This is a genomic window from Nocardia sp. NPDC051321 (genome assembly GCF_044455225.1).
Taxonomy (GTDB): domain Bacteria; phylum Actinomycetota; class Actinomycetes; order Mycobacteriales; family Mycobacteriaceae; genus Nocardia.
The window spans coordinates 57672-111846 of sequence record NZ_JBITEM010000006.1; the positions used below are offsets into that span (position 1 = coordinate 57672).

The following is a 54175-nucleotide window of genomic DNA, read 5'->3' on the forward strand; positions in this document are numbered from 1 at the left end:
GCGCAGGAAGGGGCAGATAGTCCACCAGTCGGCAAAAGTCGCCACAGCGCACAACGGGAGTCCGCAACAGCCCTGGTGATCACCGCGCACGGAGCGCAATCACATAGACGGCATCAGGTCAATGACCCAAATCAGAAAGGCTTCCACTTCGGATATACCGAATCGTTCACCGTCAATCAATTCCACACAGAATTGACAAGTGAGCGGCCGATCACGGCAATTACCGACGGATCGGACTTTCAGGACATTTGTCCTCGAATTCGCGTTACTCAGGGTTCGCTGAAACGAGTTCCAGCAGTCGCATGAGTTCGGTGTAGCGCCGCGCACCGATCCGGGAACGCAGTTCCTGCTCCGCGCGCGCCTCCTCGGCCCGCACCGCGGCGACCAACTCCGCACCGAGCCTGCTCAGCCCGATCAGGATCCGCCTGCGGTCGTCCTGCGCCGCCAGCCGGAAGATCAGTCCGCGCTCGGCCAGGTAGTCCGCGTGCCTGGTCGCCGAGGACGGGGCGAGCTGCGACCTGGCCGCTAGCTCGCTCATGGTGATGCCGGTCTCACTGGAGAGATTCGACAACATCGACCACTGGTCGGGTGTGAGCTGCCTGGCACACAGTGCGGCGTCCAAGTGACGCAGCCAACCGCGTTCCGCGGCACGCAGCGCACCATGCAGCGTCGAATATCCGCTTACAATGGTCGTCATTGTTATTCCTGCCTGCCATGAATTTCGCTCTAACGAGAAGAAGAGTACCGAATGCCGGCGTTCGGCGAGAGCCCAGAGGGCACTATCGAGATCCTGAACATAGTCCCGATGCAGGGACCTGGCGGTATCGTGGCACCCTCCTGCGACGCGGCGATTTCGCTTGCCGTCGACGAAATCAACCGGGGCACAGGAATTCTCGGGCGCGAAATTCGTACTACGAATATTGATGGCGGGCGCCCGCCACACGAGGTGGCCAGCGAGGTTTCCGCCCTGCTCGCCACCGGCATGGTGGACGCGATCACCGGTTGGCACACCTCCGCGGTGCGGCGGGTGGTGGCCAGAGCGACCGCCAGCCGGGTGCCCTATTTATTCGCCACCGGGCACGAGGGTCTACCGGACGAGCTACCCGGTGTGCTGATGCTCGGCGAGCACCCGGCGGGGCAGACGCTGCCCGCGCTGCACTGGCTCGCGCGCGAGCACGGCGTGCGCCGCTGGGCCATCATCGGCAACGACTACATCTGGCCGAGGGAGTCGGCCAAGGCGATCCGCAACAGCCTGACCGACCCCGCCGACGTCGTACTGGAGCGGTTCGTGCCGCTCGGCGCACCCGATTTCGGTGACTTCCTGAACCATCCGGCGCTGGACCAGGCCGACGGCGTGGTGATCCTGATGGTCGGCGCGGATGTGTCCCGGTTCAACCGGCAGTTCGCCGCGACCGGACGCGCGGCCGAGCAACTGCGGATCAGCCCCGCCGCCGACGAGAACGTGTTACTGGCAGGTGGTGCGAGCGCCAACCACAACTTCTATGTCGCGTCCAGCTTCTTCATCGACGAGCACACCTCGGACGGGCGGGACCGAGTCGACCGCTATCGCAAGCTGCACGGCGAATTCGCGCCCGCGCTGACCAGTTTCAGCAACATGACCTACGAGGCCATTCACACGCTGGCCGGACTCGCGCACGCAGTGGGTTCGCTGCGGGTGCCCGACGTGCTCGGCGCCATCGACCACGGCGTGCTGCTGGACACCCCGGGCGGGCAGCGAGCCTTCCAGGGCAACCAAGCCATCCAGCACGGCTACATCGCCCGCGCGAACGGCGTGCGATTCGACATCGTCGCCAGAATCACCTGAGCTGTGTTAATTGCGGCGCCTGCGGCGCCGCGTGTTCGCGGCCCCCTGGTGTCGCGCGTCCGAGCTGTCGAGACTCGCGCCTGCGGCGCATGCGCTTCGACAGCTCGGACGCGCGACGGGCCGCGAACGGTGAATGCTCGATCTCGCTGCGCTCGAAACCTGGGCACTACCGAGTGGCCCGGATTCCGATTCACCGGCGGCACGGGGCCAACCCCCGTGTTGCCAAGGATGCAACCGGGCGTGGTTACGGGCCGAGGGATCGATCGATCAGGCGGAGACCAGGGTGTCCAGTACCGAGAGGAACAGGCCGAGGCCGTCGTCGCTCGGGCCGGTCAGTGCCTCGGTGGCGTGTTCGGGGTGCGGCATCAGGCCGACGATGCGGCCGTCGGCGGACGCGATGCCCGCGATGCCACGCTGCGAACCGTTCGGGTTATCGCCCGCGTAGCGGAACACCACCCGGCCCTCGCCCTCCAGCTCGTCGAGCACGGCGGTGCTGGCCTGGAAGCGGCCCTCGCCGGACTTCAACGGGACCAGGAGCTGGGCACCGGCCTCGTAGCGCGAGGTCCACATGGTCGACGCCGACTCCACCCGCAGCCACTCGTCGCGGCAGATGAAGTGCAGCCCCTCGTTGCGGGTCAGCGCGCCGGGCAGCAGCCCGGCCTCGCACAGCACCTGGAAGCCGTTGCAGATGCCGAGCACCGGCAGGCCGGCCTTCGCGGCGCGCACGACCTCGCCCATCACCGGCGCGAACCGGGCGATGGCGCCGGCGCGCAGGTAGTCACCGTAGGAGAAGCCGCCGGGCACGATCACCGCGTCGACGTTCTTCAGATCGGCGTCCGCGTGCCACAGGCTGACCGCCTCGGCACCGGCCAGGCGCACCGCCCTGGCCGCGTCGACATCGTCGAGCGTGCCAGGAAACGTGATGACCCCGATGCGTGCGGTCATGACAGCCGGGTGACTTTCCACTCTTCGATCACGGTGTTGCACAGCAGTGCTTCCGCGATCTGCTCGAGCTCGGCGTCACCGACACTGTCGTCGACATCGAGTTCGAATCGCTTGCCCTGCCGTACATCCGAGATGCCCTCGAATCCCAGGCGCGGGAGCGCACCGACGATGGCCTGTCCCTGGGGGTCCAGGATCTCGGCCTTCGGCATCACCTCGACCACGACTCGTGCCACGCGTTGCTCCTCATGTGGTGGTGGGGGGTTACCTGAGCAGCGTAGTTGTGCTGGTTGCCCGCGCCGCCCTCGGGGTCGGCCAAAATTCGCCCCGCGTGCCCGAGTTCCGGCCGCGCAATAGCATGGCGGGATGCGCATAGCTCACTTCGGCCACTCCTGCCTCCTCGTCGAGCTACACGGCAAGAAGGTGCTGTTCGATCCGGGCACCTTCGCGCACGGCTTCGAGGGGCTCACCGATCTGGACGCCATCGCGATCACCCATCAGCATCCCGATCACATCGACCCGAACCGGATCGAGGCACTCGTCGACGCCAATCCCGGCGCCCGGCTGCTGTCCGATCCACAGACCGCGCGGCAGCGTGGCGAAAAGTGGGAGGCGGTGCACGCGGGCAACGTGCTGACGCTTGGCGAACTGCGGATCACCGGAGGCGGCGGCAGGCACGCGGTGATCCACCCGGAGATCCCGGTGGTCGACAACACCGTGTTCCAGCTCGGCACCCCGGACGATCCGGCACAGCTCGTGCACCCCGGCGACTCGCTGTGGGTGCCGCCAGTCCAGGTCGGCGTGCTCGCGATCCCGGCGGCCGCGCCGTGGATGAAGCTCAGCGAGGCGGTGGACTACCTGCGTGCGGTCGCGCCGCGCACCGCGCTGCCCATCCACTACGGCATCATCGAGCAGGCGGCACAGGGCATCTACTTCGGCAGGTTGTCCGAAATGGGGCCCGCCGACACAGAATTCACCGTGCTGGAGCCGGAAGACCAGCGCGACTTCTAGCGCTTCCGGCTCCGCACCCAGCTACCCGGGCTGGTCGGCGTAGTTCAGCAGGAACAGCGCCTCGGCCAGCGCCATGTGCTCGATTTCGGACGGATCAACGCTCTCGTTGGGGGCGTGGATCAGGCTGGTCGGCTCCTCGACGCCGAGCAGCATGATCTCGGCGTCGGGGTAGGTGTCGGCGAAGACGTTGCACAGCGGAATCGATCCGCCCTGTCCCTGGGTGGTGGCCGCGCGGCCGTACGAGGCCGCCAGCGCGGTCTCCATCGCCTCGCGAGCCGGGCCGCCGTTGCCGGACCGGAACGGCGCGCCGATGCCTTCCAGTTCGATGGTGAGCTCGGCATTCCACGGGGTGTTCGCCTCGAGGTGCGCGACGAGCGCCTTGTGCGCACGCTCCGGATCGGTGCCGGGCGGGATGCGCAGGTTGAGCCTGGCGCGCGCCGACGGCTGGACGGCGCCGGTCGAGCCGACCACCGGCGGGGCATCGATCCCGAGCACCGTCAAAGCCGGTCGCGCCCAGAGCATGTCGGCGACGGTGCCGTCACCGACCAGCTCGACGCCGCGCAATACGCCTGCGTCCGTACGGTATTGGTCCTCCGGGTACTGCACGCCGGACCAGCGCTGGTCGTTCGGCAGCCCGGCCACCGTGGTGTTGCCGTGCTCGTCGCGCAGCGTGGCGAGCAGGTGGATCAGCGCGGCGAGCGCGTCCGGGGACGGTCCGCCGAACATACCGGAATGCAAAGGGCCGGTGAGTGTTTGAATGGTAACGACGACATTCACGCTGCCGCGCAACGTTTCCGTCAGCGTCGGCACGCCCGCGGCGAAGTTTCCGCAGTCCCCGATCAGGATCGCGTCGGCGCGCAACAGGTCTGGGTTGGCCTCGACGAAACGCTCCAGCCCGCCGGTGCCCTGCTCCTCGGATCCCTCGGCGACCACCATGACACCGAGCGGCAGGTCCGGCCCCAGCGCGCGCAGCGCGGTCAGGTGCATGACGATGTTGCCCTTGCAGTCGGCGGCGCCGCGGCCGTACCAGCGACCGTTCTTCTCGGTCAGCTCCCAGACCGGCGTGCGCCAGGCCGCACTGTCCAGCGGCGGCTGCACGTCGTAGTGGCAGTACAGCAGCACCGTCGGCGCACCTGGCGGCGCCGGGCGGGCCGCGATCACCGCCTTGCTGCCGTCCGGCGTCTCGTGCAGTCCGGCCCTGGTCAGCCCCGCCGCGACGAACGCGTCCGCGACCCACTGCGCGGCCCGTTCGCATTCCGCAGGCGGGAACTGCCGCGGATCGGCCACCGACTTGAACGAAACAAGCTGTGTCAGATCGGTTTTCGCCTGCGGCATGAGCGCGGCCACCTTCGCGCGCAGCTCGGCGGTGCGGGAATCCTCGGTCATCGGCCAGCGCCTCACTTCTTTGTGTCGTCGCGCTCCATGTCGCGCACCCGGTGCCGGGACGGTCCGGGCGGCAGCGGCCGACAGCGCCGCTGGTCCACTCTGGCACGCACCGACCAGTACAAAGGTTGAAATCTAGTCGACCGAGCAGTCCGTGTCGCCCGACTTCCGGCGGCGGCACCGGCTCCGTGTGATTGGGTTGGGTCACCGCAGTTCGGTACCACTACGCGAGCGATACTCCGGAGGCCATCCGATGTCCCACAGCGCAGACTCCGACGACCTGTACGCGCTGCCCGGCATGAGCCGGGTCGCACCCAAGGCCGGTTTCCCGAAGCACGAACTGTTCGCCGAGGTCGCCTACGAGATCGTGCACGACGAGCTGATGCTCGACGGCGTCTCCCGGATGAATCTGGCCACCTTCTGCACCACCTGGGTGGACGACCAGGCCCGTCGGGTGATGGTCGAGTCGCTGGACAAGAACATCGTCGACAAGGACGAATATCCGCAGACCGCCGAGCTGGAGCGACGCTGCGTCCGGATGATCGCCGACCTGTGGCACTCCCCCGATCCGGCCGGCACGCACGGCACCTCGACCACCGGGTCCAGCGAAGCCGCGATGCTCGGCGGGCTGGCCGCCAAGTTCCGCTGGCGGCAACGCGGCGGCACCGGCACACCCAATTTCGTGTGCGGACCGGTACAGGTTTGCTGGGAGAAATTCGCTAGATACTTCGACGTCGAGATCCGCCGAATTCCGCTGCGCGGCGACCGCCTGACCATGCACCCGGACGATGTGGCCGCCTACTGCGACGAGCGAACCATCATGGTGGTGCCGACCTTCGGGCAGACCTTCACCGGACTGTTCGAGGACGTCGCCGGGATCAGCAACGCCCTCGACCGGTTGCAGGAGGCGAGCGGCCTGGATATCCCGATGCACGTCGACGCGGCCAGCGGCGGGTTCCTCGCCCCGTTCACCGCGCCCGACCTGACGTGGGATTTCCGGCTGCCGCGGGTGAAGTCGATCAACGCCTCCGGCCACAAGACCGGGCTCGCGCCGCTCGGCGTCGGCTGGGCGATCTGGCGCGAGGCGGCCGACCTGCCTGCCGAGCTGATCTTCGAGGTGGACTACCTCGGCGGCAGCATCGGCACCTTCAATCTCAATTTCTCGCGGCCCGGCGGGCAGGCGATCACGCAGTACTACGAGTTCATCCGGCTCGGCCGCACCGGATACACCCGGGTGCAGTCCGCGATCTACCGCGCGGCAAAGCATCTGGCGGCCGGCCTGCGCGAGCTCGGGGGTTTCGAGATGATCCACGACGGCGATCCGCACCGCGGCATCACCGCGGTGGCGTGGCGGTTGACCGGCGATCCCGGGTTCAATCTCTACGACCTGTCGGACCGGCTGCGCAGCAGGGGCTGGCTGATCGCCGCGTATCCGTTACCCGCGGACCGAGAGGACGAAACGATCATGCGCGCGGTAATCCGGCACGGCTTCACCGTCGACATGGCCGATCTGCTGCTCGCCGACATCGATCGGTGCATGAAACAGCTGGTGCGGCATCCGTTTTCGGCCTCGCTCACCCGGCAGGAAGCGGGCGGCTTCACGCACAGTGCGCGAGCCGCGGTGCCCGACAAGAAGATCGACACTGCTTGATCGTGCCGCCGCGTGAGCGCCGCCGCTCGATGTACGCCATTTCACGAGCGGCGGCGCCGATCGGCCACGCTCGGCGGTGCCGATAACCACGGAGCCGCGGTGCCCGACCACACCGCGCCGCGGCGTCTTTCAGGCCGCGCGCGCGATGGCAGGCGGCTCCCAGCGGTAGACGGCTCCGGTCGCGCCGTGGAACAGGGCCAGGTCGACAGCGTCGAGCATGGCCTGACGTGGACCGGAACGTTCCAGTTGGGCGGCCGACACCGCGAGACGCAGCATGCCGCCGCGGCGCGCGGTCCGCGCGGCCCCCATCACCAAGGCCCGACACCACCACGGTTCGGCCCGGAAGCCCTCGCCGATGCCGTACACCCGAACCTTCTGCGCCACATTGTTTTCCAGGTCCAAGATGGAGGTAAGGCCGAGCGCGACCCGGAAGCCGGCCTCGGGCAGCGCCTCGATGGCGCCCGCTGAGGCGTCCCAGCGCGGCGCGGCGAACAGCCTGGTGCGCAACTCCACCCGCTCCATCACCCGGTCCGCCGCGGTGAGCCGCAGCCGCGCCTCATGCCTTGGCAGCCTGGCGAATTCGGCCCGGCGGCGTTTGGTTGCCGCCTGGTCGTAGCCGTGCAGCACGATCGCGTCGCCGCGGGCCCGGCGGCCGCGCAGCCAGGCCTGCGTCGCGGGATCATCGACCAGCTTGTACTTGCCCTTCAGCCGGGGCGCCACGAGCAGCGACAGTGGCACACCGCGCTGGTCCATCTCGGCGGCGAACTCGATCGCCGCGTCCCGAGTGGTGTCCCTGATCCCGGAAACGGATACGACCAGCTCAGCGTTCATGAATCAACGGTGCCAGGGGCAGATGTACTGGGCGTGCAGGCGGGATGACCGGGCGACGAACACCGTGACACACGTTCTCGCCGAAATCCCCTTCCCTGTTGTGCCTACGCGTTGTACATTCGTGTAAGCACGTTGTCGGGCTCGGCGCTCGCCGATTCAGCCCGTGGGACCCTCCATCGAGGGGAGACGCTCGGATGCGGACAGTTTCTGTCAGGGAATTCTCTTACAACCCAAGCGCGATACTCGCGGAAGTAGAGCAGGGGGAAACAATCCAAGTGACCAAACACGGCAAGACCATTGCTGTTCTCTCGCCACCGTTCGACGAGATGAGCACGTACGACCGGCTGGTGGCGGAAGGTGTGATCATCCCGCCGCCAGGCGGAGCAAAAACGGCTGGCGAGGTGTTCGAGCATTTCGCAAACCTGTACAAGGACGTGGTCGTCGACTACGCGGCAGGCGACGCTGCGATGGAACGGATGGACAGGGAGGAAGAACAACGAGAGGAGCTGCTGCGGCGACTCGGCCGTGGCGAGGACCCGTGGGCAGCGAATACAGCGGTCTACGGCAGTGAGCCGAACGAGGCCGAAGGATGATCCTCTACCTCGATGCGTCGGCGATCATCACCAAGGTGACCGAGCGGAAGTACGTGCGGTCGCTGAACGAGTACATACAGCGGCATTCATCGGCGGAACTGGCTACCAACTCGATCGGATTCGTCGAGACGATACGCAAGAGCGATGAGTACGGCGACTTCCCGAACCTGATGCGAGAGTTGTCCGAGCAGTACACAAAGATTCCGGTAACCGACCGGATCTGCGACTCCGCCGCGTATCTTCCGCGGGGGCTGAAGTCCATGGACGCCATTCACGTTGCCAGTGCGATGCTATTGCAACGTGAACTGCTCGCATTGGTCACCTACGACGAAAAGATGGCAAAGGTCGCCCATCAAATAGGTCTACCCGTCGCCATGCCCGGCAGGAGATAGCACCGGCACCAAACGCCGGATCTGTTTGCCCGCAAGCAGATCCGGCGTGTGCGGGGGCCAATTTACGGATCCGGCCCCCGCCACCGGATTACGCGTCGGCCAAGCCCACCCGGTCCAGCACCCAGGCGTACTCGAAGGCAACTTCCTTCCACTTCTCATACCGGCCACTGACACCGCCGTGGCCCGCGCTCATCTCGGTCTTCAGCAGCAGCTGCGCGTCGCCGGTCTTGGTCGCGCGGAGTTTCGCGACCCACTTGGCGGGTTCGACGTAGAGCACTCGGGTGTCGTTGAGGCTGGTGATGGCCAGGATGGCCGGATAGTCCTTGGCTTCCACGTTCTCGTACGGGGCGTAGGACTTCATGTAGTCGTAGACGTCCTTGTCCGCCAACGGGTTACCCCACTCGTCCCATTCGATGACGGTCAACGGCAGCGACGGATCCAGGATCGAGGTGAGCGGATCGACGAACGGAACATTCGCCAGGATGCCGGCGAACAACTCCGGTGCCAGGTTCGCCACCGCGCCCATCAGCAGCCCACCCGCGCTGCCGCCGTCGGCGATCATCCGATCCGCCGCCGTCTTGCCCGTATCGATCAAATGCTGTGCGCACGAGACGAAATCGGTGAAGGTGTTCTTCTTGGTAAGCGTCTTGCCGTTCTCGTACCACAGCCGGCCCATCTCGCCGCCGCCACGCACGTGCGCGACCGCGAACACCATGCCGCGATCCAGCAGCGACAGCCGCGAGACGGAGAAGGAGGGATCCATGCTCGCCTCGTAGGAGCCGTATCCGTACAGCAGCAAGGGCTTCGGCGAATCCAGCGCGAGACCCTTCTTCCACACCAGCGAGATCGGGATCCGGGTGCCGTCCTCGGCGATCGCCCAATCCCGGTGCTGCTCATAATCGTTGGCGTCGTACCCGCCGAGCACCGGCTGCTCCTTGCGCAGCAGCAGGTCGCCGGTCGCAGGCACGTAGTCGAACACCTGCACCGGCGTGATGAACGAGGTCAGTCCGATGCGCAGGGTCGGCTGCGCCCACTCCGGGTTCGCGCCCGCGCCGACGGCGAAAAGCTCCAGGTCGAAGTCGAGCTCGCGCCGCTCGCCATACCCGCTGGCGGTCAGCGGCCAGACCGCCACCCGGGTCAGCGCCTCGCGGCGGTAACTCAGCACCAAGTGATCGGCGTAGGCATCGACGTCCTCGAGGCGCACGTCGTCGCGGTGCTCGATCAGCAGCGTCAGGTCCGACGGATCGGCGACCGGGGCGTCGGCGAGCACGAAGTTCTCCGCCTTCACGCCGTCGACCACATCGTTGTGCAGGATCAGGAACCGGTCCTCACCGCCGACCACCGCGTGCTCGGCGGAGTATTCGACGCCCTCGCGGCGCGGCAGGATGACTCGGAAGTCGCCCTCGGGATCGTCGGATTCGAGCACCCAGCCCTCGGTGGTGATCTTGGAACCGACCCAGATCATCAGGTACTTCTCCGAGCGGGTCGAGGTGATGCTCACCCAGTAGCGCTCGTCGGGCTCGTGGAAAACCTTCACGTCGGTGGCGGTCGGGGCCCCGAGCCGGTGCCGCCACACGGTGTCGGGCCGCCAGGACTCGTCGACCGTTTGGTAGAAGACGTGCGTGCCGTCCAGCGACCAGGTCGCGCCGGGCGCCGTCTCGGCGATCGCGTCGGACAACATCTCGCCGGTGCGCAGGTCCTTGAAGCGCAGCACGTACCGCTCGTCACCGACGGTGTCCACGGAGTAGGCGAGCAGGTTGCCGTCGTGGCTCAGCGAGAACGCGCCGAGCGCGAAGAAGTCGTGCCCCTCGGCGACCACGTTGCTGTCCAGCAGGATCTGTTCGCCGGGCACCTCGGTGCCCGCCTCCAATTGCGGTGGAGTCCAGGCGTCGATGCCTTCGGCGTCGGCCGCGATCGGACACCGGCAGTGCACGCCGTACTGCTTGCCCTCGAAGCTGCGCGAGTAGTACCAGTACTCGCCCATCCTGGTCGGCACGGACAGGTCCGTCTCCTGGGTGCGGCCCTTGATCTCGTCGAAGATCGAGTCCCGTAGCTGGGCAAGGTGCGCGGTCTGCGCCTCGGTGTACGCGTTCTCCGCCTCGAGGTGCGAGATGACTTCGGGGTTTTCCTTGTCCCGCAGCCACTCGTACTCGTCGACGAACACGTCACCGTGATGCACGCGTTCGGTGGGCACCGTCTTGGCGATCGGTGCCGTCACCCCGTCGAGGTCTGAGATCGTTCCGGTACCGCTGTCGAGAGCCATGGGCTCCACCGTAGCGGCGCGGGCCACGGCCGTCCTGCCAGGACCCGGCAACCGCCCTGCTCGAGCTGTCGCGCAGCGCAATTGGTGCGCTACGGCCCCTCGGCGGGCGGTTGGGTGCCGGACGCGGCCTGGATGACCGAGTCCAGTACCTCGCGGGTGCGGTCCAGATCACGCATGGCCTGTTCGATCCGCTCGCGTTCCCCGGAGAGCTTCTGCACCAGGAACGGAGTGGCCGCCGCGTTCGGGGTGCCATCCACGTCGTGGATGCAGGGCAGCAGTTCGCCGACGGTGTCGCTGTGCAGGCCCGCGGCGAACATCTCCTGGATGCGCCGGACCCGGTCGACGGCCGCTGCCGGGTACTCGCGCTGACCGCCGGAGGTCCGCTCCGACGCGAGCAGTCCCTTGGTTTCGTAATACCGCAGCGACCGGACGCTGACGCCGGTCCGCTCGGCCAGTTCACCGATGCGCACAATCACTCCTTGACCTGACATTGATGTCAGGTTTTACGGTACAGGAATGCTGCTACTGACCGAATACCGCACTCCCGCACGCACCCTGCCCAATCGGATCGTGATGTCGCCGATGACCCGGCTGCGCTCGCTGCCCGACGGCTCGCCGACCAGCGACGTCGCCGACTACTACGCCCAGCGGGCGACCGCCGGGCTCATCGTGACCGAGGGCATTTGGCCGCATTCGACCGGACAGAGCGAGGCCTGGGTGCCCGGTCTGCAAACCGCACGACACGTCGAGGCGTGGCGGCGGGTCACCGAGGCCGTCCATGCCAACGGGGGACGCATCTTCGCGCAGTTGATGCACGGTGGACGCAAGGGTCACCCGCTCGCCCGGATCGACGGCTCCTGGCCCGCGGGCCCGTCCGCGGTACTGGACGAGGATCGCGTGCACCTGATCGACGGTGGCAAGGGCGAGCCGATCACCCCGGCGGCACTCGACCGCGCCGAGATCGCACGAGCCGTCGAGCAGCACGCCGCCGCCGCTCACAACGCTATCGCCGCCGGCTTCGACGGTGTCGAAATCCACGGCGCCAACAGCTATTTCGTACATCAGTTCTTGGCGGACAACACCAACCTGCGCACCGACGAATTCGGCGGGTCGATCGAGAATCGGATGCGCCTGCCGCTGGCCGTCGTCGATGCCGTGACCGCCGAGATCGGCGCGCACCGCACCGGAATCCGCCTCTCCCCCGGCAACCCGCAGTTCAACATGTTCGAAGCCGACCCGGCCCCGCTCTACCGCGCGCTGGTCACCGAACTCGACCGCCGCGGCCTGGCTTACCTGCACCTGACCGACAACGACAGCTACCGGGCGCTGGCCGATCTGCGGCCACGCTGGCGCGGCACCCTCATCGCCAATATCGGCGAAAACCGTGCGCCGACAACGGCCGAGGGCGCCGAGGACGTGCTGCGCGCGGGCCTGGCCGACCTGGTGTCGTTCGGCCGTCCCTTCATCGCGAATCCCGATCTCGTCCGTCGCCTCACCCACGGCCTGCCCCTCGCCGCAATCCGCGAGCACCTGCTCTACGGCCGCACCGCCGAGGGCTACAGCGACTACCCGCACCGGCAGCCCGCCGAAGTACCGGCTCGCTGATTCGGGCATCGGGGTTTACCCGGAGGTCAGGCTTCGAGCAGCTTCACCTTGTTGTTCGAGCGGTCGGCGAGGATCGCGCCTGCCGCGGCGAGCACCACGAGCATCACGATCTGACCGCCCCAACCGCCCGGCACCCAGTCGAGCAGGCCCCAGACCTGAGATTTGCTGTGGTCGATGAGCAGGCGGATAACGGCTTGGGCCGACGCGACCACCAAGACCATGCCGACGATCTGCAACCCGACCCATACGTTCTTGGCCATCACACTCTCCGTTTCCTAGTTGGCCGATAGCGACGTTTCTCATGGTTGCCCTGAGGCAGGTCAGCGCACATCGGCCATCGGTCTGCGGGCGGTTCATCCTTTGGTCGATCCGAATTCGCCCTGGAGGCCGATGCGCCGGCGAACGCGCGCCACCTACAGTCGCGTCATGTCCACCGCACCCCTGTCGTCGGCGCCACCGCTTCGGCCGTGGTCGCACGCCTGGCGGATGGCTGCGGTGCTCATGATCGGCCTGTGGGCGTGGTCCACCACGAACAGCGAAATGGCGCCGATCGACGGCGCGCTGCTGACCTGGTTCCAGGTGGGGGACCCGCTGCTCGGCCTGGCCTGCATGCTGCTCACCCTGCTGCGGCGCCGGTATCCGGTGGCGACCGCGGCGATCGTGACGGTGGCGTCCACCGCGTCGGTCACCGCCAACGGCGCGGCGGCGCTCGTGCTGTGTTCGCTGGCCACCCGGCGGCGTTACCCGGAGACGATCGCGCTGTCCATCGTCAGCATCGGGACCGGCTTACTCACCGAAAGCGTGATCTACCCGAAAAATACCGACCTGCAACCCTATTGGGTCGGGCCGTCGGTGCTCACGGCCGCCGTCGCCGTTGTCGTCGCGGTCGGCTTCGCGGTCGGGGCGCGACGAGACCTGGTGTGGTCGTTGCGTTCTCGCGCGGAGACCGCCGAGCGGGAACAGCACGCGCGGGCCGCCGAGGCGCGCCTGCTCGAACGCAATCGCATCGCGCGGGAGATGCACGATGTGCTGGCGCATCGGATTTCGGTGGTGGCGATGCACGCCGGCGCGCTCGGGTTCCGCACCGACCTGACCAGGGAGCAGACCGCGACGACGGCGAAAACCATCGCCGAGAACGCCCATCTCGCACTGCAGGAGTTGCGTGAGGTGCTTGGCGTGCTGCGTACCAGCGACGACTCGCTCACCGGCACCCCGGAACCGCCGCAGCCCACGCTGGCCGATCTCGCGCGCCTGGTGGACGAGGCACGCTCGGCGGGCATGGACGTGTCGATCACCGACACCACCACCGACGACCTCCCGGCGACCAGCGCACGCACGGCGTATCGCATCGCCCAGGAGGGACTGACCAACGCACGCAAGCACTCTCCCGGCGCCGCGGTCCGGGTGCGCATCGACGGCGGGCCGGGCCAAGATCTGATCGTCGACGTCGGCAACTCGGCGCCGCACCATCCCGGCCTCGCGTTGCCGTCCTCCGGCTACGGCCTGCTCGGTCTCACCGAACGGGCCCAACTGGTCGGCGGCACACTGGATTACGGCCCCGACCCGGCAGGCGGATTCCGGCTGCGTGCCGTGTTGCCGTGGCCCGCCGTTATCGTCAAGAGCGACAGATGAATACCCGCGTCCGCGTGGTCGTCGTCGACGACGAGCCGTTGGCGCGCTCGGCGCTGACGCTGATCCTCGGCGGCGATCCGGAGCTGGAACTGGTCGGCGAGGCCGCCGACGGCGAACAGGCAGTCGCCGTGGTCCGCGAACAGTCGCCCGACGTCGTGCTGATGGACATCCGGATGCCGATCCGGGACGGCCTCGACGCCACCCGCGAACTGCTGAGCCGGGCCGACCCACCCCGGGTGCTCGTGCTGACCACGTTCGACGCCGACGACATGGTGTTGCAGGCGTTGCGGATCGGCGCACACGGGTTCCTGCTCAAGGACACACCTCCCGCCGAAATCGTCGCCGCGGTCAAACAGGTGGCGGCGGGTCGGCCGATGCTCTCGCCGAGCGTTACCGCGCAACTGATCTCGGTCGCCACCGCCGGGTCGAGTGACGAAGCGGCGGCGCGCGAGCGGGCCCGCGCCGCCCTCACCTCGCTGACCGAGCGCGAACGTGACGTCGCCGAGGCGATCGGGCGTGGTCTGTCCAACTCCGATATCGCCAAGGAAATGCACCTGAGCATCGCGACCGTGAAGTCGTACACCAGCAGGCTGCTCACCAAGCTCGATGCCGAAAACCGGGTGCAGATCGCGATTGTCGTGCTCAATGCTAGGAAAACGGCTGTGCCCTTACCGAATTCAGGCTCCGATGGCCGGGGCGATGGTCGACCATGACGCGTGCAGCGTGTCCTGCCAATAGGACCAGGAATGAGTTCCGGTGGCGCTGTAGTCGACTCGGGCGGGGATGCCGAGGCCGCGCAGGCGCTGCTCGAATGAGACGACGCACGCGTTGACGCCGACCTCCACCGGGCCGCCGAGAAAGATGTTCTCGGCCAGTTGGGGTTTGATCTCCGTCTCGTGCGGGCCAGGGATGCCAGTGCCGCTGGACAGATAGATTGTCTTGCCGCGCAAGCGTTCTGCCAGCAGAGCCGGGTCGTGTTCGGCCCAGGCCTGGCTGCCGGGAGGTCCCCACATATTGAGTGGGTTGCCGCCGCGGTTGGCGATGGAGAACATCACCGCGCCCATCGCCAGGCCGGTGTCGGGGCAGGCGCTGTAGCCCGCGACGGCGCGGTACAGCCACGGGTTGCGGGCCGCGAGGATGAAGGCCGCGTTGCCGCCCATCGACAACCCGCCGATCGCGTTGACGCCGTTGCCGTTGAAACGGGCGTCGATCAGCGGTGGCAGTTCCTCGGTCAGGAACGTCTCCCACCGGTAGTGGCCGAGTTGCGGATCGTCCTGTTGCCAGTCGGTGTAGTAGCTGGCCTCGCCGCCGACCGGGAGCACGACGTTGACGTTCGCACCGGCGAAGAATTGTTCCGCGTCGGTGGCGTTGGTCCAGGTGCTCTGACTAGTGCCGGGGTCTAGGCCATCCAACAGGTAATAAGCGGGTCGCGGGCCGCCGCCCACCGGATGCAGCACCTGAACCTGAACGGTCTGTCCCATCGCGGGTGAATTGATGAACACCGCGGTACGCGTCGGGCTCAGGATGTCGACCCGCTCGAGCTGCGCGGCCGAGGCGGTCGCAGGTCCGATGACCGCGGGCCCGAGCAAGCCGAGCGCCACGGTCAGCACTACTACAGCAACTGGTGTTCGACGCACGGTCACACCTCCATCGCCGCATCACAACGGCTTTTAAAGGTAGCTCACCGCCAGGCGTTGCGGAAGTGACGAAGCTCTCTGGCGTTCGCTCAGCAAATTAGCTGGACCCCGGAACGTCCCTCGCTCATACCGCCTGGCGAACGAACCGTTCAGCGGCTCAACGCCCCCCGAATCGACCCAGCCAGATAATCCAGATCAGCCCGCCGCGGACTCGTCGGCCGCCCCCGCAACCCGAACCCGTCCCCCGCCGTCCGCGGAATCACATGCAAATGCACATGGAACACCTCCTGCCCCGCCGTCACCCCATCGGCAAGAAAGAAATTCACCCCATCACACCCCACCTCACTCACCCGCAACGCCGCAGCCACCCGCTGCCCCACCTGAAACAACTTCCCGCCAACCACCGGATCCAACTCCGCAAGACTGCGCGCCACCACCTTGGGCACCACCAACACATGCCCCGGCGTCATCGGCCGAATATCCATGAACGCCAACACATCATCGTCCTCATACACCCGACTGGCCTCAGCCCGCCCAGCAATGATCTCCCCAAAAATCGTGTACGGATTCACGCCGAAACCCTAACGCGCGCGATGACCCCCGCCCGCGATAAATTCGCTACCGCGCCCCAACTCGACAGAGGCATACTGACGACAGCTCTTGGCACTAGCTGGGAGAAGTGGACCCGGCTCGTCACCGGACGGTGGGAAGCCGGTTCCGCGCCGCGCGGAGCTCCGACCCGCCAGCCGCGCGTAGCGGCACCGCAATTGCATAGCCACTGAACATCAGATGCAGTAACATCGAGATAGCTCTTGGCACTAGCTGGGAGAAGTGGACCCGGGTCCTGGCCGGACGACCAGCATCCGGGTTTCGCGCTGTAATGGGGGGCTATCCACGTCGAAGATCAATCGCACGAGCGGCGTGATCGCTGCCTTCCACTTGCCGCCAGCTCCAAATGCCCAAGCTGCGGCGTCCGCCCACCACAAGCAAGGCTCGGTGTGTGGCGGCATGTGTGCGTACTGAAGTTCTGCAGAGGTTTTTCGTAGAACCGACGCGATGGAGTGGCGATCACGTTGATCCTGACTCTCCCGCGACTCGACGACCAGCCGATTGGCCTTGATGTCGACCAAGTCGGTCACAAGTTCCGTCATACAGTCATGCCGAGTTCCGACCTCTGGACCACGGCCTTTGTAAATCGCAACCGCAACACCTCGACAACGGGCCATAGCAGCGATGATCTGACGCTGTCGCTGCTCCGACTCGTCGTTGAAGTGCCATCGACGCTGGCCAGGGAGACAAAACCCGCGAACCAGCGCACGTGCCTGATGCAGTTGCTCACCTGGGATCAGCACCGCACACAGGATGTATCTGTCCCGGCGGATCGATTCGTCCACAAAGGCATGAATGGTCACCGTCGGACGATACCGGTCAGCTATGACACCTGCTAGCGAATTCGCGGCGAAACAACCACTCCCGCTACAGGATTGGGGAGGGGGTGTAGTTGGCGGCGGTGGGGTTCTGGTCGACGAGTTTTTGGACGGCGGCGATGACGTCGGCGACCTGGGCTTCGGCGGCGCCGATGAAGGCGGACTTGTCGGCGAGGGCGGTGTCGAGGGCGGCGCGGTCGAGGGGGAGGCGGGGGTCGGCCGCGAGGCGGTCGAGGAGATCGGGTTCGCGGCCTTGTTCGCGCATCGCGAGGGCTACGGCCACCGCGTGTTCCTTGATGACCTCGTGCGCGGTTTCGCGGCCGACGCCGGCACGGACGGCGGCCATCAGGATGCGGGTCGTGGCGAGGAAGGGGAGGTAGCGGTCGAGTTCGCGGGCGATGACGGCGGGGTAGGCGCCGAATTCGGCGAGCACGGTGAGGAAGGTTTCCATCATGCCGTCGATGGCGAAGAAGGCGTCCGGCAGCGCGACGCGGCGGACCACGGAGCAGAAGACGTCGCCCTCGTTCCATTGCGCGCCAGCGAGTTCGGCGGCCATCGAGGCGTAACCGCGCAGCACCACCTGCAGGCCGTTGACGCGCTCGCACGAGCGGGTGTTCATCTTGTGTGGCATCGCCGAGCTGCCCACCTGGCCGGGCTGGAAGCCCTCGGTGACCAGCTCGTTGCCGGCCATCAGCCGGATGGTGTGCGCGAACGAGGACGGGCCTGCCCCCACCTGGACCAGCGCGGAGAGCACGTCGTGGTCGAGCGAGCGCGGGTACACCTGACCGACGCTGGTGAGCACGGTCGCGAAGCCGAGATGCCTGGCCACCTGCTCCTCGAGCGCCGAAAGCTTGGCCGGATCGCCGCCGAGCAGATCGAGCATGTCCTGGGCGGTGCCCATCGGGCCCTTGATGCCGCGCAGCGGGTACCGGTCGATCAGTTCACGCACCCGGGTCAGCGCGATCAGCAGCTCGTCGGCGGCCGAGGCGAACCGCTTGCCGAGGGTGGTGGCCTGCGCGGCGACATTGTGCGAACGCCCAGCCATCACCAGCGTCTGGTATTCGGCGGCACGCTCGGTGAGCCGGGCCGCGATCGCGATGCCGTGCGCGTGTACGTGCTCGAGCGAGAGCCGGATCTGCAGCTGCTCCACGTTTTCGGTGAGGTCGCGGCTGGTCATGCCCTTGTGCACTTGCTCGTGCCCGGCGAGTGCGTTGAATTCCTCGATGCGCGCCTTCACGTCGTGCCGGGTGACCCGCTCACGCTCGGCGATGGAGGCGAGATCGACCTGGTCGATCACCCGCTCATAATCGTCGAGTACGCCTGCGGGCAGCTCGATTCCGAGATCCGACTGGGCCCGCAGCACCTCCAGCCACAGTCGCCGCTCGAGCACGATTTTGTTCTCGGGCGACCACAGCCGAACCAGCTCGGGACTGGCGTATCGGGTGGCAAGGACGTTCGGAACAAGGCTCACGTCGTGTCAGTCTAATGCGCGGAACCGGTCCACTTGCTGGGGCGTCGCCGGTGCGACGATGTCGATCACCTCGAGCAGCGCACCACGGGCCATTCGGCGTGGTTCCGGATCCATTTCGGTCAGTGCCGCGACCACCGCGCCGTCCACCACCGCGACCAACCTGCGCAGTTGCTCGGGGCGCACCAGTCGATCGGAGCGGCGCAGCACATCGGCGAGCAGCTCATCGAGCTGGGCTCTGAGGCGTAACTGCACTTCGCGCAGCTCGGGGTGTCGCGCGGAGGCCACCGACCGCTCGTAGCGGGCGATCAACTGCCCGCGCGCGCCATCGTCGTGCCAGTGCCCGTCGACGCCGACCAGCAGATCGAGCACCAGGTCGACGGTCGCCTCGGCGCCGCGGCGGCGATGGCTCACCTCGCCGACCCGGCGGCGCATCGCGTCGAGCTCCACGTTGCCGCTGAATTCGACCGCGCGCGCGATCAGATCTTCCAGCGATTCGAAGTAGTAGGTGGTCGACGCCAGCGGCAGATCGGCGCGGGTCGCGACCGACCGATGCCGCACCGCCTCGAACCCGCCTTCGAGCAACAACTCGGCGGCGGCAGCTACCAAAGCCTGGCGACGCCGTTCGCCTTTCGGGGTCGTCGCGGTGATCACCGTGCCATCGTGCCAGTCGTCATCAGTTCTTCCAGGGGAAATCAGCGAGGAAAAGCAACCATCGATGTTCTACCGTATCCGCGCGGCCATGGTGCCGAACTGCGGAAAGTTGTTGCCGGACACGACGATCAAACACCCAGATAGTGCCCTAGACGAACCAGCGCCTGCTCGATGTCCGCAGTGGCGCCCGCGAACGAGAAGCGAACTGTCCGATTTCCGTGCACGGTGTCGAAGTCGATGCCCGGCGCGAGCGCGACACCCGTGTTGTCTAGCACGTCGGTGCACCACGCGCGCGCGTCATCGGTGAGATGGCCGATATCCGCGTAGGCGTAGAAGGCGCCGTCGGCCGGAGCCAGGTCGGTGATGCCGATCTTCGGCAGGCCGTCCAGCAGCAGTTGCCGGTTGATCGCGTAACGGCGCACATGCCCGTCGAGTTCGGCCTTGGCCTCGGCACCGAACGCGTGCAGCGCCGCGTACTGCGAGATCGCGGGCGGGCACACGGTGAGGTTGGAGGCGAGTCGCTGCAGGGCGGGACGTAATCCGCTTGGCGCCAGCATCCAGCCGAGCCGCCAGCCGGTCATCGAGAAGTATTTCGACACCGAGCCGATGACCACCGATTCGCGGGAGGTCTCCCAGGACGAGGAGGTTCCGGTGTCCGAGCTGTCGTAGGTGATGCCGTGGTAGATCTCGTCGGAGATGAGCAGGGTGCCGTGCGCGGCGCACCAGCAGGCCAGCGCGGCCAGTTCGGTGGGGGCGATCATGGTGCCGGTCGGGTTGGCCGGGCTCGCGACCACCAGTCCGGCCGGCGGTTCGGGCAGCGCGTCCAGCATGGCGACGGTCGGCTGGAACCTGGTTTCCGCGCCGCAGTCCAGTTCCACCACTCGGCAGCCGAGCGCGGTGAGCGTGTTGCGGTAGGCGGGATAGCCGGGCCGAGCCACCACCACGGTGTCGCCGGGGTCGAAGGCGGCCAGGAAGATCAGCGAGAACGCGCCCGACGATCCGGTCGTGACCACCACGTCATCCGGGTCTACGGCGTAGCCGTAGGTCTCGGTGTGATGCTGGGCGATCGCCGCACGCAACGGCAGGATGCCGAAAGTCTCGGTGTAGCCGAGCAATTCGGATTCGATCGCGGTCTTGGTCGCGCGCAGCACCGGCGCGGGCGCCGGCGTCGACGGCTGTCCGGCGGCGAGCACGAGCACATCTGCGTGGGTCCTGGCCCGTTGCGCCGCAGCTTTCCAGACATCCATCACGTAGAAAGGTGGAATGGTCGACCGGCGAGATTCTCTGGACACCCGTGAGACGGTAGACGGTGTCGCACGACGACACGTCGCTGACGCTCGTCTTTCGTCTCGCCCCGCAGACTCCGTCGCGACGCCGGCCCGGCGCCTGTCGTGCGTTCTCCTCCCACCAGGGTTATGGTCGGCTTGATGCTCGAGAATGCTCGACGAGCTGGGCTAGACCGGGTGCGCGGTGTGGGTGGCATCGGGGTCGTTCCGCCGGACTGGCGCGCCCGGCTCCGGGAACGACCGGCGCGCGGCCTGCGGGCCCTGCTCGATCGACGCAACGTCCAGGAGATCCTGCGGCGGCGGCCCGATCCGCGGGAACTGTGGCGGCGGCGCTCCGAGCTGCGCGACAAGTGGGATAAACGACCCGACCGCGACCGGATCCTCGCACTGCTGCGCAAGCATCGCGTACTGCTGGCCGGGCTCGCGGTGACCGCCGTCTTCGCCGCGGGCGACGCGTCCTTCGCGGGTGCGATCAGCGACCGCGTCCCGGACCAGGATCACGCCCAGCGGGTCGCGGTCGCCTATCCCCTGCAGGTGCAGTCCACCCCGCCCTCGGTGCGCCGGTACCTGAACGCCATCGACAACGGCGAACGCCTGCGCGAACAGGCCGTGGTCGCGGCGGCCGCGCGCGCCACCCTGGAACGCGCCAAGGCCGAGGCCGCCGCCGCGGCGGCGGGCGAATGGCAACCGTGGATGGGTGGCGGCGGTGCGACGACGCTGCCCGGCGCGACGCTGCCCGGGATCGGCGGCTTCTTCCTGCCCGCCCACGGCACATTCACCTCCGGATTCGGTTCCCGCTGGGGCACTTTCCACGCGGGTATCGACATCGCGGCCCCGATCGGCACCCCGATCTACGCGGTCGCCGACGGCACCGTCATCGACGCGGGCCCGGCCGAGGGCTTCGGACTCTGGGTGCGCATCCGGCACGACGACGGCACCATCACCGTGTACGGCCACATGTACGACTTCTTCGTCTCCCGCGGCGAACGGGTCCCGGCCGGGATGCAGATCGCCCGCGTTGGCAACCGCGGCGACTCCACCGGCCCGCACCTGCACTTCGAGGTCATCATCGGCGGCCAGCACGTCGACCCACAGCCGTGGCTGGCCCTACACGGACTTACGGTTGGTTAGTGTCGGCCCGACGCGGCGACTGATTTCGCGAGCACATGGGTAACTCGCCGGGCACGGGCTAGCTCAACCCACCAGGTCGCCGTCGGCCGCCGACGCCACGGTCGCGGCACCCGTGTCTGGCCTGAATTCGCGGAGAGGCGGAACTGCGATGCGGTCCTCGACGGCGGCGAGGCCGATGTCGGTGCGGTAGTGGCTGCCCGGCAGCTTGATCGAGGCGATGCGCTCGTAGGCGTGCGTGCGCGCCTCGGCGAGATCGGCGCCGACACCGACCACGTTGAGCACGCGGCCGCCGGAGGAGACCAGGGCACCGTCCTCGCGCAGCGCGGTTCCGGCGTGCAGCACCGCGGCGGAGTCGTCCACCGCGCCGTCGCCCGCGCCGGTGATCACGTCGCCGATGCGCGGGCGACCCGGGTAGTTCTCGGCGGCGACCACCACGGTGATCGCCGAGCCCGCACGCCAGCGCGGCGGGTCGACCTGGTCGAGGGTGCCGGTGGCGGTGGCGTTGAGCAGCTCGCCGAGCGGGCTCTCCAGCAGGGCCAGCACGGCTTGAGTTTCGGGATCACCGAAGCGGCAATTGAATTCGACGACCGAGGGTCCTGCGACACCCATCGCGAGGCCAGCGTAGAGCAGCCCGGAGAACGCGCTTCCTCGGCGAACCAGTTCGGCCGCAACGGGTTTCACCACGTCGTCGACGATCGCGGTCGCGGCCTCTACGGACAGCCACGGCAGCGGCGTGTACGCGCCCATGCCGCCGGTGTTCGGGCCGGTGTCGCCGTCGCCGACCCGCTTGTGATCCTGCGCGGGCAGCAGCGGCACCACCGTCTCCCCGTCGACCAGGCAGAACAGCGAAACCTCCGGCCCGTCCAGGAACGACTCCAGCAGCACCGGGTGCCCCTGCTCCAGCAGCTCGGCGCCGTGGTCGCGGGCCGCGGACCGGTCGGCGGTGACCACCACGCCCTTGCCCGCGGCGAGACCGTCGTCCTTCACCACCCAGGTCGGCCCGAACCGGCTCAGCGCGGCATCGAGGTCGGCCGGGGTGTCCACGATCTCGCTGTGCGCGGTGCGCACCCCCGCCGCCGCCATCACATCCTTGGCGAAGGCCTTGGAGCCCTCGATCCGCGCGGCCGCGGCGGACGGTCCGAAACAGGCGAACCCGGCGGCCCGCACCGCGTCGGCGACGCCGAGCACCAGCGGCACCTCGGGTCCGATCACGACGAGATCGGCGGCCGACTCAGTGGCCAGCGCGACCACCGCCTCCGCCGAGCACGGATCGACCGGCCTGGTCGTCGCGTGCTGCGCGATACCCGCGTTGCCCGGCGCTGCGACGATCGCGCTGACCGCGGGGTCACGGCGCAACGCGAGGACGAGGGCATGTTCACGGGCTCCGGAACCGATGACGAGTACGCGCACGGCAGACAGCTTAGGTGAAGCCGCATGGAGCGCTGCGCTCACTCATGAACAGCAGTCGACCATCGAATATCGGTCTCGCGACATGGATGATGGAAAGGGATGGTTCCGGCATACCTCAGCCGGGCCACACCACCCACACCGCGCGAAGGATGTGCACACGATGGGTCTGATCGACGGACTGATGGGCAATGCCGGACGGATCGATCCCGGCCGGGCGCAACAGGAATACGCGAAACTGATGGGCGAGGGCGAACAGATCTATGCCGCGTATCTTTTGGTACGCGACGCCATCCTGTTCACCAATCGACGCCTGATCCTGGTCGACAAGCAGGGCGTGACCGGCCGCAAGGTGAGCTATCACAGCATCCTCTACCGCGCGATCACGCACTTCTCGGTGGAGACCGCGGGCACCTTCGACCTCGACGCCGAGCTCTGCATCTGGATCTCCGGTAGCCATGAGCCGTTCCAGAAACGGTTCAACCGCCAGGTCGACATCTACGAGGTGCAGGGCATCCTGTCGCATTTCACCTCGGCGTAGCCTGCGGGGCATGGCTTCTGTCTTCAGCGCGATCATCGCCGGTCAGCTACCAGGTCGATTCGTATGGGAGGACGACGAATTCGTCGGTTTCCTCACCATCGCACCGGTCACCCCCGGGCACACCCTGGTGGTGCCCCGTAAGGAAATCGATCAGTGGCAGGACATCGACGCGGACACCTTCGCCCGCCTGAACGTCGTCGCCCAGAAGATCGGCCAGGCCGTGCGCGCCGCCTGGGACGCACCGCGCGCCGGGCTGCTGATCGCCGGGCTCGAGGTGCCACACCTGCACGTGCACGTCTTCCCGGCGTTCACCATGGGCGACTTCGACATCTCCGGCGCGGATACCGACCCGAGTCCGGAATCCATGGACGAGGCACAAACCAAGATCAAGCAGGCCCTGCGGGACCTCGGCTACGGAGCCAACGTCCCGGACTGAGTCCATCGCGGGTGGTCGAGCGCCGCAGCGGCGTTCGACCACCTTTTCGTTCACCGGTTGTAAGGCTGTTCCTGGACCCAGCTGAAGCCGCGTTCGAGCAGCGGGAAGGACTTCGGGTCGAGTTCGGTGAACGAGGTATGGATGCGGTGACCGGCGTAGTCGTCCGCGTCGATGACCATGCGTCCGGGGCTGGGCCACCAGTAGGTGAGTCGTACCCGGACCGGCGTTTCCTCGTAGGTGCCCAGCGTTATCCGGTGGCGCAGGTCGATGAAGTGGCGCTTCGGATCGATGGTGCCGCCGTACACCTCGAAGGAGTCGTCCATGTGCTGGATGGTGAGCACCATGGGGTCGGAGACGTGGAACGGGCGATCGATAACGACTCGGCGCCAACGTAATTCGTCGGTGAGCAAGGGGTCGCGGGGATAACCCTCGGAGGAGAAGCCGTCCACTCGGTAGATGCCGTACAGGTTGGGGGTGTCCTTCGACCTGCGTCATATCCACCGCACACAGCAGTGCCCCGGCCGCGGTCGCTCGCGGCACCAGCAACAGCAGGCCCGCCAGCAATTCCGCTGCGCCGAGCGCGATTTCGTACGGCTGCGACACACTGACCTGCGACCGGAGCACCCCCTCCGGGCTGAAGTTGCCATAGGGCTCCACCAGCCGGTTCAACACAAACGGCATCTGCGTCGGAATCGCCTTGGCCATCCCGAAATAGAACATCGCCTGCGCCAGCACGAACCGCACTCATCGTTCGACCGGAAAAGTTTCTTCCGAAACTGGGGAACCGATCAACGGCGGCCGCCGTCAAACCTTGTGACAAAGCAAGTTTCGGGCCTGGGAGGGGCCGGGGCTGTGCTGCAGCTGTTCACAGTTCAGAAATACGGGGGAACACGTCATGAACCTATTCCGCACGGTCGGTCCGACCTCGCACGCGACCCTTCTCGGCCGCTCTGCCGAATTCAGTGTAGGAGCTGGCCGGATCCGGGCAGCCACGTCGAGACCGGCAGGCAGATTCAGTCGAATACTTCTCTTCGCGATGGCGTCGATGATCCTGATGATCACGAGCATCCAGGCTTCTGGAGTCGCACAGGCTCAGTATCAGCCGTGCACCAACTACAGAGTCACGACCAACTGGGGCAGAGTCGAAGTCGACACCAGACCAGCAGGAACGGATTACATTGGCAACATCGCGTGGGCCATGTTCATCAACGACATCGCCGACGTACCAGGCAGGTACGACTACCAGATACTGGTTAACGGCACGCCCCTGAAAACGGAGACTATCCACAAGGACGACAACCTGCACTTCACGATCCCCCGGTATCAAGGCGGGCGCTACGTGTACGAGGCCGGGGATGAAATCCACGTAATCGCTTCTCACGCGGCCGGAAACACCCTGTACGTGACCCCCCTCAACCGTTGCACCGTCCCCTATTCAGGATGATATCTACATGGATCAGGACACATCGAAGCGCGGCGCCGACCTGCTGGCGACCGACATCAAGTCGGCTCTGGGCTTCGAGGTACACATAGACGAAACGATCCCCGAACACCTCCGCCGTCAACCTTCCCCGCCCGGATGGTGGATCGAATTCACCATCCCGGCCTTGAATGTCCTTGTCGGCTGTACCCCCAGCGAGCTCACCGCGAGCGGTGTGGCGTGCGAACTCGCCCAGCGCATCCATGACGATGTCCTGGCCCGCAGCGGAAAGATCTGGCCCGCCGACCCTGAAGGTGGGGACCAGCCATTGCTCCCCACCAACGACGGGTGGCAGGGACGGGGCGGTTCGATACCGTATGGGCAGGTCGAGGCAGCGAAGGACCCCGATCCGAGCCTCGACGGCGTGGTCCGATGGTGGCTCCCGCACAGCTACGACGGCCTCATCGCCTGCCACTCCGGCGACGACGTGTGGTTCTCCATCTGGGAATACCAGGACGACGAACAACGCATCACGCCGGGCATGCCGGTTACCTGGCTCATCGGCGAAGGCCGGCACGGAAGATACCGCAAGGCAAGCGAAGTCCGGCCGGTTCAGCCGTAACCGATACGGTCGGTGCTACGCATGTTCGGCGTCGTCGGTGGTGTTCGCCTCGCCGAACAGCGGAAGCTGTTGCGAGGCAAGATTTTGTCCGCCGGTTCTGCGCAGGCATCGGGCGCAGGTGACTGCGGCCCGGGTCGGTTCCAGCGCTGCGGGTGACCATCCGGCGACACCGGTGTGGCACAACAGTTCCGGGACTTCTTCGTCGCCGACCCATTGCCCGAGGCTGACCGCGTGCACGGTGCGCCCGGCCCGGACTACGGCGTGCACGCCCGGATCGCCGAAGGTTGCCCGCGTGGACGCGGCCAGTGGAGCGATGTCGGTCATACGTCCAACCATATGGTCACGTACCGACATCTGCGGTTAGGCCCGGCGTGGATCCGTCAGTGCCCGATGTGCAGTTCAGTGCTGTTCGAGCAGCGTGCCCTACCTAATTCAGGCCTGCGGCCTGCTGTGCCGGCAGGTCACAGGACCACCGGAGCCCCCTGTCAGGATTGAACTGACGACCTTTCGCTTACAAAAACGAGCAGGGCCTCTACAACACGAACAAGCGCGCCGTCACCGACGCGCTCGAACCGGAGCCCCCTGTCAGGATTGAACTGACGACCTTTCGCTTACAAAAACGAGCAGGGCCTCTACAACACGAACGAGCGCGCCGTTACCGACGCGCTCGAACCGGAGCCCCCTGTCAGGATTGAACTGACGACCTTTCGCTTACAAGGCGAGTGCTCTACCACTGAGCTAAGGAGGCGGGTGCCTTCGGAAAGCGGTTGCCATCATAGCCGGGCACACCGACTGCGTGACACCGGGTTTACGGCATCACGCAGTCGGCGAGTGTCCCAGCGCAGTATTCGGCTACCGCGAGTTCAGGATTGGGCGCCCTGACGGGCCGCGTCGTCGGCGGCCATCGCGTCGCGCAGGCTCTTCGGACGCATGTCGGTCCAGTTCTTTTCGACGTACTCGACGCAGGCAGCGCGGCTGTCCTCGCCGAACACGACCCGCCATCCGGCCGGGACCTCGGCAAAGGCAGGCCACAGCGAATGCTGTTCTTCGTCGTTGACCAGGACGAAGAAGCGGCCGTCTTCGTCATCGAAGGGATTGGTGCTCAATTTCACCTCACTGGATACTGGCGCTATGTATGGGATCGCTCGTGGATCCTTCGGCGCCGGGCCCGACGAACCGGAGGGTTCAACGGACTTGCGCGCCGTTGGAGTCCCGAGCGTTGTTTCGACCCTAGCAAGGGAGACGTTACGCCTGGGCGGTTACCTCTGGCCGTGGAATCTCAGCTCGCGAAAAAGTCGAGCAGAATCTTGTTGACTGTTTCCGGGCGTTCCAGATAGCCGAAGTGACCCGCGTCCGGCACCTCTTGGTAGCGCGCACCGGGGATGACCTCGGCAACTTCCCTGGACAGGTAGGGCGGAATCATCCGATCGTCGGCGAAGCCGACGGCCAGGCACGGCACGGTGATCGCGCGGTAGGCCTGCACCCGGTCGAAATCGTGATCCATCCGACGCTGCGCGCGGATGCCGGGCGGCACCGGTCCACCGGTGAATTCGAACAGGTCGAGCCAGTCGCGGGCCGAGTTCGGTTCGGCCAGCGTCGCGGGCGACAGGTTCATCACCGCGGTGATCGCGGCCTCGTATTTCTCCGGCAGTTTCACTCCGCTGGCGTCGAGCTCGTGCTCGCCGAGCGAGAGCGTCTTCTGGAATTGATCGAGGCGCCCGTGGCCTGCCATGAAGACGGCCTTGCGGACCAGTTCGGGGCGGGCCAGCGCCAGTTCCTGCGCGACCCGCGCACCCATCGAGGTACCGACTACCAGCGCGGGCCCCTCGTCGAGGAGCTCGATCAGTCCGGCGGTGTCGGCGACCAACTGGTCGATGGTCATGCCGGTCGCGGCCTCGAAGGAGGGTGCGATGCCGCGGTTGTCGAAGGTGCACACCCGGTACCCCGCGGCGACCAGCGCGGGCACCTGATGCAGTTCCCAGACCCGGCCGGGGCTACCGGTGCCCATGATCATGACCACAAGCGGACCAGAACCCTTGACATCGGTACCCCGCGCGCGGTCACCTTTGACCTGGTAGTTGAGGGAAATTCCGTTCACCGTGGCCAGCGGCATATCGACCCTTTCGTGGAGTTGATGCTCCGTCCCACGGTATAGGGAGGGATGGAGTCGGCACACCGGCCGGGGGCTGGTCTGACGCGGGTGCCACCCGCGTCTGCCGAGGACAGATACCATTGACTATTCGCACGTACGAGCGTAGTGAACCGGGAGGACTTGAAGATGGCCGCGAAGGGCAGCGCGAACGACATCGCGGACGACGATCTGGAACCACTGGCCGACGAAACCGCACGTCAGGCCCAGCGCGTTGTCGCGGCCTACGCCGAGGACGCCGACGAGTGCCGGATGCTGTTGTCGATGCTCGGCATCGCACCGAGCGCCCGGGCAGAATAAAGCCCCAGCCTTTCGACGCCAACGGCGACGTCGACGCACCGGATTCTCCGGAGAACCCAGCGACGCGCAAAGGATGCGTGAGTGGACCAGATGACTTCGTCCGACGACTCCGACCCCGCCCTAGACATCGCAGCCGAGGACACCAGCAGCACGAGCACCGGCCCTGCCGAATCCGGTTCCGGTTTCGTTGTCGTGGCCAACCGGCTGCCGGTCGACCTGGAACGGCTGCCCGACGGCACGACCCGATGGAAACGCAGTCCGGGCGGTCTGGTCACGGCGCTGGAACCGGTGCTGCGCAACAACAAAGGCGCCTGGGTCGGCTGGGCGGGGGTGCCCGACGCGGACGTCGATCCGATCATCGAGGACGGGCTCGAGCTGCATCCGGTGCCGCTGACGGCACAGGAGGTCGCCGACTACTACGAGGGCTTCTCCAACGGCACGCTGTGGCCGCTGTATCACGATGTGATCGTGCGTCCGGTCTACGACCGCAAGTGGTGGGCTGCCTATGTCACGGTGAACCGGCGCTTCGCCGAGGCGACCGCGAAGGTGGCCGCCGAGGGCGCCACCGTGTGGGTGCAGGACTATCAGCTGCAGCTGGTGCCGAAGATGCTCCGGATGCTGCGCCCCGACCTGACCATCGGTTTCTTCCTGCACATCCCGTTCCCGCCGGTCGAGCTGTTCATGCAGATGCCGTGGCGCACCGAGATCGTCGAGGGCCTGCTCGGCGCCGACCTGATCGGCTTCCACCTGCCCGGCGGCGCGCAGAACTTCCTCTACCTGGCCCGCAGGCTGGCTGGGCAGCCGACCTCGCGTGGCACCGTCGGCGTCCGTTCCAAACTCGGCGTCGTGCAGGTCGGCTTCCGTACGGTCCGGGTCGGCGCCTTCCCGATCTCGATCTCTTCGGCCGAACTCGACGAGCATTCCCGGCGCCGCTCCATCCGCGAGCGGGCCGCGAAAATCCGTGCGGAACTGGGCAATCCGAAGAACATCCTGCTCGGTGTCGACCGCCTCGACTACACCAAGGGTATCGATATCCGGCTGAACGCGCTCGAAGAGCTGCTGCTGGAAGAGCGGATCGACCCGTCCGAGACCGTGATGGTCCAGCTGGCCACGCCGAGCCGTGAGCGGGTGGAGAGCTACATCCAGATGCGCGGCGATATCGAGCGTCAGGTCGGCCGGATCAACGGCGAGTTCGCCCAGGTCGGCTACCCGGTGGTGCACTATTTGCACCGCCCCATCCCGCGCGATGAGCTGATCGCCTTCTTCGTGGCCGCCGACGTGATGCTGGTGACGCCGCTGCGCGACGGCATGAACCTGGTCGCCAAGGAGTACGTCGCCTGTCACAGCGGCCTCAACGGCGCCCTGGTGCTCAGCGAATTCACCGGCGCCGCAGCCGAATTGCGCCAGTCCTACCTGTGCAACCCGCACGACCTGGACAGCGTCAAAGACGCCATCGTCTCCGCCATCGAAGACGACCGCGACACCAAACGCCGCCGGATGCGCTCGCTGCGCCGCCAGGTCCTCGCGCACGACGTGGACCGCTGGGCCCGAGCCTTCCTGGAGGCACTGGCCCAGGGCCAGGTCGCAGGCAGCGCCCTGCTGACCGACGACGACACCTACCCCGAGGAGCGTCAACCGTCCCGCTGACGCCGTTCACAGGAATCACCCAGGTTTGGTCCAGCATGTTCGCAGCCGGATGCCGGACGATTAACCCATGAGTGGTGCGCCTGCGGAGCAGGCACCCGAGGCGCGGGTGCTGGTGGTCGACGATGAGCCGATGATCGTGGAGCTGCTCGCGGTGAGCCTGCGCTACCAGGGCTTCGCGGTGGACACGGCCGTCGACGGGGCGCAGGCGCTGGACAAGGCGCGCAGCTTCCGGCCGCAGGCGCTGATCGTCGACGTGATGATGCCGGGCATGGACGGCTTCGGCCTGCTGCGCCGGCTTCGCGCGGACGGCATCGACTCCCCCGTGCTGTTCCTGACCGCGCGCGACGAGGTGCAGGACAAGATCACCGGGCTCACCCTCGGCGCCGACGACTACGTCACCAAGCCGTTCAGCCTGGAGGAAGTGGTGGCCAGGCTGCGGGTGATCCTGCGCCGCGCCGGGCACGCCGCACCGCAGCGGGAGAGTTCCCGGCTCCGGTTCGAGGACATCGAACTCGACGACGACACCCACGAGGTGTGGAAGGCGGGCGAGCCGGTCGCGCTGTCCCCCACCGAGTTCACCCTGCTGCGGTACTTCATGGTCAACGCGGGCACGGTACTGAGCAAGCCGCGGATCCTGGATCACGTGTGGCGCTACGACTTCGGCGGCGAGGTCGGCGTGGTCGAGACCTACGTGTCGTATCTGCGCAAGAAGGTCGACACCGGCGACGAGCGACTCATTCACACCCTGCGCGGGGTCGGCTACGTGATGCGCGCACCGAGTCGCAGCCGGTCGGCTGGAAAATGACGGAGGGCCGGATCGCGGCGCTGCGCGCCAAGACCTCCGGTGTGCTCTCGGCGATCCCCCTGCGGGTGACGCTGATGCTGATTCTGGTCGCCACCGCGGGACTCGGGCTGCTGATCTCCGGCATGGTGGTCACCTCGGGCCTGGAACGCTCGCTGACCGACCGCACCGATCAGCAGCTACGTAATGGCGCGATCGAATGGTCGCGTCGCCGGGTGCCCCCGCCGCCGAGCTTGCCGGGCGATCCACGGCACACCAGCCAGTTCTACGTCCGCTCGGTGCAGGACGACGGACGGATCTACGTGATCAAGGCGTTCGGCCTCGATGTCGAACCCGCCCTGCCGGATTCGCCGCAGATCGGTCCGATGACCGTGCGCTCGGCCGGCGGCGGACCGATCGAATGGCGGACCTTGACGGTGCGTGTTCCGGACGGCACCACCACGGTGGCGCTGCCGCTCAACCAGAACTTCGACATCGTGCAACGCCTCGTGATGCTGGAACTGGTTGTCGGGTTGATCGTGCTGACCGCGCTGGCCGTCGCCGCGTACTTCGTGATCCGGCGCAGCCTGCGCCCGCTGCTGCGGGTGGAGAACACCGCCGCCGCCATCGCCCGCGGTGACCTGTATCGCCGAGTTCCGGTGCACGGCAGCAACACCGAGGTCGACCGGCTGTCCCGATCGCTCAACGGCATGCTCGCCCAGATTCAGCAGGCGTTCGCCAAGACCGAGGCATCGGAGGCCGCGGCCAAGCGGTCGGAGGCGAAGATGCGCCAGTTCGTCGCCGATGCCAGCCACGAGTTGCGCACCCCGCTCACCACCATTCGCGGCTTCGCCGAGCTCTATCGGCAAACGGGGATGACAGGAGGCGGCGCCGACGGGGCGGGTAACCGCAGCGCGACCACCGATCCCGACCTGTTCATGGACCGCATCGAACGCGAATCCCAGCGGATGGGCATCCTCGTCGAGGATCTGCTGATGCTGGCCAGGCTGGACGCACAGCGTCCATTGGAGCGGGGCCAGGTCGATCTGCTCGCCGTGGCCAGCGACGCCGTGCACAGCGCGCGGGCGATGGCGGCGGCCGCCGACCCGGACGGCTCGAACCGCCGCATCGAACTCGAAATCGAAACCGGCGAAGGCACTTTGGAGGTCACCGGCGACGAGGCACGGCTGCGCCAGGTGCTGGCCAACCTGCTCAACAACGCGCTAACGCACACCCCGCCGGACGCCTCGGTCGCGGTCCGCCTCACCCCCACCGCCAGCGAGGTGCTGCTCGAGGTGGCCGACACCGGCCCCGGCCTACCCGCCGACGAGGCCGACCGCATCTTCGAACGCTTCTACCGCACCGACAACTCGCGCGCCCGCAGCAGCGGCGGCACCGGCCTCGGTTTGTCGATCGTGCAGGCGCTGGTCACCGCGCACGGCGGCTCGGTCGATGTGCGCAGCACCGAGGGTGTCGGCACCACCTTCACCGTCCGGCTGCCGCGCGAAACCGCTGCGTGACAACCGGTTTCGCTCAGACCGGCGTGACCTGATCGACCAGCCAGCGGTCGCCGTCCTTCTCCACCGTGGCCCGGACCCGGCTGCCCGTGGTGGTGCCCTCCGGCGAATCCTTGCTGGTGGTCACCTGATTCAGGAACAGCAGCACGACCACCTTCGATTTGTCGCCGGAAACGACACCGCCCGCCTGCGTGGTCGCCTTGACGTTGAGCTGTTTTTCCTTGGCGCCCGGCGCGATCGCCTGCTCGATGAGCTTCAGGTAGTCGTCCTTGAACTTCGGCGAGAGATTGTCGGCCGCCTTCGGCAGTTCCTTGTCCACCGTCTGGAAGTCGTAGGTGAACATGGCTGAGACGGTCCGGCTCGCGGCCGTCACCGCGTCCTTACGCGCCTGCTCGGCCTGGTTGTCGTTCCAGATCCGGTAGCCGCTGACGCCGAGCACCACCACCGCCGCCAGGGCGAGCACGCTCAGGGTGGCCAGGAAGATCTTGCCGCGCTTGGTCATTCCACGCAGTGTCATCCGACGAACTCCACCTTCGAAACCGTCATGCCGGAGTCGCCGCGACTCACGGTGACCCGGAAGCGGTAGAACCGGGTCTGCTCGCCCTGCTGGCCCGCGTTGGTGAGCGACTGCTTCGCGGCGACCAGCACCGTCGCGGAGTCGTCACTGTCGTTCTCCAGCGCGGCGTCGATGATCTCGCCGTTGGAGACCACCTTGGCCTGCTGCACGATATTCATGAACGGGTCGACCCGGCCGTCGAATTCGGTCTTGAACTGGCCGGAGGCGACCGAGAGGATCCGGTCGATGTCGGCCTTGGCCGAATCGGCGCGGATGGTGGTGAGGTTCAGGATGGCCTGCCGTGCGGTCTGTTCGTACGCACCGCGGCGGTCGTCACGGGCGTCGATCGAACGCACCTTCATTCCGGCGAAGCCCGCACCGACCAGCAGCGCGAGCACCAGGACCGCGGCCGCCGCGACGCCGACGACGTGCCAGGCACCGCGCTTGGTCCGCTCGGGTGCGGCGTCCTCGGCGTCGGCGGCGGGTGCGCCCTTCGTCAGGTCGACGACATTGCTGTCCGCTACCGGTGCCGTGTCCGACACGGAATCCGCGACTCCGGAAGCTGTTTCAGCGTCGGCGGGCGTCTTGACGTCAGCCTCGCCGCCGAGCGCCGCCGCACGAGCTGTGAACGCGGCGGTATCGGCCTTCGCGACCGGAACCGACGTCACTACGGCGGCCGCCGTCTCGTCCACCGGCGGACCCACCGAGCGCACCGCGCGTCGCCGCGTACGGTGCTGATCTGCGTTTTCATCTTTCATCGTTGCTGCTCCTCGAGCATCGCCTGCCAGCTCGACGGTACCGTGCCCGAACCGCCCGGTCCGATATCGCCCTGTCGGTAGGTGCGGCCGTCCGGGCCGATGTACTGGCCGGTGGACGGATCATAGGATCTCGCGGCAGCGGGCGTGCCGGTGCCGTACGCGGCGGGTGCCACCTGTGTCGAACCCGGTGTGACCGGCGCGGACGCGGGCGCTACCGGGCGCGGCGGACCGAACGCGGGGTTGTCCCCTTCCGGGACGTAACCGGTCCGGCAGAGCTCGGGTGTCGGCGCTCGCACGCCGGGGAATTCGGCGCACGGCGTGTTGCGGATGCCGCGCACGTCGACCGGCGAGTCCTGCGGCACTTTGCAGTACAGGCCGGGCGGGGACGGGATCGAATCGAGCTCGCTGGGCGAGCGCCGTTCGTTCGGCGGCAGGAATCCGGTCGTGCAGGCGGGCGGGTCGTTGACCACCACCATGAAGTCGACCATGGCGCCGTACTCCACCGGCCCGCGGATGATCGTCCGCAACGCCGCGATCAGCGGCGGGAAGACCACCAGGAGTTGTTCCAGCCCAGCGTGATACGTGACGCCGACCTGCCCGGTGCTGACCAGGTTGGTCAGCAGCAGCGGCAGGGTCGGGCGCAGCGATTCGAATTGCGCGCTGACCCGCTGCATCGCGGACGGTCCGTCGCGCAGCACGTTGCGCAGCGACGGATCGTGCGCGCGCAGCTGGTCGGTGACGGTGGCCAGGTCGCTGGTCCAGGACCGGATGGCCGCGTCGGACTCGAGCTGGGTATCCAGCAGCGGCCCGATCTGGTCGAGGAGCTTCTTCGTCGGTTCCGCGCTGTTCTGCGCCTCTTGCACCAGCAGCGACGCGGAATCGATGAACCGTTGCAGGTCCGGGCCCGCGCCGTTGAACGCCTTGAACGCTTCGTCGATCACCTGCCGTAGCCGGGTGTCGGCGACGCTGGACAGCAGCCGGTCGGACTGGTCGAGCAGCGAGCCGACGTCCTGCGGAAGTTTCGTGCGGCCCACCGGAATCACCGCGCCGTCGGCCAAGTTTCCGCCGGCCGGGTGGTCAGGCGGGATCAGGTCGACGTACTGCTCCCCGATCGCGGAGACGCTGCGCACCCAGGCGTTGACATCCGACGGGACCTTGTAGTCGCTGTCGATGGACAGCTTCGCCTCGACCCCGTCGGGGGTGAGCCGAACATCGCGCACCACACCGACATTGGTGCCGCGGTAGGCGACGTTGGCGGTCGGGTAGAGACCACCTGTCGCCGCCAGCCGCACCGTGACGTCGTAGCGGCCGATGCCGAACATCGCGGGCACCTTCACATACACCCCGCCCATGATCACCAGGCCGATCACCGTGAGCACGGCGAAGATCGCCAGCTGGATGCGGACGAATCGGGTGAGCGTCATCGGCCCGGACCCCCTTGTGGCGCAGTGGCTCCCGGCATCGGCACGGTCAGACCCGGGATGGCGGGCAGGCCCGGAATCGGCGGCAGGCCGGGAATGGTCGGCGTCGGCTGGGCACCAGGGGCCTGCCCCGTTTGCAGCGGTCCGGTCGCCGGATTGCCGCTCTGTGTCGCGGTGTCGGGCGCGAAACTGCCGACCACGCCCTCGACGCCGCCGAATCGACCACCGAGCGGCGTGCCGGTCAACCAGTTGCTGTCCAACCGCTTTCCGGTGAGGTCGACGGTGATGAAGAGGTTCAGGTAGTCGCCCATGATCGCTTTGTCGAGGTTCTTCATCGGGAATGGGAAGGTCGGGATGATCTTCAGCGACTCGATGAGGTTGTTCCCCGTGTCGGCCAGCGTCTGCAGCACCGGGGCGAGGCTACGCAGGTTGGCCTTCAGGTTGTCGCCGCTGCTTGCGATGAGCCGGTCGGTGACGTCGCTGAGGTCGCCGAGCGCGTTGATCGTCGCGGTGATGTTCTTGGTGCGGTCGGCGAGCACGGTGAGCGCGGGGTGGATCCGCTCGATGGCGGCGGCGACCACATCACGCTGCTTGGCCAGTTGGCCACCGAGGCGATCGAGTCCGCTCATCGCCGCGATGATGTCGTTGCGCTGCTTGTCCAGGTTGGTGGTCAGCTGGTTGAGTTGCGGCAGCAGATCGCGGATGTCGCTGGCCCGGCCGCTGAGCGCGGAATTCAGTTCGCGGGTAATCGTTTCCAGCTGCGAGATGCCGCCGCCGTTGAGCACCACCGACAGCGACGAGAGCACCTGCTCCGTCGTCGGATAGGCGCCGGCCCGCTCCAGCGGAATCAGGTCGCCGCCCTGCAACTGCCCTTGCGGCGCAACGTCACTCGGCGCGGCCAGCTCGATGTGATTGCTGCCGAGCAGACTGGTCTGGCCGATCTTGGCGATGGCATTGGCGGGCAGCCGCACGCTCGGATTCAGGGTGACGGTGACCAGCGCGTGCCAGCCCTCCACCTCGATGTCCGACACGGTGCCGACGGTCACGTCGTCGACCCGGACCGGTGAATTCCTGGTCAGCGTGGTCACATTCGGCATCTGGATGTGCACCTTGTACGCGCCGTCCATGGTGCCCTCGGTGCCCGGCATCGGCAGCGAGTTCAACCCGTCCCACTCACAGCCGGAGACGCCGAGCGCCACCGCGAGACCCACCACCAGCATGGCCATCCGGCGAGGCTTTTTCATCGCCCTCCTCCTGGAATAGCAAGTCCGGTAAGGCCGTTCGGCACGATCACCGGCGCGGGTCCCGGCGCGGGCCCGGGCGGGGCCGTCTGCCCGGCCAGGCTCGGCGGGCTGTAGGTCAGCTGGTTCGGGAACGCGTGCACGCCGGTGGCCGGATTCAGCATGATCGGCGCGTAATTCATCGCGAGCGAACTGATTACCGGCGCGAGATACTGCGCGCACAGATCGGCGGAGCGATCCGAGTCATTGGTTTCCAGCGCCCGCACCGAACCGCAGAGGAAGCCGAGCGGATCGGCCGTGTTGTTGAGCGAGACCGCGCCCGCGAGGGTGCCCTGGGCCGGCTTGTAGATCTGGTAGAAGTTCACCAGCGCCGTTGGTCCCGAGTGCAGTACCCGCTCCAGTTCGGGGCGCTTGTCTACCAGCTGCTGGGTGACGTCGGCCAGCCGCTGCACACCCTCGGTGAGCTCGGCGCCGCTGCCGTCCAGGAACCGCTTCACGTCGCCGAGCGCGGTATCCAGATTGTCCAGTCCCGCACCGAGTTCCTGCGACGTACCGGCCAGCACCGAGGACACCGACGCGAGCCTGCCGCCGAACTGCACGATCTGCTCGTTGCTCGCCGACAGCACGTCGACGAACTTCTGCAGATTGCGAATGGTACCGAACAGATCGGTTCGCCCGTCCGACAACGTGTTCAGGGTCGCGGACAGTTCGCGCAACGTGTCGCGCAGCTTTTGTCCGTTGCCGTCCATGTTGTCGGCGGCGGTGTTGACGAAGCGCCCGAACGACCCCTGCGGGTCGTCACCGACCGGGCCGAGAGTCGTCGACAGCTTGGAAAGTTCGGCCTTGATGTCGTCCCACTCCACCGGCACGGCCGTGTGCTCGAGCGGAATCTCCGCGCCGTCGCGCATTTTCGGGCCGCTGACGTAGGCAGGCGCCACCTGGATGAACCGCGCCGAGACCAGCGACGGCGAAATGATCACCGCGCGTGCGTCGGCGGGCAGGTCGATGCCGCGGTCGATGGTCATCTTGACCTTCACCCGGTCCTTGCCAGGCTCGATCGAGTCGATCCGGCCGACGCTCACGCCGAGCACCCGGACCTCATCGCCCTGATACAGCCCGGAGGTCGACGGGAAATACGCGGTGATCTTGGTCTTCCCGATCCGGGTCACGCCGCCGTAGACCGCGGCCAGCACCAGCACGGCGACCAGCCCGCCTGCGACCAGTAGCGCCCAGCGCGGCAGCTTGCGAGCTCTGTCCAGCATGTTCATCGCGGTGGCTCCTGAAGGGCGGGACCGATCGACGGCGGTGCCGGGTTGGTGAAAATATTGCGCAGGTCCTCGGGCAGATGCTCGGGCCACACCAGCGCGTCCACCAGCGGCTGCAATTCGGTACTTGTCGCGTTGACGACGTAGGCGTTGAACCACGGCCCGTTGCCGACCTGCTCACCGAGCGCCGCGGCGTACGGGCCGAGGCCGTCGAGCGCGTCGGAGATGTTCTGCTTGTTGCGCTGCAACAGGCCGAGCACCGAATTCAGTTTGTCCAGTGCGGGTTTCAGGATCGGCTCGTTGTCCGAGACCAGGCCGGACAGCTGCTTGGCCACCTCGTTGACGTAGACGATCAGCTGCCCGATCGCGGCGCGGCGCCGGTCCAGCTCGCCGAGCAGGTTGTTGCCGTCCAGCAGCAGCGCGTTGATCTGGTTGCTCCGGTCGGCCAGGATCTTGGTGACGTTCTGCGCCCTTTTCAGCAGCTCGGACAGCGCCTGATCGCGGGCATTTATGCTGCGCGACAACGCGGTAACGCCGTCCAGCGCCGCGCGCAACGGCGCCGGAGTGTCGGCGAAGGTCGCCGAGAGCGTGTCCAGGGTCTTGTCCACCTGGTCCATGTCCAGCCCATGCACCGTGCGGCCGAGGTCGCCGAGCGCGTCGTTGAGCGAGTACGGAGAGGTGGTGCGGTCCAACGGAATCGTGTCGCTGCGCCGCAGCGCGCCCGATCCGGTCGGGGTCAGCTCGAGCGACTTGCGGCCGAGCACGGTGTTGGTCTTGATCGCGGCGGAGGTCTTCTGGCCGAGCACGATCGACTCGTCGAGGGTGAACCGGACCAGCACCTTGGCGCCATCCAGTTGGACATCGTCCACCTGGCCGGTCCGCACGCCGGCCACCTGGACCGCGTCGCCGGGCAGCAGTCCGCCCGCGTCGGCGAAGTAGGCGGTGTAGGTCGCGCCGCCGCGGATGAACGGCAGTCGGCCGAACTGCAAGGCGGACAGGGCGACACACGCCGCGACGACTATCCCGACGATGCCGATGGTGACGGCGCGTGATCGCTCGTTCATCAGGGCGTGCACCTTCCGGTCGTCTGCTTACCCGGCAGGTTCACCTGCATCGGCTGCCCGTTCGGGCCGTCCACGACCAGGTTGGTCCCACAGACGTAGAGCTGCAGGAACGAGCCGTAGGCGCCGATGCGGATCAGCTTCTTGTAGGTGTCGGGCAACTTGTCGAGCACCCACTGGATGGTGTCCGAGCCGTTGTCCAGATTGGTGGACAGCCGGCCGGTCTGCTCGATGGTGGAGCGCAGGTCCGGCCGCGCCTGCTGGAGCAGTCCGGTCAGGTCGCGGGTCGCGCCCGCGATACGGGGCAGCGCGTCGCCGATCGGGTCGCGGTCGGCGGCCAAACCGCTGACCAGCCGCTGCAATTCGTCGAGCGTGGTGGCGAACTGGTCGCCGCGCTGATCGATGGTCTGCAGCACCGTGTTCAGGTTGTTGATCACGTTGCCGATCAGTTCGTCGCGGTCCGCGAGGGTCTTCGCGAACGAGCCGCCGCTGTTCAGCAGGGAAACCAGGGTGCCGCCCTGGCCCTGAAATATCTGCAACAGTGCGCCGGTCAGGTCGTTCACCTGGGCCGGATCCAGGCCGCGCAGCAGCGGGCGGAACCCGCCGAGCAGCATGTCCAGGTCCAGCGCTGGCGCGGTCTTGTCCTTGTCGATGGTGTCGCCGTCACGCAGCGCCTCGGTGCTGCCCGGCCCCTCGAGCAACTCCAGATACCGGTCACCGACCAGGTTTTCGTAGCGGATGGTGGCACGGGTGCTGGTGAGCAGCCGGTACTTGCGGTCGACGTCGAAATCGACGTGCGCGAGATGGTCCTTGCCCACCTTCACCGAGGAGACCGAGCCGACCGGAACACCGGCGATGCGCACCTTCGAGCCGGGCACCATTCCCGACGAGCTGGTGAACACGGCGTGGTAGCCGTACTCCCTGGCGAAGCGCATCTGGCTGAACACGATCACCAGACCCGCGAACACCAGCGCCATCACCAACGTGAAGATGAGCAGCTTTACCGTCGTGGCGGTGTTCTTCACAGCGAGCCCACCCCCGGCAGTCCGGCGAACAACAGCTGGAACACCTTCGGTGCCTCGTTGGGCTTGGTGAAACCCGTGTTCGGCACGTACGGGGCTCCCTCGTTCGTGTCGGTGACGACGTAACCCGCATGGCTGTCCGGCACCCGATCCACCACGCCCTCGCAGTGCGGGCCGCCGGTCGCGTTCACCTTCGGCAGGTCGTCCGGATACTTGTATGGCTGCGCGCCGAACATGAAGTTGGTGTTCATCCCGATGCCGGGCAGCTTGCCGCCGAACACCTCCTCGGCCAGCGGCATCATCGGGCCGAGACCGTTGATGATGCAGCTGAGCGCGGGGGCGTACTCGAACAGCAGGCTCGTGGTCGGGCGCAGCAGGTCGAGCGCGGTGCTGAAATTGGCCTCGTTCTCCCGCAGCACCGAGCCCGTGGTGTCGGCCAGCCCGGTCAGGTTGGCCAGCACGTCGTCGAGGCTCTGCTGCTCGTCGACCAGCGTCCGGCTGGTGACAGTCGCGTTGTCCACGGTGCGCAACAGGTCCGGAACGGTGTCCGCGTACAGGTCGGTGACCTGGCCGGTGCGCACCAGATCCTGTTGCAGGGTTGGCAGATACGGGTTGATGTCGCGCAGGTAGGCGTCGCTGCGGGCGAGCAGGTCGCCCAGCTTCTCGCCGCGGCCCTGCAGCGCCGTGCCGAGCGCGGACAGCGTCGCGTTCAGCTTCTCCGGCTGCACCTTGGCGAGCACGTCGGACAGGTGCTGGAACAGCGTGTTGAATTCGACGGTCACGTGCTGTGCCGTCACCCTTGCCCCCGGCTGTAGCGAGGCCGACGAAGGTTGTTGCGGCACGGTGAAGTTGACGTACTTGGCGCCGAAGACGGTGGTGGAGCGGATATCAACGCCCGCGTTGGCCGGAACAAGCTTCAGCTGTTCGGGATTCAGTGCCAGCTTCAGGCTGGCGCCGTCGGCGGTCTGGTCGATCGAGACCACCCGGCCGATCTCCACGCCGCGCACCTTCACCTTGGCGTCGGGATCGAGCACCAGCCCGGCGCGTGGCGCGTCGATCGTCACGGTGGCCGTCGAGGTGAAACCGCCGACGAACATCACCATCGCGACGGCGACGATCGCGACCAGCACGAGCACCATCGCGGCACCGGCCAACTTGTATCCCACTGCAGCGCGCACTGTGTTCGAATCCGCCATCTCGCTCTACCCGGACAGGTGAAAGTTGCCGGAGGTGCCGTAGATGGCCAGCGAGATCAGCAGGGTCACCGTGACCACCGCGACCAGCGAGGCCCGCACCGCATTGCCGACCGCGACACCGACGCCGACCGGGCCGCCCGCGGCATGGAAGCCGTAATAGGTGTGGATCAGCATGACCGCCAGCGCCATGAAGATCGCCTGGGCGAACGACCAGAGGATGTCGCTCGGGATCAGGAAGGTGGAGAAGTAGTGGTCGTACACACCCGCCGACTGCCCGTAGATCACCACCGTGGCGAACCGGCTGGCCAGGAACGACGCGATCACCGCGAGCGCGTACAGCGGAACGATCGCGATCATCCCGGCGAGCACCCTGGTGCCGACCAGATATGGCACCGGCCGGATCGCCATGGATTCCAGCGCGTCGATCTCCTCGGCCACCCGCATGGCACCGAGCTGCGCGGTCGAGCCTGCCCCGATGGTGGCGGCCAGGCCGATGCCGGAAATCACCGGCGCCGCGATGCGGACATTGATGAATGCCGCGAAGAAGCCGGTGAGCGCCTCGACGCCGATATTGCCGAGCGAGCTGTACCCCTGCACGGCGATGGTGCCGCCCGCGAACAGCGTCAGGAAGCCGACGATCACCACGGTGCCGCCGATCACCGCCAAAGCGCCGCTGCCCATGCTGATTTCGGCGATCAGCCGAATGGTTTCGGTGCGATAGTGCGTCAAGGCACGCGGAATGGCCCCCAGGGCCTGTGCATAGAACACAGCATGTTTACCTACAGAATCGAGCGAGTCCGACATCCGACGCACTCGTCGCACGGTACGCGGGAAGCGGGATTCGATCACGAAGGCCATGCGGTCACCGCGCCGTGAACTTGATACCAACGGCGGTGACCACGACGTTCACCACGAACAAAGCCATAAAGGCGAAGACAACGGTCTGATTCACCGCATCACCGACACTCTTGGGACCACCCTTGACATTCAGACCCAGATAACAGGCCACCAGCCCGGCGATCAGCCCGAACAATCCGGCCTTCACCTCCGAGATGACCAATTCGGGCAAATGGGTCAGCAGCGTGATGCCGTTGACGAACGCGCCGGGGTTCACGTCCTGGAGAAAGACCGAGAACAGAAATCCGCCGACGATACCGATGGTGCACACCAGGCTGTTGAGCATCAGCGCGACGAACATCGACGCGAGCACGCGCGGCACCACCAGCCGCTGCACCGGATTGATACCGAGCACTCGCATCGCGTCGATTTCCTCGCGGATCGTGCGGGCGCCCAGGTCAGCGCAGATGGCGGTGGCACCGGCGCCCGCGACGATCAGCACGGTGACGATCGGGCCGACCTGGGTGACCGCGCCGAATGCCGCGCCCGCCCCACTGAGATCGGCCGCGCCGATCTCGCGCAACAAGATGTTCAGCGTGAAGCTCACCAGAACGGTGAATGGAATCGCGACCAACACTGTCGGCACGATCGAAACGCGTGCGATGAACCAGGACTGGTCGATGAACTCGCGTCCTTGAAATGGCCTGCGCACGCTGGAACGCGCGACTTCGGCCGTCAGTTCGAAGAACCCGCCGACTGCCCGCAATGGCACAGCAAGGACCTCGTTCATCTTTGAACCTCCTTGCTGAAATCTGCGCGTCTTACCCACGGCACGATTCTTCACCGAGGCCGCACCGCCTCAACGATTAGAACACGTTCACTGCGTCGCCGGAAGATGTTTGCCACTTTTGAACTGCACTTTTTCTTTGCATCGGCGTATAAATTTGGAACGAGTGTCAGGAGATAGATCCCACCTTTGTGAGGCGGCACACATCTCACCCACCAATGTCTACCAAGTGCCCGACCCTTGATCAACAGTTGGACGGCCGATCAGCAGTTCATTGTCACCGGGTCTTGCAAAAGTCGGTCCTCGCTGCGCATGTTTCGCGCAGCGCGGCCGCGTCGAACGAACTCAGCCTAGATCCAGCAGCGCCGAGGCCGAGAATGTCTGCGCGGCAGGGCGTTCGGCGAAATAGCCGCCGAGTGCCGCGGCGAGATCATCGGCGGACCATTGTCCGCCGTTGGCGTCGAATCGTTGTTCGACGACGGGCGCCGCCATGAGCGCGACCATCCCGCCGTAGACCACGAACAGTTGGCCGTTCACCGTGTCGGCGGCGGGCGAAGCCAGGTAGGCGACGAGCCGTGCCACATGATCGGGCGAGAGCGGGTCCACCTCCCCCTCGGGCGCGGCGCTGAACACGGCCTCGGTCATCGCGGTGCGCGCGCGGGGCGCGATCGCGTTGGCGCGCACGCCATAACGGGACAGCGCCCGCGACGCCGACAGGGTCAGCGCGGTGATGCCCGCCTTGGCGGCGCCGTAATTGGCCTGGCCCTCCGGTCCGAGCAGACCCGCCTCCGAGGAGGTGTTGATCAGCCTGCCGTATACCGGCGCGCCGGCCGCCTTGGACTTGCCGCGCCAGTACGTCGCGGCGTTGCGGGACAACAGGAAATGACCGCGCAGGTGGACCGCGACAACGGCGTCGAAGTCCTCGTCGGACATGTTGAACAGCATCCGGTCCCTGGTGATGCCCGCGTTGTTCACCACGATGTCGACGCTGCCGAAGGACTCTTCGGCGGCGCGGATCAACGCGTCCGCAGTCGCCCGTTCGGCGATGCTGCCCGCGACGAATTCGGCCTTGGCGCCGAGCGCGCGGATCTCGGACAGCGTGTCGGTCACCGCGTCGGACTCGGCCAGGTCGTTGACCACCACCGAAGCACCGGCCCCGGCCAGCGCGAGCGCCTCCGCCCGCCCAAGCCCCGCTCCTGCTCCCGTAACGATCGCCACCCGCCCAGCAAGACTCACATCATCAGCCACGAGCCCGACCCTAGAACGTGTTCCATTCTATGGCAAGGGTCGGTCTCATTGCAGCCGCAGCGCCGCTTTCGGGCACTGCGCCACCGCGTCCTCGACGTCGGCCAACCGGTCTGCGGGCACGTCCGCCTCGAGGATGTGCAGCTGGTCCTCATCATCGAGTTCGAACACGTCGGGGGCGATTCCGACACAGATTCCGTTCGCTTCACACTGATCCAGATCGACGCTGACCTTCATGAGAACTCCTTTACCGCGATCCTTGCCGAAGCCTAACAAGCCGATGCCGCCGGAGGTGGCGCCATCGACCCGATTCGCCCTCAATACTGGAACATGTTTCAGTCGATATGCAATGATCGGGTGAACCCACATCGACGAAGGCCTGAGGTATTTGCCATGCGCATTGCGTACACGCCGCAGCAGGAGGAGCTACGCGCGGAGCTGCGCGACTACTTCGCGCGACTCATCACTCCCGAGCGCAGGGCCGCGCTCAGCGCGCAGACCGGCGAGTACGGCCAGGGCAACGTCTATCGCGAGGTCGTGCAGGAGATGGGCCGCGACGGCTGGCTCACGCTGGCCTGGCCGAAGGAGTTCGGCGGCCAGGACCGGCCGACGATGGATCAGCTGATCTTCACCGACGAGGCGGCCATCGCGGGCGCGCCGGTGCCGTTCCTGACCATCAACTCGGTCGCGCCGACGATCATGCACTACGGCAGCGAGGAGCAGAAGCGCTTCTTCCTGCCCAAGATCGCGGCCGGCGAACTGCACTTCGCCATCGGCTACTCCGAGCCGGGCGCGGGCACCGACCTGGCCAGCCTGCGCACCAACGCGGTGCGCGACGGCGACGACTACGTGATCAACGGCCAGAAGATGTGGACCAGCCTGATCGCTTACGCCGACTACATCTGGCTCGCGGTCCGCACCGATCCAACGGCCAAGAAGCACAAGGGCATCAGCATGCTCATCGTGCCGACCTCCGCCGAGGGCTTCTCCTGGACACCCGTGCACACCATGGCGGGGCCGGACACCAGCGCGACCTACTACCAGGACGTCCGGGTGCCTGCGAGTTCACTGGTCGGCCAGGAGAACGGCGGCTGGTCGCTGATCACCAACCAGCTCAACCACGAGCGCGTCGCACTGACCTCGGCTGGACCGCTGGGTCTCGCCGTGCACCAGACGGTCGAATGGGCCCGCAATACCAAGGCGGGCAACGGTTCCCGCGTCATCGACCAGGAATGGGTGCAGCTCAATCTGGCGCGCGTGTACGCCAAGGTCGAATACCTGAAATTGCTCAACTGGGAGATCGCCAGCCGGGCCGACGCGGGCGGCGACGCCGCACCACGGCCGTGGGACGCCTCCACCTGCAAGGTGTACGGCACCGAACTGGCCACCGAGGGGTACCGGCTGCTCATGGAAGTTCTTGGCCCGCAGGCGTATCTGCGCCAGGACTCGTACGGCGAGGCCTTGCGCGGACGGCTCGAGCGGATGCATCGTGCCGCGCTGATCCTCACCTTCGGCGGCGGCACCAACGAGGTGCAGCGCGACATCATCGCCATGACGGCGCTCAAGCAGCCCGCGTCGGCGCGCTGAGCCGGAAAGCAGGTAGCAGAAATGGATTTCACTCCCACCGAAGCCCAGCTCGACCTGGGCAGGCTGACCGGCGAGGTGTGCGGCAAGCTCGTCACCGCCGACCGGCTGCGCGAACTCGACACCGCGGCCGAACGATTCGACGAGGCGCTCTGGAGTTCGCTTGCCGAGACCGGGGTGCTGGCGGCGGCACTGCCCGAGACGGTAGGTGGCAACGACTTCGGCGCGCTCGAGCAGACCGCCGTCCTGCGTGAGCTCGGCAAGTACGTCGCGGCGGTGCCGTACCTATGGTCGATCGTGGTCGGGGCGGGCGCGCTGGCGAAGTTCGGCGATGCGGCGCAACAGGATCGGGCGACGCGCGCGGGCGCGGGTCAGGTGATCCTGACCGCCGCACTTACCGAAGAACATAACTGGGAGCCCGCCCGGCCCACCACCACCGCCGTCGAGGTGGACGGCAGCTGGCGACTCACCGGCGCCAAGACCACGGTGCCCTTCGCGAACCGGGCGGACCGAATCCTGGTCCCGGCCACGGTCGCCGGGGTCGCCGCGGTGTTCCTGGTCGATCCGGCAGCCGCGACGGTGACCGCGCAGCAGGTGGTCGACCGCACCCCCGAATACGCCGTCGAGCTCACCGACACCCCGGCCGAGCTGATCGGCACCGTCGAGAACGGCGCCGAGATCCTCGACTGGCTGCTCACTCGCGCCTGGCTCGGACTCAGCGCACTACAGCTCGGCACCCTCGAACGCGCACTCGATCTGGTCGCCGAATATGCCCGTGAGCGCGAACAATTCGGCAAAGCGGTCGGCAGCTTCCAAGCCGTTGCCCAGCGCTTGGCGGACGCCTACATCGATGTCCAGGGCCTGCGACTGGCGGTAACCCAGGCCGCATGGCAGATCTCCGAAGACCTCCCCAGCGCCGAAGCCGTGCACACCGCCAAGTTCTGGGCCGCCGACGCGGGTCACCGGGTGGCGCACACCGTCGTCCACGTCCACGGCGGGGTAGGCATCGACCGAGACCACATCGTGCACAACTACTTCACCGCCGCCAAGCACAACGAGTTCGCGCTCGGCGGCGGCACCGACCACCTTCGCGCCCTCGGTGCGCTGCTGGCCGCTACCCCGTCCTGATCCGTAGCATTACCGAACGCCCCGCCGGGTAACGGCGGGGCGTTCTTCGTCTGTAGCGCTCATCCACGCCACACGCTGATCAGTTGCGTTGCGGGCGAACCCATCTGTGCGCAGACCACACCTATCCGGATGCTGACCCGTACCGAATACCGAGGGGTTCCACACAACATCGAAGTGCGCACCGCGCACCAACGAACATTCCGGAGGACGATATTCCCACCGTACGGTCCACCCTCGCCCGCATCTCGGTCGCGATCCTCGGCGCGCTCACCGCGAGCGCGCACCCCAGCGTCGAGACCAACGAATCGCCCACCGACACAGCGGTCCCGGTGTCCTAGATCGACTCGGGAGATCCCGCCGAGGTGACGACGACTGGATCACGCCCGCTCGGTCCGCACCTGAATCTATTGCTCGCACAAGCTGATGGGCCCGAGTCAACGCCTTCGCCTGTCCGGTGTACTCGGATTCAGGAGGCGATCGGCTTCGAAGTGAGGTAGCGCTGGAGGGTCGGCGCGATATCCGCGATGAGCTCGTCGCGGGTGAACGCGACGACCGGGGGGATGCGCAGGATGTAGCGGCACAGGGCGATGCCGAGGAGCTGGGTGACGACGAGTGCGCTGCGGCGGGGAGCGTCGGCGGGGTCGCCGAAGCGGAGGACGGCGGGCAGCACCTGCTGGGCGAAGACATTGCGGAAGCGTTCGGTGACGGCTTCGTCGGTGATCGATGAGCGCAGCAGGGTCAGCAGTACCTCGTTGCCGGGCGGCTCCTCCCACAGAGCGAGGAAGCGGCGGATCAGCAACTCACCGACCTCGGTCTCGTCGGCGGCGGCCAGGTCGGGCAGGGCGAGATCGATATCGACCGCGGCGGCGAACAAGCCGTCTTTGCTGCCGAAATAGCGCATGACCATGGACGGGTCGATCGCGGCGTCGGCGGCGATCGCGCGGATGGTCGCCTTGCCGTAGCCCTCGGCGGCAAACCGGGCGCGAGCGGCGTCGAGGATGGTCGCGCGGGTCGCATCGGAGCGGCGCGCAGGTTGCTGATCAGGCTCGATCGTCATGCCAACGAATGTAGGCCAACAACTGTTGACTTTGCAATATCGGGCGCGCTACCGTTATGCCAACAGGCGTTGGCCTACAGATGTTGACCTCAGGAGTTCCGATGAACACCACCCAGAATCCGCTGCCGGACACCACCTCCGTCGTGATCGTCGGTGCGGGTCCCGCCGGACTGACCGCGGCGATCACCCTGGCCGACGCCGGCGTCGACTTCGTGCTCCTGGATCGCCTTGCCGAGGGCGCCAACACTTCTCGCGCCGCCGTCGTGCACGCCCGAACCCTCGAGGTGCTGCACGAGCTCGGCATTGCCGACGTGCTCATCACCAAAGGCATTGTGGTGCCGCGATTCACCGTGCACGACGGTGCGCGCACCCTGGCAACCATCCGATTCGACGACCTCCCGACGCAGTACCCCTTCACCCTGATGGCGCCGCAGGACACCACGGAGGCAGTACTGCTCGCCCGGCTGCGCAAGGCAGGCGGCGACGTCCGGCGGCCGTACCAGGTGACCCGAGTCGCTGACGAAAACAACGGCGTCACTGTCGAATACACTGACGACTCTGGCGCCGTAGGCACCCTCCGCGCCGACTACGTCATCGGCGCCGACGGCATGCACAGCGTCGTCCGCGATCAGGCAGGCATCGGTTTCACCGGCGACACCTACCCCGCCTCCTTCGTGCTCGCCGACGTCCGAATGGACTGGCCGATCGCCCGTGACGAAGTGGCACTGCATCTTTCACCGGAGGGCGTCACGGTGGTCGCGCCGCTGCCCGACGAAGCCGAGCCGAACCGCTACCGCGTAGTCGCCACCGTCGACGAGGCTCCCGAGCACCCCACCCGCGACGACATTCAAACCATCCTCGACACCCGAGGCCCTGGCGGCAACAGCAAAGTCCTCGAGGTGCTGTGGAGTTCGCGCTTCCGCGTGCATCATCGCGTCGCCGACCACTACCGCGCCGGCCGAATCTTCCTGGCAGGCGACGCCGCCCACGTACACAGTCCCGCGGGCGGCCAAGGCATGAACACCGGTATCCAGGACGCCGCCACCCTCGGACCGCTACTCGCCCGTGTCGTCGGCGGCGAGCCGACAGCCGTGCTCGACACCTACGAAACCACAAGGCGCCCAATAGCGCTCGGCGTAGTGGCCTTTACCGACCGGATGACCAGGATGGCCACCCTGACGCCCCGGCCCGCCCGCGCGGTACGCAACCTGACCATGTCGACGCTCACCCGAATCCCCGCCGTCCGCCAGGCGCTCGCCTACCGGCTCGCCGAACTCGCCAACCGTTGACCGTCGAAAGTCGCTGCTAGCTAACGGCCTTCGCGGAAGTGAAGTCGCCGTTGGCGAAATCGACCTGACGCTCGGCATTCGACAACGCGGTGACCACGCAGGTCCCGAAGGACCCCGTGCGGTCGAACAAGGTAGCGCTGCCGACCGCGACGCCGTCCGCGCTGATGTGGCTGTCGGCCTCCACGCCGACCTCGGACCCCACCGGCTGCCTGGCCAGGGCCAGGGTCATATCGGTGTTGATGAAGCCGACGCCCGCGCTGCCCCAATTGGTCATCAGGCTCGTCGCCTCGCCGATCACCACGGCACCGACGAATGTCGAGGGCGTCTCGCCCTCGACCACCCATAACGGCACCTGCCACATGCGCTTTCGACTGTCGTTCTGGTGTTCACCGATCTCGCCGGACCACCCGTCGGCATGGGCGTCGCTGCCCCATAGCGGACGAGTGGGTTCGGTGGCGACCGGCACCGACGGCGGCTGCGGGACCTCCGCCCGCGTCCACAACTGCCCCGGCGGCTGGACCGATCGCTTGAGGAAGACGACCGTCGCCCTGGCCACGTCCACGCCGTCCTGCATCAGCGCGGCGTCGGCGACCCGGATCCGCCGTCCTTCCCGAACCAGCTCCGTCACCACGGTCAGTGGTTTGGCCAGAGTGGGCCGGAACAGATCAACGGTGAGTCTGGCGGGCATGAAGCCCGCCGAACAGTGTTGCTGTTCCAGCGCTCTGGCCATCAGTCCGCAGATCGCGGGCCCATTGATCATCGTGGGCGACCAGGCGCTCGCGGCGAACGGCAACGGCTCGAAGCCGCGCGCGGTCGCCTCGAAGTACCCGTAGCGGACAACCACTTTCGATTTCCCCCTGTTTCCGATGTCCTACTTGCGGCTCGCCTCAGCGTGCTCGTCGGCGGCCCGCTCCTCGGTTTGCGCTTTGGCCCAACGATAGTCGGGCTTGCCCGCCGGGGACCGTTTGATCTCGTCGACGAACCACAGGCTGCGCGGCAGCTTGTAGGGGGCGATCTCTTTGGTGAGGAACGGGCGCAGATCATCGATGGTCGGCCGGTTCTCGCCACGGCATTGCACTACCGCGACGACGCGCTGGCCCCAGCGTTCGTCGTCGACGCCGACGACGAGGGCGTCGAAGATCTCCGGGTGGGTCTTGAGTGCCCCCTCGACCTCTTCGGGGTAGATCTTCTCGCCGCCGCTGTTGATGCTGACCGAGCCGCGGCCGAGCATGGTGACCGTGCCGTCTTCCTCGACCCTGGCGTAGTCGCCGGGGATGGCGTAGCGAATACCGTTGTACTCCTTGAACGTTGCGGCGGTCTTCGCCTCGTCCTTGTAGTAGCCGAGCGGAATGTGCCCGCGGCGAGCCAGGATTCCGACCACACCCGAGCCGGGCCGCACCGGGTTGCCGTCTTCGTCGAGCACTTCGGTGGAGCCGTCGATCTTCACCCGCGGCCCACCGGTGTGGTTGACGCCCTTGGCCACGATCGACAGACCGCCGAAACCGGTCTCCGAAGAGCCGATGGAATCGGAGATCATCCGGTTCGGCAGCAACTCGAGGAATTGATCCTTGATCGCGGGCGAGAACAGCGCCGCGCTGCTGGCCATCACGTACAGGCTCGAAAGGTCATAGGGCTGACCGGTTTCCGGGTTGCCTTCGATCAACGCGTCCAACATCGGCCGCGCCATCGCGTCACCGGTGATGAAGATCAGGTTGATCTTGTGACGATCGATCGCCTGCCACACCCCATGCCCGCTGAACTCGGGCAGCATCACGGCCTTGCCGCCGTCGAACAAGCTGTGGAACGTCGCCGTCTGCGAACCACCGTGGATCATCGGCGGGATCGGGAACCGAACCATGCTCGGATTGTTGGCCGCACCCACCTTGGACTGCTGCCACTCGTCCTCGATCGGTTCACCGGTGATGAAGTTGATGCCACCGCCGAGCACGCGCCACCAGTCCTCGTGCCGCCACATCACGCCCTTGGGCAGCCCCGTGGTGCCGCCGGTGTAGAGCATGAAGATGTCGTCGGGGGACCGCTCGCCGAAGTCCCGCTCGCCCGACGAGGCCGCCAGCGCCGTCTCGTATTCGACCGAATCCGCTGCGGTCTCGATGGTGCCGGTCGTATCGTCATCGACGACGAGAACCGTCTTCAGCAGCGGGGTTTTCGGCCGGACGCCGGCCACCCGATCGCTGTACCGGCGCTCGTGGATCAGCGCGACCATGTCCGAATTGTCGAAGATGTATTGCAACTCGTTCTCGACGTAACGGAAGTTCACGTTGATCATCACTGCCCGCGCCTTGAACACCGCGACCATCGCCTCGACGGCCTCGATCGTGTTACGCGAGTAGATGCCCACCTTGTCACCCGGTTTGACACCGTGTTCGAGCAGGTAGTGAGCCAACTTGTTGGCGCGCTCCTCCAGCTGTGCGTAGGTCACCTCGCGGCCGTCGTCAGCGAGCGCGACGCGGTCGGGCATCAGGTCGATGGAGTGTTCGACAAGGTCCGCTATGTTGTAGCTCACAAGGCTAAAAATAGAACGTGTTACTGTTCCTGGCAAGGCTGAATTCCATTACCCCCGCCGACTTCGTCGGCTGCCGTCCCCTGGAACGTCGGGAGATCCATCAATGCCACACTGCCTCGTCGAGAAACGCGACCATGTCCTCATCGTGACGATGAATCGCCCCGAGGCGCGCAACGCGCTGTCGGCGGAGATGATGGCGATCATGCGCGACGCCTGGGACCAGGTGGACAGCGATCCGGACATCCGGGTGGCGATCCTGACCGGCGCGGGCGGCGCGTTCTGCGCGGGCGCGGACCTGAAGGCGATGACCACCCAGCACCCCGGCGATTCGTTCGCGGGCGGCGGCTGGGATCTGTCGAAGATCGAGGCACTGCTCAAGGGCCGCAGGCTCACCAAGCCGCTGATCGCGGCGGTCGAGGGCGCGGCGATCGCGGGCGGCACCGAGATCCTGCAGGGCACCGACATCCGGGTGGCCGGCGAAAGCGCGAAATTCGGTGTGTCCGAAGCACGCTGGGGACTGTTCCCGCTCGGCGGCTCCGCGGTGCGCCTCGTCCGCCAGATTCCGTACACCGTTGCCGCGGACATCCTGCTCACCGGCAGGCACATCACCGCGGCGGAGGCCAAGGAGATCGGGCTGATCGGGCATGTGGTGCCCGACGGCGGCGCACTCGACAAGGCACTCGAACTCGCCGCGCTGATCGCGGCCAACGGCCCGCTTGCCGTGCAGGCCATCCTGCGCACCATCCGGGACACCGAGGGCATGCACGAGGAAGAGGCGTTCCAGATCGACGCGAAGCTCGGCACCGCAGTCTTCCGCTCGACCGACGCCAAGGAAGGTCCGAAGGCCTTCGCGGAGAAGCGCAAGCCGAGCTTCACCGGCAGCTGAAAAAGGTACGCTCAGAGCGCTTGCGAGCCGCGAATGCGCGAGGCCGCCCTCGGCACCATTCGGTACCCGGGGGCGGCCCCTCGCCGGAGCTCAACAGCCCGGGTAGTCCATCCAGAACGGCTCCCACTGGTGCCCGTCCGGATCGAGGAAGGTGCGGCTGTACATGCCGACCTGCTCCTCCTGCGACCGCTTGTCCTCGCTGATCTCCTCGGTGCCGCCCGCGGCCAGCGCCGCCGACGCGAGCGCGTCCACCTCCGCGACGCTGGTTAGCGCCAAACCGTAAGTGGCGCCGATCTTCTCGGTGGTGTCCGCGACCTGGCGCTTGCTGAAGGTGGTGAAATAGCCTCTAGTCAGCAGCATCAGGCAGATGTTGTCATCGATCACGATGCAGGCCGCGTCGTCGTCACAGAATTCCTGATTGACCTTCCAGCCAAGCGCCTCGTAGAAATTCTTCGACCGGTTCAGCTCGGCGACAGGTAGGTTGAGAAAAATCATCCGGCTGGTCATGTCGACACCTTTTCGTAGTCCGCCTGTTTAGTTGCGCACAAATAGAGACGGGCTTCAGCGGGGGAACTCATCGCTCGCCCACACGATGTGACAGGCCGCACTGCGGCAGGCCGGTCGATGATCTTGATCGTGCTGGTAGCAAGGTTTTGGGTCTGGGATGTGTCGGTGGGCTGTGGCAGGGTGACACCCATGAACGACCTGTCCGGCCAGACCGCCGGCCTCGCTCCCGACGTGCTCGAATCCTTCGAGAAGCACCGCCGGGAATTGTGCGCTTACGCCTACCGCATGCTCGGCTCGTCCTTCGAGGCCGAGGATGCCGTCCAGGAGACCTTCACCCGCGCGTGGAAGTCCTACGACTCCTTCGAGGGCCGCGCGAGCCTGCGCTCCTGGCTGTATCGAATCACCACCAACGTCTGCCTCGACATGCTCGACGGACCGCAGCGGCGAGCCAGGCCGATGGACCTGTCCGGACCGTCGCGACCGGATTCCCCACTACCCGCACCGCAGCCGGACTACGTCTGGATCGAGCCGATCCCGAATGCCCTCGCCTTCGGCGCCGACCCCGCCGACCACGCCTCGGCCAAGGACACCTTGCGGCTGGCCTTCGTCGCGGCCTGTCAGCACCTGCCCGCCACCCAGCGCGCGATCCTGATCATGCGGGAGGTGCTGCGTTTCTCCGCCAACGAGACCGCCGAGGCCCTCACCATGTCCCCCGCATCGGTCAACAGCGCCCTGCAACGCGCCAGAGCCACCATGTCCAAGGTGCAGCCCGCCGCCACGGACACCTACGACGAATCGAACGAGGATCAGCGCAAGCTGATCGACAACTTCGTCGAGGCGTTCGAGGCCTACGACATGGACACCCTCACCACACTCCTGAAAACCGACGTCTCCCTGTCCATGCCGCCGCTCGAATTCTGGGTCTCCGGCCCGGCAAACGTCGCCGCGTTCATGCTCGGCCACGGCAACGCCTGCCGCGACTCCCGCATGATCCGCCTGCCCGGCGCCAACGGCGAACCCGCCTTCGGCCAGTACAAGCCCGGCAACGAGCCCGGTGTCTGGATCCCATGGTCGGTCATCGTGCTCGAACTGGACGGCAACGCCATTTCGGGGATGTGCTTTTTTCTCGATACGGAGAAGTTGTTCCCGCTGTTTGGTTTGGCTTCGGAGTTGCGCGAATCGGTGTGAGGGTGTTGCTGGTCCGTCCGCGGGGAGGGGGAACCGGGCTCATCCGCTGGGAGGTGGGAGAGGGCACCGGCC

55 protein-coding genes, 1 tRNA gene and 2 pseudogenes are annotated in these 54175 nt (G+C 66.8%); 22 read left to right on the forward strand and 36 right to left on the reverse strand.

The genetic code is table 11. From position 1 onward, the window contains the following. Window positions 1–265 precede the first annotated feature (265 nt). Window positions 266–697, reverse strand: a complete 432-nt coding sequence (locus ACIA8C_RS15095; RefSeq protein WP_396995326.1) for a MarR family winged helix-turn-helix transcriptional regulator — start codon at window positions 695–697, stop codon at window positions 266–268. A 51-nt stretch (window positions 698–748) separates the two neighbouring features. Between ACIA8C_RS15095 and ACIA8C_RS15100 the strand changes: the two genes are divergently transcribed. Continuing rightward, window positions 749–1825: a substrate-binding domain-containing protein gene (locus ACIA8C_RS15100; protein WP_397134867.1), complete on the forward strand. Its 1077-nt coding sequence runs from the start codon at window positions 749–751 to the stop codon at window positions 1823–1825. A gap of 267 nt (window positions 1826–2092) precedes the next feature. Here ACIA8C_RS15100 and purQ read toward each other — a convergent pair whose 3' ends face one another. Next, window positions 2093–2770: a phosphoribosylformylglycinamidine synthase subunit PurQ gene (purQ, locus tag ACIA8C_RS15105; RefSeq protein ID WP_397134869.1), complete on the reverse strand. Its 678-nt coding sequence runs from the start codon at window positions 2768–2770 to the stop codon at window positions 2093–2095. Beyond that, a complete protein-coding gene (purS, locus tag ACIA8C_RS15110; protein WP_150403849.1) occupies window positions 2767–3003 on the reverse strand; it encodes a phosphoribosylformylglycinamidine synthase subunit PurS in 237 nt (78 codons plus the stop codon). Before purS ends, purQ begins: the two co-directional genes overlap by 4 nt. A 130-nt stretch (window positions 3004–3133) precedes the next feature. Here purS and ACIA8C_RS15115 point away from each other — a divergent pair, with 130 nt between their 5' ends. Then, window positions 3134–3778 carry an MBL fold metallo-hydrolase gene (locus tag ACIA8C_RS15115; RefSeq protein WP_397134871.1) on the forward strand — a complete coding sequence of 215 codons (645 nt, stop codon included), beginning with the start codon at window positions 3134–3136 and terminating at the stop codon, window positions 3776–3778. Between the two features lie 21 nt (window positions 3779–3799). On the opposite strand, the gene ACIA8C_RS15120 is transcribed toward ACIA8C_RS15115, so the two are convergent. After that, a complete protein-coding gene (locus tag ACIA8C_RS15120) occupies window positions 3800–5164 on the reverse strand; it encodes a dipeptidase (protein WP_397134873.1) in 1365 nt (454 codons plus the stop codon). Window positions 5165–5414: 250 nt separating this feature from the next. On the opposite strand from ACIA8C_RS15120, the gene ACIA8C_RS15125 reads away from it, so the two are divergent. Next, window positions 5415–6812 carry a glutamate decarboxylase gene (locus tag ACIA8C_RS15125; protein ID WP_397134875.1) on the forward strand — a complete coding sequence of 466 codons (1398 nt, stop codon included), beginning with the start codon at window positions 5415–5417 and terminating at the stop codon, window positions 6810–6812. A gap of 129 nt (window positions 6813–6941) precedes the next feature. On the opposite strand, the gene ACIA8C_RS15130 is transcribed toward ACIA8C_RS15125, so the two are convergent. After that, the gene (locus tag ACIA8C_RS15130; protein ID WP_397134877.1) at window positions 6942–7643 is read right to left on the reverse strand and encodes a DUF2334 domain-containing protein; all 702 of its coding nucleotides are present in this window, start codon (window positions 7641–7643) and stop codon (window positions 6942–6944) included. A gap of 194 nt (window positions 7644–7837) precedes the next feature. Here ACIA8C_RS15130 and ACIA8C_RS15135 point away from each other — a divergent pair, with 194 nt between their 5' ends. Next, window positions 7838–8236, forward strand: coding sequence for a type II toxin-antitoxin system Phd/YefM family antitoxin (locus ACIA8C_RS15135; RefSeq protein WP_397134879.1), 399 nt, complete (start codon window positions 7838–7840; stop codon window positions 8234–8236). Further along, window positions 8233–8628, forward strand: a complete 396-nt coding sequence (locus tag ACIA8C_RS15140) for a type II toxin-antitoxin system VapC family toxin (protein WP_396995334.1) — start codon at window positions 8233–8235, stop codon at window positions 8626–8628. The genes ACIA8C_RS15135 and ACIA8C_RS15140 overlap by 4 nt, the downstream gene beginning before the upstream one ends. 88 nt (window positions 8629–8716) lie before the next feature. On the opposite strand, the gene ACIA8C_RS15145 is transcribed toward ACIA8C_RS15140, so the two are convergent. Together ACIA8C_RS15145 and ACIA8C_RS15150 are read right to left on the reverse strand one after the other, a co-directional pair. Continuing rightward, a complete protein-coding gene (locus ACIA8C_RS15145) occupies window positions 8717–10891 on the reverse strand; it encodes a S9 family peptidase (protein ID WP_397134881.1) in 2175 nt (724 codons plus the stop codon). 89 nt (window positions 10892–10980) lie between these two features. Further along, entirely contained in the window at window positions 10981–11361 is a 381-nt protein-coding gene (locus tag ACIA8C_RS15150) for a MerR family transcriptional regulator (RefSeq protein WP_397134883.1), read from the reverse strand. 46 nt (window positions 11362–11407) lie between these two features. Here ACIA8C_RS15150 and ACIA8C_RS15155 point away from each other — a divergent pair, with 46 nt between their 5' ends. Further along, window positions 11408–12496, forward strand: a complete 1089-nt coding sequence (locus ACIA8C_RS15155) for an alkene reductase (RefSeq protein WP_397134885.1) — start codon at window positions 11408–11410, stop codon at window positions 12494–12496. A 26-nt stretch (window positions 12497–12522) separates the two neighbouring features. Here ACIA8C_RS15155 and ACIA8C_RS15160 read toward each other — a convergent pair whose 3' ends face one another. Next, entirely contained in the window at window positions 12523–12756 is a 234-nt protein-coding gene (locus tag ACIA8C_RS15160) for a hypothetical protein (RefSeq protein WP_397134887.1), read from the reverse strand. 166 nt (window positions 12757–12922) lie between these two features. On the opposite strand from ACIA8C_RS15160, the gene ACIA8C_RS15165 reads away from it, so the two are divergent. Both ACIA8C_RS15165 and ACIA8C_RS15170 read left to right on the forward strand, forming a co-directional pair. Further along, window positions 12923–14128 carry a sensor histidine kinase gene (locus ACIA8C_RS15165; RefSeq protein WP_397134889.1) on the forward strand — a complete coding sequence of 402 codons (1206 nt, stop codon included), beginning with the start codon at window positions 12923–12925 and terminating at the stop codon, window positions 14126–14128. Then, window positions 14125–14841, forward strand: coding sequence for a response regulator (locus ACIA8C_RS15170; RefSeq protein WP_397134891.1), 717 nt, complete (start codon window positions 14125–14127; stop codon window positions 14839–14841). Before ACIA8C_RS15165 ends, ACIA8C_RS15170 begins: the two co-directional genes overlap by 4 nt. Here ACIA8C_RS15170 and ACIA8C_RS15175 read toward each other — a convergent pair. The 6 genes from ACIA8C_RS15175 to ACIA8C_RS15200 all read right to left on the reverse strand — a co-directional run bounded on the left by ACIA8C_RS15175 (window position 14806) and on the right by ACIA8C_RS15200 (window position 20606). Beyond that, window positions 14806–15765, reverse strand: a complete 960-nt coding sequence (locus ACIA8C_RS15175; RefSeq protein ID WP_397134893.1) for an alpha/beta hydrolase — start codon at window positions 15763–15765, stop codon at window positions 14806–14808. The genes ACIA8C_RS15170 and ACIA8C_RS15175 overlap by 36 nt on opposite strands. Before the next feature lie 149 nt (window positions 15766–15914). Further along, window positions 15915–16337, reverse strand: a complete 423-nt coding sequence (locus ACIA8C_RS15180; protein ID WP_397134895.1) for an HIT family protein — start codon at window positions 16335–16337, stop codon at window positions 15915–15917. A 246-nt stretch (window positions 16338–16583) separates the two neighbouring features. After that, window positions 16584–17177 (reverse strand): hypothetical protein, encoded by a 594-nt coding sequence (locus ACIA8C_RS15185; protein ID WP_397134897.1) that lies wholly within the window; start codon window positions 17175–17177, stop codon window positions 16584–16586. A gap of 64 nt (window positions 17178–17241) precedes the next feature. Beyond that, window positions 17242–18663 (reverse strand): adenylosuccinate lyase, encoded by a 1422-nt coding sequence (gene purB / locus ACIA8C_RS15190; RefSeq protein WP_397134899.1) that lies wholly within the window; start codon window positions 18661–18663, stop codon window positions 17242–17244. A gap of 6 nt (window positions 18664–18669) precedes the next feature. After that, a complete protein-coding gene (locus ACIA8C_RS15195; protein WP_397134901.1) occupies window positions 18670–19314 on the reverse strand; it encodes a TetR/AcrR family transcriptional regulator in 645 nt (214 codons plus the stop codon). Between the two features lie 128 nt (window positions 19315–19442). After that, window positions 19443–20606 (reverse strand): pyridoxal phosphate-dependent aminotransferase, encoded by a 1164-nt coding sequence (locus tag ACIA8C_RS15200; RefSeq protein WP_397134903.1) that lies wholly within the window; start codon window positions 20604–20606, stop codon window positions 19443–19445. A 135-nt stretch (window positions 20607–20741) separates the two neighbouring features. Here ACIA8C_RS15200 and ACIA8C_RS15205 point away from each other — a divergent pair, with 135 nt between their 5' ends. Continuing rightward, window positions 20742–21731, forward strand: coding sequence for a M23 family metallopeptidase (locus tag ACIA8C_RS15205; protein WP_397134905.1), 990 nt, complete (start codon window positions 20742–20744; stop codon window positions 21729–21731). A 138-nt stretch (window positions 21732–21869) separates the two neighbouring features. Here the strand turns inward: ACIA8C_RS15205 and purD are convergent. Next, window positions 21870–23141, reverse strand: a pseudogene (gene purD, locus ACIA8C_RS15210) (phosphoribosylamine--glycine ligase); the annotation flags it as partial. A gap of 160 nt (window positions 23142–23301) precedes the next feature. Between purD and ACIA8C_RS15215 the strand changes: the two are divergent. Both ACIA8C_RS15215 and ACIA8C_RS15220 read left to right on the forward strand, forming a co-directional pair. After that, the gene (locus ACIA8C_RS15215) at window positions 23302–23679 is read left to right on the forward strand and encodes a PH domain-containing protein (RefSeq protein WP_397134907.1); all 378 of its coding nucleotides are present in this window, start codon (window positions 23302–23304) and stop codon (window positions 23677–23679) included. 10 nt (window positions 23680–23689) lie between these two features. Continuing rightward, entirely contained in the window at window positions 23690–24115 is a 426-nt protein-coding gene (locus ACIA8C_RS15220) for an HIT family protein (protein WP_396995348.1), read from the forward strand. A 50-nt stretch (window positions 24116–24165) separates the two neighbouring features. Here the strand turns inward: ACIA8C_RS15220 and ACIA8C_RS15225 are convergent. Beyond that, window positions 24166–24859 (reverse strand): annotated as a pseudogene (locus ACIA8C_RS15225) (DoxX family protein); the annotation flags it as partial. Between the two features lie 292 nt (window positions 24860–25151). Here ACIA8C_RS15225 and ACIA8C_RS15230 point away from each other — a divergent pair. Together ACIA8C_RS15230 and ACIA8C_RS15235 are read left to right on the forward strand one after the other, a co-directional pair. Next, a complete protein-coding gene (locus ACIA8C_RS15230) occupies window positions 25152–25559 on the forward strand; it encodes a hypothetical protein (RefSeq protein WP_397134909.1) in 408 nt (135 codons plus the stop codon). Between the two features lie 7 nt (window positions 25560–25566). Then, window positions 25567–26157: a hypothetical protein gene (locus ACIA8C_RS15235; protein WP_397134911.1), complete on the forward strand. Its 591-nt coding sequence runs from the start codon at window positions 25567–25569 to the stop codon at window positions 26155–26157. A gap of 15 nt (window positions 26158–26172) precedes the next feature. Here the strand turns inward: ACIA8C_RS15235 and ACIA8C_RS15240 are convergent, their stop codons facing one another. The 4 genes from ACIA8C_RS15240 to ACIA8C_RS15255 all read right to left on the reverse strand — a co-directional run bounded on the left by ACIA8C_RS15240 (window position 26173) and on the right by ACIA8C_RS15255 (window position 28270). Continuing rightward, window positions 26173–26481 (reverse strand): hypothetical protein, encoded by a 309-nt coding sequence (locus tag ACIA8C_RS15240; RefSeq protein WP_397134913.1) that lies wholly within the window; start codon window positions 26479–26481, stop codon window positions 26173–26175. Between the two features lie 352 nt (window positions 26482–26833). After that, a tRNA-Thr gene (locus ACIA8C_RS15245) sits at window positions 26834–26905 on the reverse strand. Between the two features lie 115 nt (window positions 26906–27020). Continuing rightward, complete coding sequence (locus ACIA8C_RS15250; protein ID WP_011207082.1) at window positions 27021–27263, reverse strand: MbtH family protein; 243 nt, start codon at window positions 27261–27263, stop codon at window positions 27021–27023. 173 nt (window positions 27264–27436) lie between these two features. After that, window positions 27437–28270 (reverse strand): alpha/beta fold hydrolase, encoded by an 834-nt coding sequence (locus ACIA8C_RS15255; RefSeq protein WP_397134915.1) that lies wholly within the window; start codon window positions 28268–28270, stop codon window positions 27437–27439. A gap of 144 nt (window positions 28271–28414) precedes the next feature. On the opposite strand from ACIA8C_RS15255, the gene ACIA8C_RS15260 reads away from it, so the two are divergent. From ACIA8C_RS15260 to ACIA8C_RS15275, 4 genes are all read left to right on the forward strand, one after another. Next, window positions 28415–28606, forward strand: a complete 192-nt coding sequence (locus ACIA8C_RS15260; protein ID WP_150403824.1) for a hypothetical protein — start codon at window positions 28415–28417, stop codon at window positions 28604–28606. Between the two features lie 90 nt (window positions 28607–28696). Continuing rightward, a complete protein-coding gene (locus tag ACIA8C_RS15265) occupies window positions 28697–30253 on the forward strand; it encodes a trehalose-6-phosphate synthase (RefSeq protein WP_397135655.1) in 1557 nt (518 codons plus the stop codon). Between the two features lie 67 nt (window positions 30254–30320). After that, a complete protein-coding gene (locus ACIA8C_RS15270) occupies window positions 30321–31058 on the forward strand; it encodes a response regulator transcription factor (protein WP_150403823.1) in 738 nt (245 codons plus the stop codon). Beyond that, window positions 31055–32554 carry a sensor histidine kinase gene (locus ACIA8C_RS15275; protein WP_397134917.1) on the forward strand — a complete coding sequence of 500 codons (1500 nt, stop codon included), beginning with the start codon at window positions 31055–31057 and terminating at the stop codon, window positions 32552–32554. The genes ACIA8C_RS15270 and ACIA8C_RS15275 overlap by 4 nt, the downstream gene beginning before the upstream one ends. A 13-nt stretch (window positions 32555–32567) precedes the next feature. Here ACIA8C_RS15275 and ACIA8C_RS15280 read toward each other — a convergent pair whose 3' ends face one another. The 12 genes from ACIA8C_RS15280 to ACIA8C_RS15335 all read right to left on the reverse strand — a co-directional run bounded on the left by ACIA8C_RS15280 (window position 32568) and on the right by ACIA8C_RS15335 (window position 44177). Next, window positions 32568–33068 (reverse strand): h domain protein, encoded by a 501-nt coding sequence (locus tag ACIA8C_RS15280; protein WP_397134919.1) that lies wholly within the window; start codon window positions 33066–33068, stop codon window positions 32568–32570. Beyond that, window positions 33065–33865: a hypothetical protein gene (locus ACIA8C_RS15285; RefSeq protein WP_397134920.1), complete on the reverse strand. Its 801-nt coding sequence runs from the start codon at window positions 33863–33865 to the stop codon at window positions 33065–33067. The genes ACIA8C_RS15280 and ACIA8C_RS15285 overlap by 4 nt, the downstream gene beginning before the upstream one ends. Next, window positions 33862–35289 (reverse strand): MCE family protein, encoded by a 1428-nt coding sequence (locus ACIA8C_RS15290; RefSeq protein WP_397134922.1) that lies wholly within the window; start codon window positions 35287–35289, stop codon window positions 33862–33864. Before ACIA8C_RS15290 ends, ACIA8C_RS15285 begins: the two co-directional genes overlap by 4 nt. Then, window positions 35286–36530, reverse strand: a complete 1245-nt coding sequence (locus tag ACIA8C_RS15295; protein ID WP_397134924.1) for an MCE family protein — start codon at window positions 36528–36530, stop codon at window positions 35286–35288. Before ACIA8C_RS15295 ends, ACIA8C_RS15290 begins: the two co-directional genes overlap by 4 nt. Beyond that, a complete protein-coding gene (locus ACIA8C_RS15300) occupies window positions 36527–37795 on the reverse strand; it encodes an MCE family protein (RefSeq protein ID WP_397134926.1) in 1269 nt (422 codons plus the stop codon). Before ACIA8C_RS15300 ends, ACIA8C_RS15295 begins: the two co-directional genes overlap by 4 nt. Next, a complete protein-coding gene (locus ACIA8C_RS15305; protein ID WP_397134928.1) occupies window positions 37792–38856 on the reverse strand; it encodes an MCE family protein in 1065 nt (354 codons plus the stop codon). The genes ACIA8C_RS15300 and ACIA8C_RS15305 overlap by 4 nt, the downstream gene beginning before the upstream one ends. Then, a complete protein-coding gene (locus ACIA8C_RS15310) occupies window positions 38856–39878 on the reverse strand; it encodes an MCE family protein (protein WP_397134930.1) in 1023 nt (340 codons plus the stop codon). Before ACIA8C_RS15310 ends, ACIA8C_RS15305 begins: the two co-directional genes overlap by 1 nt. Further along, complete coding sequence (locus ACIA8C_RS15315) at window positions 39875–41071, reverse strand: MCE family protein (RefSeq protein ID WP_397134932.1); 1197 nt, start codon at window positions 41069–41071, stop codon at window positions 39875–39877. The genes ACIA8C_RS15310 and ACIA8C_RS15315 overlap by 4 nt, the downstream gene beginning before the upstream one ends. 6 nt (window positions 41072–41077) lie before the next feature. Further along, window positions 41078–41929 (reverse strand): ABC transporter permease, encoded by an 852-nt coding sequence (locus ACIA8C_RS15320; protein WP_150403814.1) that lies wholly within the window; start codon window positions 41927–41929, stop codon window positions 41078–41080. Window positions 41930–41933: 4 nt separating this feature from the next. Then, window positions 41934–42698: an MlaE family ABC transporter permease gene (locus tag ACIA8C_RS15325; protein ID WP_397134934.1), complete on the reverse strand. Its 765-nt coding sequence runs from the start codon at window positions 42696–42698 to the stop codon at window positions 41934–41936. A gap of 342 nt (window positions 42699–43040) precedes the next feature. Next, window positions 43041–43943, reverse strand: coding sequence for a 3-oxoacyl-ACP reductase (locus tag ACIA8C_RS15330; RefSeq protein WP_397134936.1), 903 nt, complete (start codon window positions 43941–43943; stop codon window positions 43041–43043). A gap of 45 nt (window positions 43944–43988) precedes the next feature. Then, entirely contained in the window at window positions 43989–44177 is a 189-nt protein-coding gene (locus tag ACIA8C_RS15335; RefSeq protein ID WP_378742615.1) for a ferredoxin, read from the reverse strand. Between the two features lie 156 nt (window positions 44178–44333). Here ACIA8C_RS15335 and ACIA8C_RS15340 point away from each other — a divergent pair, with 156 nt between their 5' ends. Both ACIA8C_RS15340 and ACIA8C_RS15345 read left to right on the forward strand, forming a co-directional pair. Beyond that, entirely contained in the window at window positions 44334–45527 is a 1194-nt protein-coding gene (locus ACIA8C_RS15340) for an acyl-CoA dehydrogenase family protein (protein ID WP_397134938.1), read from the forward strand. Window positions 45528–45548: 21 nt separating this feature from the next. Then, window positions 45549–46652, forward strand: coding sequence for an acyl-CoA dehydrogenase family protein (locus tag ACIA8C_RS15345; protein ID WP_397134940.1), 1104 nt, complete (start codon window positions 45549–45551; stop codon window positions 46650–46652). Between the two features lie 466 nt (window positions 46653–47118). Here the strand turns inward: ACIA8C_RS15345 and ACIA8C_RS15350 are convergent, their stop codons facing one another. Continuing rightward, a complete protein-coding gene (locus ACIA8C_RS15350) occupies window positions 47119–47709 on the reverse strand; it encodes a TetR family transcriptional regulator (protein WP_397134942.1) in 591 nt (196 codons plus the stop codon). 101 nt (window positions 47710–47810) lie between these two features. Here ACIA8C_RS15350 and ACIA8C_RS15355 point away from each other — a divergent pair, with 101 nt between their 5' ends. Next, entirely contained in the window at window positions 47811–48998 is a 1188-nt protein-coding gene (locus ACIA8C_RS15355; RefSeq protein ID WP_397134944.1) for an FAD-dependent oxidoreductase, read from the forward strand. 16 nt (window positions 48999–49014) lie between these two features. Here ACIA8C_RS15355 and ACIA8C_RS15360 read toward each other — a convergent pair whose 3' ends face one another. Next, the gene (locus ACIA8C_RS15360; protein WP_397134946.1) at window positions 49015–49842 is read right to left on the reverse strand and encodes a thioesterase family protein; all 828 of its coding nucleotides are present in this window, start codon (window positions 49840–49842) and stop codon (window positions 49015–49017) included. 27 nt (window positions 49843–49869) lie between these two features. Then, window positions 49870–51522, reverse strand: a complete 1653-nt coding sequence (locus tag ACIA8C_RS15365; RefSeq protein WP_397134948.1) for an acyl-CoA synthetase — start codon at window positions 51520–51522, stop codon at window positions 49870–49872. A 103-nt stretch (window positions 51523–51625) separates the two neighbouring features. On the opposite strand from ACIA8C_RS15365, the gene ACIA8C_RS15370 reads away from it, so the two are divergent. Continuing rightward, window positions 51626–52408, forward strand: coding sequence for a crotonase/enoyl-CoA hydratase family protein (locus ACIA8C_RS15370; protein ID WP_397134950.1), 783 nt, complete (start codon window positions 51626–51628; stop codon window positions 52406–52408). A 90-nt stretch (window positions 52409–52498) separates the two neighbouring features. On the opposite strand, the gene ACIA8C_RS15375 is transcribed toward ACIA8C_RS15370, so the two are convergent. After that, window positions 52499–52915: a VOC family protein gene (locus ACIA8C_RS15375; RefSeq protein ID WP_396991466.1), complete on the reverse strand. Its 417-nt coding sequence runs from the start codon at window positions 52913–52915 to the stop codon at window positions 52499–52501. A 189-nt stretch (window positions 52916–53104) separates the two neighbouring features. Between ACIA8C_RS15375 and ACIA8C_RS15380 the strand changes: the two genes are divergently transcribed. After that, window positions 53105–54103, forward strand: a complete 999-nt coding sequence (locus ACIA8C_RS15380; RefSeq protein ID WP_397134952.1) for a sigma-70 family RNA polymerase sigma factor — start codon at window positions 53105–53107, stop codon at window positions 54101–54103. Window positions 54104–54175: the final 72 nt, after the last annotated feature.

Coding starts and splice junctions, on each gene's coding strand:
- ACIA8C_RS15285 (WP_397134920.1), bottom strand. CDS start 33,865: ATGAAAGATGAAAACGCAGATCAGCACCGTACGCGGCGACGCGCGGTG.
- ACIA8C_RS15275 (WP_397134917.1), top strand. CDS start 31,055: ATGACGGAGGGCCGGATCGCGGCGCTGCGCGCCAAGACCTCCGGTGTG.
- ACIA8C_RS15345 (WP_397134940.1), top strand. CDS start 45,549: ATGGATTTCACTCCCACCGAAGCCCAGCTCGACCTGGGCAGGCTGACC.
- ACIA8C_RS15350 (WP_397134942.1), bottom strand. CDS start 47,709: ATGACGATCGAGCCTGATCAGCAACCTGCGCGCCGCTCCGATGCGACC.
- ACIA8C_RS15120 (WP_397134873.1), bottom strand. CDS start 5,164: ATGACCGAGGATTCCCGCACCGCCGAGCTGCGCGCGAAGGTGGCCGCG.
- ACIA8C_RS15100 (WP_397134867.1), top strand. CDS start 749: ATGCCGGCGTTCGGCGAGAGCCCAGAGGGCACTATCGAGATCCTGAAC.
- ACIA8C_RS15170 (WP_397134891.1), top strand. CDS start 14,125: ATGAATACCCGCGTCCGCGTGGTCGTCGTCGACGACGAGCCGTTGGCG.
- ACIA8C_RS15370 (WP_397134950.1), top strand. CDS start 51,626: ATGCCACACTGCCTCGTCGAGAAACGCGACCATGTCCTCATCGTGACG.
- purQ (WP_397134869.1), bottom strand. CDS start 2,770: ATGACCGCACGCATCGGGGTCATCACGTTTCCTGGCACGCTCGACGAT.
- ACIA8C_RS15300 (WP_397134926.1), bottom strand. CDS start 37,795: ATGAACATGCTGGACAGAGCTCGCAAGCTGCCGCGCTGGGCGCTACTG.
- ACIA8C_RS15270 (WP_150403823.1), top strand. CDS start 30,321: ATGAGTGGTGCGCCTGCGGAGCAGGCACCCGAGGCGCGGGTGCTGGTG.
- ACIA8C_RS15130 (WP_397134877.1), bottom strand. CDS start 7,643: ATGAACGCTGAGCTGGTCGTATCCGTTTCCGGGATCAGGGACACCACT.
- ACIA8C_RS15220 (WP_396995348.1), top strand. CDS start 23,690: ATGGCTTCTGTCTTCAGCGCGATCATCGCCGGTCAGCTACCAGGTCGA.
- ACIA8C_RS15230 (WP_397134909.1), top strand. CDS start 25,152: ATGGCGTCGATGATCCTGATGATCACGAGCATCCAGGCTTCTGGAGTC.
- ACIA8C_RS15375 (WP_396991466.1), bottom strand. CDS start 52,915: ATGACCAGCCGGATGATTTTTCTCAACCTACCTGTCGCCGAGCTGAAC.
- ACIA8C_RS15265 (WP_397135655.1), top strand. CDS start 28,697: ATGACTTCGTCCGACGACTCCGACCCCGCCCTAGACATCGCAGCCGAG.
- ACIA8C_RS15145 (WP_397134881.1), bottom strand. CDS start 10,891: ATGGCTCTCGACAGCGGTACCGGAACGATCTCAGACCTCGACGGGGTG.
- ACIA8C_RS15240 (WP_397134913.1), bottom strand. CDS start 26,481: ATGACCGACATCGCTCCACTGGCCGCGTCCACGCGGGCAACCTTCGGC.
- ACIA8C_RS15215 (WP_397134907.1), top strand. CDS start 23,302: ATGGGTCTGATCGACGGACTGATGGGCAATGCCGGACGGATCGATCCC.
- ACIA8C_RS15095 (WP_396995326.1), bottom strand. CDS start 697: ATGACGACCATTGTAAGCGGATATTCGACGCTGCATGGTGCGCTGCGT.
- ACIA8C_RS15325 (WP_397134934.1), bottom strand. CDS start 42,698: ATGAACGAGGTCCTTGCTGTGCCATTGCGGGCAGTCGGCGGGTTCTTC.
- ACIA8C_RS15155 (WP_397134885.1), top strand. CDS start 11,408: ATGCTGCTACTGACCGAATACCGCACTCCCGCACGCACCCTGCCCAAT.
- ACIA8C_RS15340 (WP_397134938.1), top strand. CDS start 44,334: ATGCGCATTGCGTACACGCCGCAGCAGGAGGAGCTACGCGCGGAGCTG.
- ACIA8C_RS15235 (WP_397134911.1), top strand. CDS start 25,567: ATGGATCAGGACACATCGAAGCGCGGCGCCGACCTGCTGGCGACCGAC.
- ACIA8C_RS15280 (WP_397134919.1), bottom strand. CDS start 33,068: ATGACACTGCGTGGAATGACCAAGCGCGGCAAGATCTTCCTGGCCACC.
- ACIA8C_RS15205 (WP_397134905.1), top strand. CDS start 20,742: ATGCTCGAGAATGCTCGACGAGCTGGGCTAGACCGGGTGCGCGGTGTG.
- ACIA8C_RS15320 (WP_150403814.1), bottom strand. CDS start 41,929: ATGGCCTTCGTGATCGAATCCCGCTTCCCGCGTACCGTGCGACGAGTG.
- ACIA8C_RS15290 (WP_397134922.1), bottom strand. CDS start 35,289: ATGACGCTCACCCGATTCGTCCGCATCCAGCTGGCGATCTTCGCCGTG.
- ACIA8C_RS15305 (WP_397134928.1), bottom strand. CDS start 38,856: ATGAACGAGCGATCACGCGCCGTCACCATCGGCATCGTCGGGATAGTC.
- ACIA8C_RS15335 (WP_378742615.1), bottom strand. CDS start 44,177: ATGAAGGTCAGCGTCGATCTGGATCAGTGTGAAGCGAACGGAATCTGT.
- ACIA8C_RS15115 (WP_397134871.1), top strand. CDS start 3,134: ATGCGCATAGCTCACTTCGGCCACTCCTGCCTCCTCGTCGAGCTACAC.
- ACIA8C_RS15125 (WP_397134875.1), top strand. CDS start 5,415: ATGTCCCACAGCGCAGACTCCGACGACCTGTACGCGCTGCCCGGCATG.
- ACIA8C_RS15165 (WP_397134889.1), top strand. CDS start 12,923: ATGTCCACCGCACCCCTGTCGTCGGCGCCACCGCTTCGGCCGTGGTCG.
- ACIA8C_RS15140 (WP_396995334.1), top strand. CDS start 8,233: ATGATCCTCTACCTCGATGCGTCGGCGATCATCACCAAGGTGACCGAG.
- ACIA8C_RS15380 (WP_397134952.1), top strand. CDS start 53,105: ATGAACGACCTGTCCGGCCAGACCGCCGGCCTCGCTCCCGACGTGCTC.
- ACIA8C_RS15135 (WP_397134879.1), top strand. CDS start 7,838: ATGCGGACAGTTTCTGTCAGGGAATTCTCTTACAACCCAAGCGCGATA.
- ACIA8C_RS15160 (WP_397134887.1), bottom strand. CDS start 12,756: ATGGCCAAGAACGTATGGGTCGGGTTGCAGATCGTCGGCATGGTCTTG.
- ACIA8C_RS15255 (WP_397134915.1), bottom strand. CDS start 28,270: ATGCCGCTGGCCACGGTGAACGGAATTTCCCTCAACTACCAGGTCAAA.
- ACIA8C_RS15295 (WP_397134924.1), bottom strand. CDS start 36,530: ATGAAAAAGCCTCGCCGGATGGCCATGCTGGTGGTGGGTCTCGCGGTG.
- ACIA8C_RS15355 (WP_397134944.1), top strand. CDS start 47,811: ATGAACACCACCCAGAATCCGCTGCCGGACACCACCTCCGTCGTGATC.
- ACIA8C_RS15315 (WP_397134932.1), bottom strand. CDS start 41,071: ATGGCGGATTCGAACACAGTGCGCGCTGCAGTGGGATACAAGTTGGCC.